The following is a 43,694-nucleotide window of genomic DNA, read 5'->3' on the forward strand; positions in this document are numbered from 1 at the left end:
TGATTTGGGGGCATATCGTGCAAGTTGGCTTATGGCTTTTCGTCGCCAATACCTGTCGATGTTCCACGACAGGCGGTGGTTTAGAGTGTCATAGGTAGAGGCGATGTTGTCAAACATCAACTCTACCTGTTCCCCTTTGTCGGCCGATTGTCCGTATGGTTTTATCTCTTCCTGCTTGTACATTTATCTGCCGGCAAGATATTCGTTTACGTTCTTTTCTATTCGTGCCGCAATGTCATCGCTGTCCGCAGCCTTTGCGAATTTCTCTCCAGTGATATGTTCAAACAGTTCGATATAGCGGTCGCTCACGCTTTCGGCGTACTCGTCCGTTATTTCCGGCATTGTCTGTCCCGGTTCGTTCATGAAGTTATGCTCTATGAGCCATTGGCGTACAAATTCCTTTGACAGTTGCTTCTGTGGCTCGCCTTTGTCAAATTTCTCCTCATATCCGTCTGCATAGAAATAGCGGCTCGAATCCGGAGTGTGTATTTCATCTATGAGATAGACTTTTCCGTCTCGTTTGCCAAACTCATACTTTGTGTCTACGAGTATAAGCCCTTGTTTGTCAGCTATATCTTGGCCTCTCTTAAAGAGTTTTCTTGTGTAGTCTTCCATTACGGCATAGTCTTCCGCGCTTACTATGCCTTGCTTTATTATCTCGTCTTTCGATATGTTCATGTCATGTCCTTCGTCGGCTTTTGTCGTCGGGGTGATGATCGGCTCTGGGAAGCGTTGGTTCTCTCTCATGCCATCAGGCAGTTTCACGCCGCAAATCTCTCTGCATCCCTTTTGATAGTCGCGCCATGCCGACCCGGTAAGGATAGAACGGATAATCATTTCAACTCTGAAACCTTCGCATTTCAGACCCACTGTTACCATTGGGTCGGGGGTGGCGAGTTTCCAGTTTGGACAAATGTCGCTGGTGGCATCGAGGAATTTTGCGGCAATCTGGTTCAGCACCTGACCTTTGAACGGAATGCCTTTGGGAAGAATGACGTCGAATGCTGAAATTCTGTCTGTGGCAACCATGACCATCAGGTCGTTGTTAATGTCATACACGTCGCGTACTTTTCCGTGATACACGCTTGTCTGTCCCTGAAAATTGAAATCAGTTCTTGTTAATGCTTTCATCGTTATTCTGTTGTTTTGATATTTTTGTTTTGTCGAATGCCTCGTATGCGTTTACAATCCGTGTCACGAGCTTGTGGCGCACTATATCTTTTTGATTGAGATTTATAATGCTTATTCCTTCAATGCCGTTCAGTATTCTCAAAGCTTCCACAAGTCCGCTCTTCTGTTCTCTCGGAAGGTCAACTTGGGTCATGTCTCCCGTGACGATCATTTTTGTGTTCCATCCCATTCGCGTGATAAACATTCTTATCTGTGCGGGAGTGGTGTTTTGAGCCTCGTCCAAAATCACCACTGCATCGCTCAGTGTGCGTCCGCGCATGAATGCCAGTGGAGCAATCTGTATGATGTGTTTTTCCATCATGTCTTGCAGTTTCGCTGCCGGTATCATATCTTCGAGAGCATCGTAGAGCGGTTGCAGGTACGGGTCTATTTTATCTTTCATGTCGCCTGGCAGGAAACCCAGTTTCTCGCCGGCTTCCACCGCAGGGCGACTCAAGATTATCTTTTTTATTGTTTTTTCTTTAAGTGCTTTTACCGCAAGTGCTATACTGAGGTAGGTTTTTCCTGTTCCTGCCGGGCCTACGGCGAATACCATATCATTGGCGTGGTATGCTTCTATTAGTTTTTGTTGGTTTTCGCCACGGGCCTTTATCGGTTTGCCGGATATGTTGTATACGATGACTCCTTCGGGAAACTCATCATTGGGGCGTTCACCGTTGACGATTTTTATAATGTCTTCTTCATTCAGAGTGTTGAATTTAAGCACGTGTCTGCGCATTTTCTCGGTGCTTTCCTCGAATGCGCACATTTGTTCCTCGTCTCCGAGCACGCGCATGACATTGTCGCGCGCCACTATTCTCAGTTTGGGATATAACGCTTTTATCATTTGCAGATGAGCGTTGTTGACTCCGTAGAACGTTACGGGGTCTATGTCTTCAAGTACGATATGCTTCTCTATCAATTTCTTATGATTTTGAATTTTGTTGCAAAATTAGCGAAAAACGTTGTAATATACGAATAAAATCTGCAAAAAACATTGTTTATACTACATGTCTTTTCTGTATTAAAATATTGTTTATATGTTCTTTCGGTTTTGTTGGGTTTCGCATGCCGGGGCGGCCATCGGTCAGTTAATCCGAACGGGATATATCCGTATAGTATTGCGGATGTCCGTAAGAAAAGCCTTGACATGGTAATTATCTTGAAAGGTAAGTGATATGCGGCATCATGAAAATGACTCTTTACGATGTTATTTTCATTTATGTTCATAAACTTAATGGTTGTCCGGTAAGGCATTATTGGGATAAAAAATGTATCTTTGCATTGAAATTTGTTTTTCGAACATGAGGAAAATATTCAATACGAAGATAACCAAACAGAGATATTTGCAAGGCTTTTTTGCCATCGTTATTCTTTTGGCTGTTATACGCTGTGTTTTTCCGGGAGTGGCGAAGCCGTTGGACGGTAACGGGACGGAAATAGTTTCCGGGGCGGTTTTGGACGAGGGAAAAGCCGGAATACAGGTGTCAGAAAGAGTCGGCGCTCGCTTTTTCAATGCCGACGGCACTCCGGTAAAGCATCGCATATACAGTGTAAGTTCATTTCAGAAGGCGTTTCCGGATAATAATGACGTACAGCTGGAAGCGGCAAACTCTCATGGTGTGTCGCCGGTGAAAGATCGTGACGAGGCTGAGCACAGGAAGAAAGATCTTGTATATGTGGGTAGTAATCCTTATTATCATGTGGACAGGCTCAACAGCAGTATTCCGTATCTTGTACCTCGTGCGGCCGTGCTGCTTCAGGATATAGGCCGTGCTTTTTTCGACAGTCTGCAAATAAAAGGCATACCGCTTCATAAAATTATTGTGACGAGTGTTCTCCGCACTCGTGACGATGTGCAAAGACTGCGCAACCGCAACGGAAACGCCACGGAAAACAGTTGTCATCTTTATGGTACAACATTCGATATATGTTATAACAGATATAAGACGGTGGAAGACCCTGACGGGCCGGAGCGTCGCCGTGTACGCAACGATACGTTAAAATGGGTATTGAGCGAGGTGCTGCGAGATTTCAGGGAACAAGACAGGTGTTATATAAAATATGAGGTGAAGCAAGGATGTTTTCACATGACTGTGAATTGATTTTTACTATTTTTCAATTCTGATAGTATTATGTCTATCTGTTTTGCGGTTGCATACAACTTTATGTTGTAATAATAAAGTCATGGAATTAACATTTCGTTTTTTCTCATTCCAGATTGATTAAGGCGATATTGATTTCGATATACAATACTATAAGTTATTCATCACGGAAAGGTGGTTTGGGCTTTGTCTTGCAACGGGACGCTCGTTAGAGTGCGTTTGGCAGGTAATTGCGATGCGTTTAGCGTCTCGTTGTAATGCAACGGATTGCTGAATGTAGGCCAACGGGATGCTAAACGCAATGCAATAAGGTCTTTATCATTAATAGTTGTGAAGTGGAATTTTGCTATTTAGTTGATAGCCAAGCGATTATGTAAATTGCTTAAAACTTGCGTATTTACGACTCCTGTTTTTTCTTATTAAAAATAAACGAGTTTTGAAAGTCTTTTTGTCTTATTATTTCATAACCGCAATTAATGAATGTATCGTATTAAAAAAAGATGTGATACGTTGAATAAAATTTATTATATACATAGAGACACGGAGATATGGAGAGTTACCGTATTAAACGATATTTTCTTCATAATCTCCGTGTCCCTGCAGTTGTTTTTTTAGGCCGGGCTTTCTGTATACATTGTTTTATGTGTAGTGTCCGGTCTTTATCTGTCAATTATAGGAACGCTACAGTGAGTCCGGCCATTACTATACTTACCATGGACATGAGTTTGATAAGAATATTGAGTGATGGGCCTGACGTGTCTTTAAACGGATCGCCCACGGTGTCGCCCACGATAGTTGCTTTATGGCATTCAGAGCCTTTGCCGCCGAAATGACCTTCCTCTACCATTTTCTTGGCATTATCCCATGCTCCGCCAGCGTTTGCCATGAACACGGCAAGGGTGAAACCGGCGGTAAGTCCGCCTACGAGCAGTCCCATCACACCAGCCACTCCGAGCAGGACACCCACAATGATAGGGATGATAATGGCTAAAAGGCTGGGGAAAATCATCTCGCGCTGTGCCGAACGTGTGCTGATTTCTACACAACGGCCGTAATCGGGAGTGGCTTTGCCGTCAAGTATTCCGGCTATTTCACGGAATTGACGGCGCACTTCTTCAACCATTGTCTGTGCGGCGCGACCTACAGCTCCCATGGTGAGGCCGCAGAACAGGAATGCTGCCATTCCGCCTATAAAAGCACCGACAAGAACTTTGGGGTTCATCAGGTTTACTTGGAAGAACTCCATGTAGTCTACCATGTTGGCAGTGGCGGGATCGAACACTTCGCCAACGCTGTTGAAAAATATCTGTCCGTTGTCTACTGCGCGTACCATGGCAATCTTTATCTCCTCAACGTAAGATGCAAGGAGTGCAAGGGCTGTTAGGGCAGCGCTGCCTATGGCAAATCCTTTGCCTGTGGCCGCAGTGGTATTGCCCAGTGCGTCAAGTGCGTCTGTACGGTGACGCACGTTCTCGCCCAGTTCGCTCATCTCGGCGTTTCCGCCGGCGTTGTCGGCGATAGGGCCGTAAGCGTCCGTGGCGAGAGTGATGCCGAGTGTTGACAACATGCCTACAGCGGCGATACCGATGCCGTAGAGCCCCCTTGAAATACTTTCTGCGCTCATGGACAGATCAAAATGGTTGGCGCAGAGATAACTCAGCATGATTGCGACAGATATTGTCACGACCGGAATCATGGTTGAGATCATTCCCGTTCCGATACCCTTTATGATAACGGTGGCTGGGCCGGTCTGTGATGATTCAGATATCTGTCGTGTAGGTTTGTAGCTCTGGCTCGTGTAATATTCCGTGCCTTGACCGATGATTACGCCGGCCATAAGACCCGTCACTACGGAGAATGACACTCCTATCCAGTTGTCAAGTTCCAAAAGATACAAGATGACGAAAGACGCGGCGGCAATAAGTATGGCCGAAACATTTGTTCCCAGTCCGAGAGATTTGAGCAGGTCTTTCATTGTTGCTCCTTCATTGGTTCGCACAAGGAATATTCCGATCAGCGAAAGGAATATTCCTACGGAAGCGATTATCATGGGGGCAATGACGGCTTTGAGTTGCATATCCATATTGAAAGCGAAGGCTGTTGCTCCGAGGGCCGCCGTGCTGAGGATGCTTCCGCAGTAGCTTTCGTACAGGTCGGCGCCCATGCCGGCTACATCGCCCACGTTATCTCCCACGTTGTCAGCGATGGTTGCCGGATTTCGAGGGTCGTCTTCGGGAATGTTGGCCTCAACTTTTCCAACCAAATCGGCACCAACGTCGGCCGCTTTGGTATATATTCCGCCTCCTACACGTGCGAACAGTGCTTGGGTAGATGCTCCCATGCCGAAAGTAAGCATGGTGGTGGTAATGGTTATGAGTGCCATGCTGTCTCCGTTATAGAAATAACTGAGCACGAGGAACCAGATTGCGATATCGAGCAGGCCGAGTCCCACTACTACAAGCCCCATGACAGCTCCGCTACGGAAAGCTATTCTAAGGCCGTTGTTAAGTCCTTTCCGTGCAGCGTTGGCCGTGCGTGCGGAAGCGTATGTGGCGGTTTTCATGCCGAAAAAACCTGCAAGTCCGGAGAAAAGACCGCCTGTGATGAATGCGAACGGAACCCAAGGATTCTGTACATTAAGCGCATAGGCCATGAAAGCGAATATAAGCGCAAGCACTACGAATACGATACCGACGACTTTGTACTGTTGTTTCAGATAGGCCATCGCACCTCGGCGCACATGTTCCGCTATTTCCCGCATGCGCGGTGTTCCCTCGTCTTCTTTCATCATCTGACGGAAGAAGAACCATGCCATTCCCAGCGCCGTTACAGATGCTGCCGGAATGAGCCAAAAAACTTCTGGAATGTTCATTGTTGTTTTAGGTTATGTTATTTGATTAAAATGAAAATGTGAGCAAAAGCTCTGGAGTTTTATTGTTAAAAAAAGAGGAGCGATCGCTCTGCTTTAACGCAGTGCACGATGGCTCCTTCAACTCTTTATACTATGTATATTGCATTAGTAGTTTTGTATATACTATTCGTCACCGAAATCTGACATGCTTTCCGCTTCCTCGTCGGGTTCACCTTCTATTTCAAATGTAGTGCGGTAGTTGTCTTCGGTAATATCATCGTCGCCCAATATGGTCGGTTCCTCATCGATGATATCATCTTCGTCTGGCTTGTTGTAGTCGTCTTCCGGAATTTCGTCTTCCTCGTTTTTCGACATTAGTTTCAGGCGTGGCTTCTCTGTCTCGGGTTTCAACTTTGCGAAAATGGCTTCCACCCATGTTCCTTTTACTACTTCAAGCACATCATATCCGTCGGCGACTTTCTTTTCGTACATACCGCCAGGTTTGTGAAGCCTGTCTTTGGGGAGTGTGGTTGTGGATATGTCGAAACCGCTTTCGATAATATCCTTGACACTTTGGGATAACGATTCCCAACCGCCTCCGAAATTTCTGTCGAGTACTTCTATTAGTTTTGCGGCAGTGATATGGTGTATATTCTCATACGTGAGATCGGTAACACGTGATATCGGGCGTTTTTTGAGAGCCAATGTCATTTTGGTATTGTCGTCAATCTGTATTTGTCCGATTTTATATCCGGTCTTCTCAAATTTACCTTTCATTGCAGATGATGGCTCTTGAAGTTCTTCAATCATAAATGCAACCCTGATAATGTCTGTGTATCGACGGATGTTATCCCTTATGTCTGCATCCTTCTCCACACTTTCCAACATTCGGAAAATGTCATTCTCTTGTACGTCCCAGACTGTGTTTTTGGTCAATGTCTTGAGCGTGAGCGCTTTTTGTGCCATTGGTTGTGTCATTATTCTGAATATTTTTAATTTGTGTGCAAATGTATATACTTTATTCATTATCCACAAGTTTTTGAAGATTGTTTTTTAGTTAATTTCTCAAAAAAGGATGACAAGGTAAATAAATCGTCTTTTTCATCATGTCGTGTTGGTGCTTTACGATGTTTTTTTGTTAATTTTGCGTACGTAAACAAATAATGATGAACGATGGATACATTTGAGAACATATCTACACCTATTTATATTATAGAGGAGAAACTGCTTCGGCGCAATCTTTCCGTGATTTCTGATGTGGCGTCAAGGGCTGGCGTGGAGATAATTCTTGCTTTTAAGGCATTTGCCTTATGGAAGACATTCCCCATCTTTCGCGAATATATTAATGCAACGACGGCAAGCTCTTCTTTTGAGGCAAAACTCGCGTTTGAAGAATTCGGAACTCCTGCACATACATATTCTCCCGCATATACCGATGATAATATAGATGATATCGTGCGTTGTTCAAGTCATGTCACGTTTAATTCGTTGTCACAGTTTGAGACATATTTTGAGAGGGTTAAGGCGTTGGATGCTTCTGTGTCGTGCGGCATACGTGTTAATCCGGAGTATTCGGAGGTCGGCACGATGATATACAACCCATGTGCTCCCGGTACGCGATTCGGTGTTTCGGCATGTAAACTTCCTGAGATATTGCCGGAAGGAATAGATGGTTTTCACTGTCATTGCCATTGTGAAAGCGGGGCTGATGTGTTCCGGAGAACCCTTGTGCATATAGAGGAGAAATTCTCACGTTGGTTTTCGCAGCTGAAATGGATAAATTTCGGTGGTGGTCACTTGATGACCCGTGATGACTATGATATCGATTTGATGGTGGAGATATTACGGAGTTTCCGTTGCCGTTATCCTAATCTTAGGGTTATACTTGAACCGGGAAGTGCGTTTGCGTGGCAGACCGGTGTATTGGTGTCGCAAGTAGTGGATATAGTCGAAGATAACGGGATAAAAACCGCAATATTGAATGTTAGTTTCACATGCCACATGCCGGATTGTCTTGAAATGCCTTATCAGCCTGTCGTCCGTGGAGCGAAATCTCTTCCAATGGAAAAGGCAGTGGAAGAAAACACATACAGGCTTGGGGGAAATAGTTGTTTGTCGGGAGATTTTCTTGGAGCATGGCGTTTTGAAAAGCCGTTGAAAGTTGGAGACAGGGTCATTTTTGAAGATATGATTCATTATACGACGGTAAAGACCACCATGTTTAATGGAGTAGAGCATCCGGCAATAGGAATGCTTAAAAATGACGGGGAACTGACTGTTTTGCGCCAATTTTGCTATGAAGATTATAAAAATCGTATGGATTAATGCCGTTTTTAGTAAAAAAAGCTCGAAAAAATTTGTCGGAACAAAAAAAAGTACTACCTTTGCAACCGCATTGAGAGCAATGCTCCTGACAAAAGGAAAAGTTGCGGAAATAGCTCAGTTGGTAGAGCACAACCTTGCCAAGGTTGGGGTCGCGGGTTCGAGTCCCGTTTTCCGCTCACATATTGAACAAAAAAGAGTGTTGAAAATTGGTTTCAACAGTTTTATGCCCAGGTGGCGGAATTGGTAGACGCGCACGTTTCAGGTGCGTGTGCCGTGAGGTGTGCAGGTTCGAGTCCTGTTCTGGGCACTCTTTTTTATTCAACATGGTTGATGTTGGAGAGGTGGCGGAATTGGTAGACGCGCTACTTTGAGGGGGTAGTGTCAATTGTGACGTGGGAGTTCGAGTCTCCTCCTCTTCACATTCTTTTTGTTGCGGAAATAGCTCAGTTGGTAGAGCACAACCTTGCCAAGGTTGGGGTCGCGGGTTCGAGTCCCGTTTTCCGCTCGTTTTTATTATTCTACAAGGAAAACAACAATTTTTAAATGAACTTATATCTAAGATATTTTGATAAAGAGACATTAGTCACTAATGTTAATGATGCCATTACTTTTTTGGGTAGTATAAGTGAAATCGGAATGAACCCCGTACTTGAAGCCGATGTCCGTGAATATGTTGAGAGTGATGTTTACTATCCGAAGCGTTATAAAATACGTCCCCGTGTATATTTTATTATTATAAAGACTGAAGCAGCTACAATGCTCGATTTTAAGGAAAAGCGTGCTGTGCATGGCGGTACTGCCGATAGCAGAGAAAAGGTTTTGCCCCCTGTCATGTCACGTCTTAATGATAATCTGTTCGGATGGTATGAGGGAGAGATTGATTTTAAGCGTGTGCTTCAAGTTCCGGGAACAGGAAAATTCCAATATCGTGATACTCGTTTTGTAGCCCGTTGCAAGGCAAATTCAGGGTTGGAGTGTTATAACCGTATTGTCGATTATCTGCGTCAGCGTGTGGATAGCCGCAGCCAGTTCCCATCGGTAAAGGGAAAGAACTTTAAGTTCCATTATCTTGGAATGTGCAAATAGTATCGAAACTTGATAGAATAATAAGTCATGAACAAGGTTATGCTTATCGGAAATGTGGGCAGGGAACCGGAGGTTCGCTATGTAGATCAAGGTGTTGCGGTGGCGCGGTTGTCGCTTGCGACAACCGAACGCGGTTATACATTGCCGAACGGTACCAAGGTGCCCGATCGTACTGATTGGCATAATGTCGTGCTGTGGCGGAGATTGGCTGAAATAGTGGAAAAGTATGTGCACAAAGGTGATAAGCTTTATATAGAAGGGCGACTCCGTTATTCGGTTTATGACGACAAACATGGGAAGAGGCATAGTATTACGGAAGTGTGGGCAGACAATATGGAGATGTTGACACCAAAGACTTTGCAGATGTCTCAGGATGTTGAAAGTTCCGAAAATACAGCCGTTCAGTCTGCGACAGGCAAGTCGATGGAGCCGGAAAATGACTTGCCATTCTAAATTTAAATTAAAGTGTTACTTTTAACAATAGAACAAATGTTTAGTGAGGTGCATTTTATGGCACCTGATGCCGGGGTTATCATATCTGGTGTATTGGCCTGTCTTTTGTTGGTAGCTTCCGGTTTCGCTTCCGGTTCGGAGATTGCTTTTTTTTCACTTACTCCGAACGATCTTAGCATAATAGCCGAAAAAAAATCTGTATCGGATAGTAATATAATGCAACTTCTTAATGATTCGGAACGTACATTGGCAACAATACTGATAACCAATAATTTGGTTAACGTAACGATAATCATGCTTTGCAACTATTTTTTCGGCCGTTTGATAGATTTTGGCAATGCCTATTGGCTGCAATTCGTATGTATCACTGTTATTCTTACGTTTATATTGCTCCTTTTCGGAGAGATTATGCCTAAAGTATATTGCAGCCAACAGCCTTTGCGGTTCTGCCGTTTCTCTGCACCCGGTATTCTTTTCTTACGTAAAATATTCTATCCTCTTGGCAGTGTATTGCTTCGTTCCGGTGTGTTGGCGGAAAAAGTGGTGCAGAAAGAGAACCATGTTTTGAGTATAAATGACTTGGAGCAAGCGCTTGAATTGACGGATACCGATGCTATAAAGGAAGAGAAAAAACTGCTTGAGGGAATCGTGAGATTTGGTGACGAGACGGCAAAGGAGATAATGACGAGCCGCCAGGATGTCGTGGATTTGGACTTTAAATCAACATTTCCGGAAGTACTTAGATGTATTGTGGAGAATAATTATTCGCGGATGCCTGTGTATCAGGACAATATAGATAATATACGTGGGGTACTTTATATTAAGGACTTATTGCCGCATTTAGGGAAATCAGCAAATTTTCGGTGGCAGACTTTGATACGTCCGCCGTATTTTGTTCCTGAAACCAAGAAGATAGATGATTTGCTTCGTGATTTTCAGGATAATAAAGTGCATATAGCCATTGTTGTGGATGAGTTTGGGGGAACGAGCGGAATAGTGACCCTTGAAGATGTATTGGAAGAAATTGTCGGTGAGATTAATGATGAATATGATGATGATGAAAAGAGTTATATACGTATAAATAGTAGCACTTTTATTTTTGAGGGCAAGACTTTGTTGAGCGATTTTACTAAAATAATGAAAGAGGATAGTAATATCTTTGCCGATGTGGAAGGAGAAGCTGATACTATTGCCGGGCTTTTACTTTACATAAAAGGTGAGTTTCCGCGGTTACATGAGAAAATACCGTTTGATAAATTCAAGTTTGAGGTATTGGAAATGGAACAGCATCGTATCTCGAAAGTGAAAGTGGTTGTCGGAGACAGAGCTTGATAATGTTATTGTTGGACGATATTTAAACTTAGCTTGCGGTTTGAGTTTGTCAGAGGGGCAACTACAAACGTATTGGTGGATTTATATATTTGTATATGTCAAATACACAAAGGGCATTGATTACATATATTTGAGTAATCAATGCCCTTTGTATGTTTTGCGAAAGTGGTATCAGTTGGCCGCTTCAAATTCTTTAAGGAAGCGCAAGTCGTTTTCAGAGAACATGCGCAGATCGCTTACTTGATATTTCAGATTAGTGATGCGTTCGACTCCCATACCGAAAGCATATCCTGTGTATATTTTGCTGTCGATGCCACATTGCTCCAAAACATTCGGGTCGACCATTCCGCATCCTAAAATCTCCACCCATCCGGTGTGTTTACAGAAGCCACATCCCTTGCCACCGCAAATGTGGCATGAGATATCCATTTCCGCACTTGGCTCGGTGAACGGGAAATAGCTTGGGCGCAGGCGTATCTTGGTGTCGTTGCCGAACATTTCGCGTGCAAATGACAACAGAACCTGTTTGAGATCTGTGAACGATACATTTTTATCGATATATAGTCCTTCTACTTGGTGGAAGAAGCAATGAGCGCGTGCAGTTATGGCCTCATTACGATATACTCGGCCGGGGCATATGACCCTTATCGGCGGTTGTGAATTTTCCATTACACGTGCTTGAACAGAACTTGTGTGGCTGCGAAGAACCATGTTTTTGGTTACATCATTCTTGTTTTGCTCCACAAAGAAAGTGTCTTGCATGTCGCGTGCAGGATGATCCGGGGCGAAATTCATTTTGGTGAATACGTGCATGTCGTTTTCAACCTCCGGGCCATCAGCCAGTACAAATCCCATCCGTGAGAAAATGTCGATTATTTCGTTTTTGACAATTGTCAGAGGGTGGCGAGTACCAAGTCTGATAGGGTATGGTGAACGTGTAAGGTCGAGCCCCTCTGTGTCGCTGTCTGTTGTATCCAAAATCTCTTTAAGAGCGTTTATGCGTTCTTGGGCTGTTTGTTTCAGTTCGTTTATTTTTATTCCGACGCTCTTTTTTTGATCAGCCGGAACATAGCGGAAATCAGCCATAAGTGCTGTTATCTCACCTTTTTTGCCGAGATATTTAAGTCTCAGGTTCTCAATCTCTTCCGCATTGTTTGCGCTCATATTGCCAACCTCTTCCAGAAGTTGCTTTATTTTGTCAAGTATCATTGTTGCTTTAATTTATCTAAATTTCTTGCAAAGGTAATATTTTTGTACTTAAATAGCGCAAAATATCAAAATAAAGTTGTACTTTTGCGCAAATTTGGGAGATGGATAGCATTTCGATTTGAAAGATGAAAAGGTTTTTAATCGCGATTTTCGCTTTTGCCATGCTTATGTTTTCCTGCAATGGGAGTAAGATGGCTGGTTCTCATGACGAGGCTCCGGCTGACTCGTCAGATTTTGTAGACTCGGTTGTTGCCGACACAATGGAACTGTTGATAACGGAAACTCCGATGCCAAAGGCGGCTGATGAGCTTTTTGATGATTTCTTCTTTAATTTCGCCGCCAACCGGAAGTTGCAAATGGAGCGTATTGTTTTCCCGCTTCCAGTTATCAATGCAGAACGGACAGACTCTATTGGGAAATCGGAGTGGAAGACAGAGCATTTCTTTATGCGACAAGGATATTACACATTGATATTCGATAATGCAAGACAGATGGAGGCTGGAAAAGACACTACAATCAATCATGTGGTAGTGGAGAAGATCTATCTGAACATAAAGACTGTCAAACAGTATCTTTTTGACAGGGTAAATGGGTTGTGGATGATGCGCGGTATAAATATAATACCTATGTATAAAGACAAGAATGCATCGTTTCTTAAATTTTACCAGTCATTTGTGTCAGATTCGTTGTTCCAAGTTTCAAGTTTGAGCGATCCCGTAACATTTGTCGGTCCTGACCCTGACGATGATTTTGCCCAAATGGAGGGAGTACTGACACCTGAGACATGGCCTGCTTTTGCTCCGGAATTGCCTTCCAAGATATTGTATAATATCAACTATGGCCAGGCCAACCGGAACAGCAATGACAAGATTTTTGTAATGCGGGGTATATCAAATGGCCTTGAAATAGAACTTACATTTACTCGTCGCAATGGTAAATGGTTGTTGACCAAACTGATAACTTGAACCATGAAAGATATTAATAACTACGATCTTACGTCATATAATACCTTTGGGATAAAAGCATTTTGCAGAAGATTTGTAGAGTTTGACTCGTTAGAGGAGTTGCGTCTGATACTTACGACTCTGACCGCTGGAGATGCTCCGCTACTGATATTGGGCGGAGGAAGTAATTTATTGCTGACAGATGACTATTCGGGAACGGTGCTTCATTCTGCCATAAAAGGAATATCGGTAGATAGCATGCAGAAAAGTGTTCTGCTTCGTGTCGGCAGTGGCGAGACTTGGGATGATGTTGTGAGGCTTTGTGTCGACAACGGATGGTACGGTGCGGAAAACCTTTCGTTTATTCCTGGTGAAGTGGGTGCGAGTGCGGTACAGAATATAGGTGCCTATGGTGTGGAAGCCAAAGATATTATATATAAGGTGGAAGCGGTGGAAATCGGTACAGGACAGGAGGTCTCTTTCACAAATGAAGACTGTGCATACTCATACAGGCAAAGCCGCTTCAAGGGTGAATGGCGCGACAAGTATGTTATAACATACGTTACGTATAGGCTTAAAAGAACATTTTGTCCACAAATAGATTACGGAAACATTCGTTTAGAGCTTGAAAAGAGGGGCTTTTATAAACCTACAGCTGCACAGTTGCGAGATGTTATAATTGGCATAAGGAAAGAGAAACTGCCAGATCCGGATGTAGAAGGTAATGCAGGGAGTTTCTTTATGAACCCTGTGGTGCCGCGAGCCAAATATGATGAACTTTCTAGTTTATATCCGGAGATGCCTCATTACAGAGTGGATGCCGAATATGAGAAAATTCCTGCCGGATGGCTTATAGAGAGTTGCGGGTGGAGAGGAAAATCACTCGGCAGGGCAGGAGTACATTCTCGTCAGGCTCTTGTGCTTGTAAACCGTGGCGGAGCCGATGGTAAAGAGATCATGAGGCTTTGTGATATGATACGTAATGATGTAAGAAACAAGTTCGGAATAGAAATATATCCAGAGGTTAACATCAAATGAAGATAACTTTTCTTGGCACAGGCACGAGTTGCGGCAGTCCGGTTCTCGGTTGCAGTTGCGATGTGTGTATGAGTGAGGATCCTCATGACAAGCGGCTTCGCAGTTCGGTGCTGATTGAGACAGAGAAGACAAGAATACTCATAGACTGCGGTCCGGATTTTCGCCAGCAAATGATGTTCCGTCCTTTTCGTCGCATTGATGGAGTGCTTATTACTCATACGCATTATGATCACGTTGGAGGAATGGACGATTTACGGCCTTATTGCGCTTTCGGAGAGATAGATGTCTATGCCGATTCTGGAGCGGCCGACAGCTTGAGGCAAACTATTCCTTACTGCTTCACTGAGAATAAATATCCCGGAGTGCCCGGCATAAGATTGAATGTCATAGAACCTGACATTCCTTTTGATATTGGTGATATTACAGTAAGACCGTTTCGGGTGATGCATGGCAAAATGCCAATATTAGGATTTCTTATCGGTGATTTTGCTTATATCACGGATATGAAAACCATAGGTAAAGAAGAGATAAATGTGCTTAGAGGAAGGATTGATACGCTTATTGTCAATGCTTTGCGATTTGATAAGCCACATCATTCACATCAACTTGTAGACGACGCAATAGAGTTCTCGAGAACTGTATCTGCCCGACGTACTTTTTTTATACATTCATGCCATCATTTGGGTAGGCATAAGGATGCAAACCGGTGTTTCCCAGAGGGATTTGAATTGGCTTATGACGGACAGGAAATCGTGGTATAATACAAACCGTTAATGTTTGTTAGTATGAATACGTTTTATTTATGTGAAATTTGCACAAATAAAACAAACTCACTATATTTGCATCGTGTTTTTCATAGTATTAGATTTAAGGTTAACAAAGATTGGAGTACAGCGGTACTCCTTTTTTATGTCTTGCCGTTAGTATCGTGGTAGGTTGTTTGAAGTTTCTTCAGGCTTGTTTTATAAACGCTTCCAGGCATTTTGTGAATGAAATACTGTCATTATAATAATATTTCTTGTTACTGCGTAATATAGTGTACAATACATATTCAGGGAACGGAGTGCATGCTTTTGATTAAGATAAATCAAATATTGAAGTTTTGCAGATATACAGAATTATTTGTTCTGGTAAGTTGCGATAAGACGATGATAAGTATGTTTTATAAATATTAATCATGATTTCAATGTCGGGTTATCCCTTTTTCTATAAATTTACAAATAAAAGGATTTCTAACCAAACATTCATCATGATGTACTTACTATATTTTACCTGCGTTTTCGCTTGAATATTCTCCCGTATTGGGTCACAAGTTTTCTTGCCAGCATAAATGCGTCGAAAGCCGTGATGCTCTTGCTTATTATGCTTGTCATCATTTCGCCTTTTGTCGATGGCTTGTTGTCGTTTGTTATTTCCATCCAGATGTTTCCTATAAGCTCGCTGCTGGCATGCAGTTCATCACGCAACTCTTCTTTTCGCAACTGTATTTCTTCTATTGTATTGAATGTCTTCATCATGCCTTTTTGTTTGTTCAGTTTAATAGCAGGTTAGCGAGAAATCTTACCAACGGACGTTCTATCAGTGATTTGCGGAATGCAAAAATGGCAATGAGCATAATCGTGAATGCTCCCGAAACTATAGCGAACGCACCCCCTAATCCTGTGGCGGGAGCCATCCAGTATACTATTGCGAACGACAGATAGAACATCATGGCTATCAGGAGCACAAAAAAGATAGTGAATAGCGTGAAAGCCGTGAGAAGACGGACGGTTTTGTCTATCACATCGAACTTCAAATATTCTTTTTGAAGTCCGATGTGTTTTTTCAATACTTCTATTAATTGTGCTATTGATTCAACGTTTTTATCGCTTGATAGCATATTTAGGATATGTTTTATAGAAGTGTAAATGTGTATTTATTCAGCAGGAGCAACATCTTTGATGTCGTCCACCAAATCGTTAATGTCTTTACGGCTCAACTTTATGTTGTGCTTTTTCATGAAGTCATCCACTGCGTCAGTGATTTTCTCACGGGTGTCACGACCTTTCTCGGGAGCCACCAAAAGACCTAAAACAGTGCCGGCAATAGCCCCTCCGAGGAATGCGCCGAGGTAACCTAAACTTTTCATAATGCTATAATTTTATTAGTTAAACAATCAATTCGTGAGGCAAATATATGAAAACTTTTCTGATTGTAAATTAAATGTGTGGCCATTTTTTGTTAAAATTATCCTATTTCCTTTATTTAACAAACTTTATGTGACTTGAATTGGGCTTTTCACTCAGTATTTAGTAACTTCGCAAACATATTTTTATATGAGAGAATGATTTTTAAGGTGTAATTAATAAAAAGATTTGAAATGAAGAAGTACATGGTTTTATGTGCCGGTTTGTGTGCGGCGATGGCTTTTACCGGATGTAAATCAAGTGAAAGTGCTTATAAGAAAGCGTATGAGAAAGCCAAGGCACAGGAGACGGCGCAAGTACAACCGGAAACAACGGAGACGAATACCAATGTTGTGGCTCCAGTGGTTGAGGCTCCGGTGACAGAAGTCAGAATCGTAGATAATTCCGATAATGTAGAGGTAAAGACTGAAAGCGTGTCTCTTGTCAATGGTTCCGGATTGAAGAATTACAGTGTCGTTGTTGGCTCTTTCTCTGTTATGGCAAATGCCGAGGGGCTTCAACAGCGTCTTAAAGGCGAGGGATATGATGCGCAGGTGGTTAAAAACACTGATCGTAATATGTATCGCGTGATTGCCACCACATTCGACAGCAAGGGTGATGCAGCTTCGAGCCGTAATGACCTTCGCGCCAAGTTCCCGGACGCTTGGTTGCTGTATAACGGCAGATAATAAATAACGTATCTAAAACGTGGCACGTATACTTTCTATTGATTACGGAAAGAAACGTACGGGATTGGCAGTTACCGACCCACTCCAAATAATTCCGGGTGGGTTGGCAACTGTTCTTACGTCAGACTTGTTTGATTATCTCAAGGCTTATGTGGCTCGTGAGAGTGTGGAGCGTATTATAATCGGTGAACCGAAACAACCTAATGGTCAACCGAGTGAGAATATGGCTCGTGTGCAGGAGTTTGTCAATAGGTGGCGTAGGGCGGTACCGAGTGTTCCGATTGAATTTTATGATGAGCGTTTCACTTCTGTACTTGCACACAAGGCAATTATCGACAGTGGATTACGAAAAAAAGCCAGACGTGACAAGGCGCTTGTGGACGAGATAAGCGCGACTATAATATTACAGGATTATATGTCGTCACGTTTCTGATCCAGTATCATGTTTATTTATAAATAAAATACAACAAATGATTTTACCTATATACATATACGGACAACCTGTGTTGAGAAAGGTTTCCGAAGATATACCGACAGACTATCCTGAACTTGAGACACTCATCAGTGATATGTTTGAGACATTGACGGAGTCTGAAGGTGTTGGACTGGCCGCTCCTCAGATTGGCAAGGCTATTCGTGTGGTTGTGATAGACCTTGATGTTTTGTCGGACGATTTGCCTGAATATAAGGGTTTTAAAAAAGCATATATCAATCCTCATATCATTGAATACGACGAAACTATTGTTGAGTCTATGGAGGAGGGGTGTCTCAGTTTGCCAGCTATTCATGAAAAAGTCACACGTCCCACTCGAATACATGTGCAGTATCTAGATGAAAAATTTGAACCACACGATGAATGGGTTGACGGATATTTGGCAAGGGTAATGCAGCATGAGTTTGATCATCTTGACGGCAAAGTTTTTGTAGATCGTATTTCTCCAATGCGTAAACAGCTTATAAAGAGCAAAATGCGTGCATTGTTGCAAGGCCGGTATCGTTGCGGTTATAAAACAAAAGCCGCACAGAGGAAGTAAAACTTGGAATGTATAGAAAGGTTGTATTCTTCATATTATTATTTATACCGTTTGCCGGTAAGGCACAGTTTAATACCGACAAGTTGGTGGCAGTAGGGCGGAGTGCGCTCTACTATGAAGATTATGTTCTTTCTATACAATATTTTAATCAGGCGATAAGTTCCAAACCTTATCTTTATGAACCTTGGTTTTATAGGGCGGTAGCAAAGTATTATTTAGGAGATTATATCGGTTCGGAGCGTGATTGTTCACAGGCCATAAATCTTAATCCTTTTGTAGTAAAAAACTATGAATTGCGCGGATTGGTGAGGATACAGCAGGAGAAATACGAAGAGGCAATTTCTGACTATGTGTTGGCATTGAAATATGACCCAGAGAATGACGGGCTTTGGAATAACAGGGTTTTGTGCCGAATACATGGGAAAGACTATGATGGTGCTCTTGCCGATGTGGACACTATGTTGACCAAATGGAGCAGAAATTCACGTGTATATTCTATGCAATCGGAAATCTATTTGTTACGTAAGGATACGGTAAAGGCCATGGAAGCATTGGAGAAAAGTATAGAGATAAATCCGTATGACGCAAGCACATGGGCTGTTCGTTCCGGTATCAGTTTAAAGAGAGAAGCGTGGGATAAGGCTGAGGAATATCTGAGTAGGGCTATACATTTGCAATCGGATAATGCCGGATATTATATAAACAGGGCCTTGGCCAGATTGAAAAGGAATAATCTCCGTGGAGCTATGGACGATTATGACACTGCTCTTGATTTAGAACCGGATAATTTTCTCGGGCATTATAATCGAGGATTGCTGAGGGCGCATGTGGGTGATGACAATATGGCAATACTTGATTTCGACTTTGTTCTAAAACTTGAACCAGATAATATCATGGCTTTATTTAACAGGGCTATCTTGCTTGACAAAACAGGTGATTTGCGCGGAGCGATCAGGGATTATTCGAAAGTGATAAAGAAATTCCCTAACTTTTGGACTGGGTTATTACATCGTGCCGAGTGTTATCGCCGTCTCGGTATGGTTAAACAAGCGGAAGCAGATGAGTTTAAGGTGTATAAGGCGCGGTTGTATAAGTCTCTTTATGGAGTGCAACCGAGAATGAGTAAAGACCAAATCCGTAGGCAAAGTGACGTGAATCCTGAAAAATACAACCAGATTGTGGTTGCTGATGATGCCGAGGTAGAGCAAAAGTATAAGAGCGAATATCGTGGTTTGGTTCAAAATCGTGCTTCCGACATGGATTATATGCCAATGTATGAATTGTCATACGAATATGTGGGAAGTGAAATAAGTCGTTATATACCCTTTGACCGTCAGGTTGATGCCTTCAATACCGTATCTGAAAAACTGATGGATGATGGATCGCTCACAAAAAAAATATATATAAGTAATGGTCTGCACAATCTTGATGAGAAACGTGTTTCAGAATATTTTAAGTATATAGATGGATTAACGGCAAAACTAACAAGTTCCAAAGATACGGATTCGCTTATGCCGCTTTTGCTCAGAAGAGCTTTGGCTTATTCTGAAATTCAAAATTTTGACAGTGCAATTGAAGATTTCAATACTTATATTGAGATAGACTCCATTTCTTCTTTGGCATATTGGCAGCGTGCCATTTGTCTGTTTAAGGCGAATGAAGTGAAAACTTCGCAGAGCAAGGGCATGGCAATGAAGACAACGAATGTATTGTCTGATATATCCAAGGCGTTGGAGAATAACCCTCAATGCGCTTATCTTTATTATAATCGTGGAAATGTATATGCCTTGCTTAAGGATTATGGCAATGCCATTGAAGATTATGGTAAGGCTATAGAGATAGATGAAAATATGGCTGAGGCTTATTACAACCGCGGGTTGTCTTATTTATTTGTTAATAATAAAGAAAGCAGTAATCGTGATTTGAGTAAAGCAGGGGAATTGGGACTTTATAAAGCATATAGTATAATGAAGAAAAACCGATAGAGTGGTAGTGAATATTTTGAAGTTAAAATTATTTTATTACGAATAAAATAATTAATTTTGCGCTCAATAAACTTAAAACATATATTGTAGATATGATTAACATTACTTTTCCTGACGGTTCTGTTCGCTCGTATGAGCAGGGTGTCACTGGATTGCAAATAGCGGAAAGCATCTCGCCTGCTTTGGCACGCGATGTATTAGCTTGCGGTGTGAATGGTGAGACGGTAGAACTTAACCGCCCGATAAATGAGGATGCGAAAGTTCAATTGTACAAGTGGGAAGATGAGGAAGGAAGGCATGCTTTTTGGCATACATCGGCTCACTTGTTGGCAGAAGCATTACAAGAACTTTATCCTGGGATACAGTTCGGTTTCGGACCGGCTGTCGAAAACGGATTTTTTTATGATGTATTATTAAAGGATGGCGAATCAATTAGAGAGGCTGATTTTGGTAAGATTGAGGCTAAGATGAAAGAATTGGCATCCAAGAAAGAGCCGGTTGTTCGCAAAGAGATTGCCAAAGCCGATGCACTCACTGAATTCGGAGCGGCAGGTCAGACTTATAAATGTGAACATATAGATCAGGATTTGGAAGACGGAACAATTACCACATATACACAAGGTACTTTTACTGATTTGTGTAAAGGACCTCACTTGTTGAATACAGGTTCCATAAAGGCCATTAAACTTACGAGTGTTGCGGGAGCATTTTGGCGTGGTGATGCTACGCGAGAGCAGATGCAGCGTCTTTACGGAGTGTCGTTCCCAAAGAAAAAGATGTTGGATGAGTATCTCGTTATGCTTGAAGAGGCCAAGAAACGAGATCACCGAAAGATTGGAAAAGAGATGGAACTCTTTATGTTCTCGGAGAAAGTGGGTAAAGGTTTACCGATATGGTTGCCTAAAGGAACGGAACTTCGTCTTCGTTTGCAGGATCATTTGCGTAAGGTTCAGACCCGTTTTGGCTATAAGGAAGTTATAACTCCGCATATAGGAAGCAAGAATTTGTATGTAACCAGCGGTCACTATGCCCATTATGGCAAGGATTCTTTTCAACCTATACATACACCGGAGGAGGGAGAAGAGTACATGTTAAAACCGATGAACTGTCCTCATCACTGTGAAGTGTTTGCATGGAAACCACGTTCATATAAGGATTTGCCTCTTCGTCTTGCAGAATTCGGTACAGTATATCGTTATGAGCAGAGCGGGGAGTTGCACGGGTTGACACGTGTTCGCTCGTTTACGCAAGATGACGCTCATATATTCTGTCGTCCTGATCAGGTTAAGCAGGAGTTTCTTAACGTCATGGATATAATAAATATTGTATTGACGGCATTCGGCTTTAACTTTGAGGCTCAAATTTCTCTTCGTGATCCTAATGATCATGAGAAGTATGTGGGTTCTGATGACGATTGGGCACGTTCGGAGGCTGCCATTGTTGAAGCTTGCAAAGAAAAAGGATTATCGGCCAAGGTTGAATATGGTGAGGCTGCATTCTATGGACCCAAACTCGATTTCATGATAAAAGACGCTATTGGTCGTCGTTGGCAGTTGGGTACCATTCAAGTCGATTACAACTTGCCGAAACGTTTTCAGCTTGAATATACGGATGAAGATAATACCAAGAAAACTCCGGTTATGATTCATCGGGCTCCGTTTGGATCGATGGAACGTTTCTGTGCAGTACTTATCGAGCATACAGCCGGACATTTTCCGTTGTGGCTTACTCCAGATCAGGTTGCTATACTGCCTATATCAGAGAAATATAATGATTATGCGGCAAAGGTTGCCAAATATTTTGATTCAGTCGGAGTTCGTGCTACCATTGATGCGCGTAATGAGAAAATAGGCCGTAAGGTTCGTGATAACGAGTTGAAACGTATTCCTTATATGCTTATTGTTGGCGAAAAAGAACAGACAGATGGAACAGTTGCCGTTCGTCCGCAAGGTGGTGGGGAGCAGTGCGTAATGTCAATGGAAGATTTTGCTAAGAAGATAAATGATGAAGTGGCAGAAATGACTAAGGACTTCTAATAATAAGTATGATTATTTTTAAAGTAATGCCATAAGACTGCGCTTAATGTTTTATGGCATTATTTTTATAATTAATTAGGTAGAAAAAGAATAAAATATTTTGATAATTCGCTGAATTATCGTATATTTGCAGCCGATTTTCATAAAATAGTTGAATGAAGAATGACAAAATAAAGAACCAGTACCGTGTCAACGAACAGATACGTGTACGTGAAGTCCGCATTGTAGGTGACGGCGGATCGACAGTAGTCCCTACACGTCAGGCACTTGACATGGCTCGTGAGCAAGGAGTAGATCTTGTTGAAATATCTCCTAATGCTAATCCTCCCGTATGTCGTCTCATCGACTATTCAAAGTTCCTTTATCAGCAGAAAAAACGTGCTAAGGAAATGAAAGCCAAACAGGTGAAAGTCGAAGTGAAGGAAATTAGGTTTGGTCCGCAGACAGATGAGCATGATTATCAGTTTAAGTTAAAGCATGCGAAAGAATTTCTTGAAGATGGAAATAAAGTGCGTGCATACGTGTTTTTCCGTGGTCGTTCGATACTATTTAAGGAACAAGGAGAAGTTTTACTTCTTCGTTTTGCCAATGACCTTGAAGAATGGGGTAAGGTTGAGTCTATGCCGTCACTTGAAGGAAAGAAGATGTTTATTTATTTGGCACCGAAGAAAGCTGGTGTGGTAAAGAAAAGTCAGCAGGCCATGGATCGTGAGAGAAAGGCTTCAGAGATTAAAGATACAACAACTTCGATGTCTGTATCTGAGGATGATGAGCCGACAAATGGCGGATTGCTTGCCAATGCAAAGATAAGTGAGGACGCACTTAAAAAGTTGACGGCTGACGAAAACTGATGTAATAGGTTTTACTATTGATAATGAGAGAAACAGAGTGCGTAACGCCCGGTATATGCGTTGCCACTGTATAATAAATAACCAAATAATTAAAACGTAAAAAAATGCCAAAAGTAAAGACAAATTCCGGCGCAAAGAAGAGATTTCGTTTCACCGGTACAGGTAAGATTAAGAGACATCACGCTTACCATCGTCATATCTTGACGAAGAAATCAACTAAGCAAAAACGTAATCTTGTACACCAGACATTGGTAGACAAGAGCGATTTGAAGCAAGTTCGTGATTTGTTATGTCTCCGTTAAACCTAATTGTCAAACATTTAAAGTAAAGAAATTATGCCAAGATCAGTAAATCATGTTGCTTCAAGAGCAAAGAGAAAAAGAATTTTAAAGCTGACACGTGGTTACTTCGGAGCCCGCAAGAATGTTTGGACGGTTGCGAAGAACACATGGGAAAAAGGTCTTACCTATGCTTATCGTGATCGTCGCAATAAGAAACGTAATTTCCGTTCTTTGTGGATTCAGCGTATCAATGCTGCCGCACGCCTTGAAGGTATGAGCTATTCAGTATTGATGGGTGCTTTGAATAAGGCCGGAATAGAGATTAACCGTAAGGTTCTTGCTGACCTTGCAGTAAACAATCCCGAGGCTTTCAAGGCTATTGTAGCCAAGGTTAAGTAAAAGTATTTATTTCATTCGTGATATTATAATCAATAAAATAAAAGGTGATGGAAACATATTTTCATCACCTTTTATTTTTCCTTTTGGCTAAGTATTATAATTCCTTTTTCATGCTTGCAAATCTTAAATCTTCAATTCCTTTCATGGAGAGAGAAATCCGTTTGCGTTTTCTGTCTATTTCAATAATCTTGACTTTAACATGCTGATGTAGTCTTACTATTTGTGTCGGGTCAGTAATAAACCTGTCTGCTATTTGAGATATATGCACAAGTCCGTCCTGATGAACGCCAATGTCAACGAATGCCCCGAAGTTTGTTATATTTGTAACTATACCGGGAAGAATCATACCCTCGACAAGATTATCGATAGAAGTGGCGTTAGGATCAAATTCAAATTCTTCTATTTGTTCTCTCGGATCTCGTCCAGGTTTATCTAATTCTTGCATAATGTCAGTAAGTGTTGGTAGTCCGGTCATAGATGTAATATAGCGTTTTATGTTTATTTGCCTACGTTTATTCTTATTTCTGATAAGTTCTTCAACAGTGCATCCACAATCATTTGCCATATGTTCCACTATACTGTAACTTTCAGGATGTACAGCACTATTGTCAAGAGGATTATGGCTGTCAGGTATTCTAAGAAACCCAGCGCATTGTTGATATGCTACAGGACCGAGTCGTGGAACTTTTTTTAGTTGTGTACGACTTGTGAATGCCCCGTGTTCACGTCGGTATTCCACGATGCTTTGAGCCAATGATAAACTGAGTCCACTCACATATGATAATAGATGCTTACTCGCTGTGTTCAGGTTGACACCTACTAAGTTGACGCAACTTTCAACTGTATGATCGAGGCTCTTTTTTAGTTTTATCTGATCCACATCATGTTGATATTGCCCAATGCCGATACTCTTCGGATCTATCTTGACCAGTTCTGCGAGCGGATCTATCAGTCGCCTTCCGATAGATACCGCTCCACGAACAGTTACATCCTCATTTGGAAATTCCTCACGTGCGGTTTTGGAGGCTGAATATACTGATGCGCCGGCTTCACTAACCATAAAGGCTTTTATCTGGGTGCCTTTTACTGCGTCGTCTACAAATATTTTTGTCTCTCTGCTCGCTGTCCCATTTCCGATGCCTATGGCTTCGATGGCATATTCTTTTATCATGGCCTGCATGCGGGTTGTGGCGATGGAAATTTTTGATACAGGCGGGTGGGGGAATATAGCCTCATGATGTAGCAGGTTACCTTGTGTATCAAGGCAAGCAATCTTGCATCCTGTTCTAAATCCTGGGTCGACCCCCATAACACGCTTTTGCCCGAGTGGTGCGCTGAGTAATAGTTGCCGTAAGTTTTCGGCAAATACATTGATGGCTTCTTTATCGGCTTTTTCTTTACTCAGAGCTGCAAATTCAGTCTCGATACTTGGTTTGAGTAAGCGTTTATATCCGTCTTTTATGGCATAGGCCACCAGATCGCAACACTTGCCATGTCCATGTATATATCTTTGATACAGTTTTTCAATGCAATTATCATCGTCTACCGATATATTTACGCGTAATATGCCTTCATTTTCCCCTCGGCGTATAGCAAGAAGTCTGTGAGAAGAACATTTTCGGAGAGGTTCGGAGAAATTGAAGTAATCACTGTATTTGGCGGCATTCTCATTTTCCCCTTTGGCTTTTATTAATTTTGACGTAATGAATGCATCTCTGCGGAAACTGCCGCGTACTTGTTGTCTTGTCCATTCATCTTCGCTTATATGCTCGGCTATTATGTCCTGTGCACCTTTTATGGCTGTTGTGATGTCTTTAACTTCATCTTTTACAAATCTTTTGGCTATTTGTTCAGGCTCTCTTTCACGTTGTGACATAATGATTTTTGCCAATGGTTCGAGCCCCATTTCAAGTGCGATCTGAGCTCTGGTGCGACGCTTCGGCTTGTATGGCATATATATATCTTCCAGTTCGGTGGCATTCCAGATATTGTTGATGCGTATTCTCAACTCATCAGTCATTTTATTCTGTTCCGTGATTGTATTGATTATTGTCTCTTTTCGTTTGGCGATTTCTTTTAACCGTCCGCTCATGTCGTGGATAGCGGTAATCTGCACCTCATCGAGTTCTCCGGTGCGTTCCTTGCGATATCTGCTTATAAAAGGTACAGTGAATCCTTCATCAAGCATAGAGAGTGTATTTGCTACTCCGTGTTCAGGCAGGTTAAGTTCAGTGGATATCAGCTTTACGAATACCGATCTTTGATTTTCCATATATGTATTTATATTGTATGGTTGCAAAATTACCTATAAAATTCGAAACACTCATGTATTGCAGGAGTATTTTTCATAATGTATATCGTGTATCATTATTTGGTTGTATGGCCATCTTGTGGGAATGGTAAAGATAAGCGATTGGTATATTGGGTATCCTTTTGCAACGGGCGGTCAATCGGATCGCATGACAGAACAATGCTAGTTGATAGTATAAGGCTGATGAGTCCGTAATTACACTGAAAACTTCATGCATTAACTTGCATAATTTGTCAAGTGACTTGTGAATATGTCACAAATTTAATTTTGTAAAGAAATAAAAATTGTTATGGATAGAATGATAAAGGAAGAAGAGCTCAGGATACGCTTAATTTATTTTCTCATCAGCCACTTTTTCTCTTCCTTTGAGAATTTTTCTATTGCATATCTCAGCATTGTGCGAGGCATCTCCGTTCTATAGGTATCAACAAATTCATATAGTCGTCTTGGATTCCGCTTACCTGCTTCCCGTAGCATCCATCCGATGGCTTTGTGGATTAAATCGTGCGGATGGTTCATCATTTTTAAGGCAAGGTTATATGTGTCGTCAAATTCATTTCGGCGTATGAATGAGATTGTGGATACAATGGCAATTCTATTGTTCCACAGCAGTTTACTCTCTGCCAAACGGTAAAGAATGTCGTGTGACTTGTCAACCAAATAGTTGCCTACAATCATTGGGGCAGATAGGTCGACGAGATCCCAATTGTTAATTCTATCAGTGTGTTTCAGATACATGTTAAACATTTCCCTCATGACATTATCGTTTCCTTTCTGGCATTTTCTCACCATTATCAGTAGGGCGCACAACCTCACTTCGTGATATTCGGAATTCAAAAGTTTTAAAATGTCTGATTTATCAATGTCAGCGTATTTTCGTGCTATTATTCTTGTGTGTGGTACGATAACTCCAAGAAATATGTCTCCTTCTCCATATTGTCCTTTGCCGGTTTTGAAAAAGCGTGGAAGAAAACGTTGTTTTTCTTCTGTTGCCAGAAGGCTTAATTCCTTGATAATATTATCAGCATTTGTCATACTTGTGGTTAGTATTATGTTTACTATGTGTAATATCTTTAATTTACTAACTAAATAACGGTGTGTTCCTTGTTTTAGTGCTGTATACTATTCAAAATTTGTTAAAAATAACTCTAGATTTATTTTGATGTTTGCATGATTTGCAGTAACTTTGCGTTTTAATAAACATGATAATAAATGAACCATATACGAAATTTCTGCATAATAGCACATATTGATCATGGAAAATCAACCCTTGCCGATCGTATGCTTGAATATACCAAAACAATACAAGTAACAGAGGGGCAGATGCTTGACAATATGGATTTGGAGCGTGAGCGTGGTATAACGATAAAAAGTCATGCTATCCAGATGGAGTATACTTATAAAAACGAGAAGTTCATACTCAATTTGATAGACACTCCGGGACATGTCGATTTTTCTTATGAGGTTTCGCGTAGTATAGCGGCATGTGAGGGTGCGCTTCTTGTTGTAGATGCCACACAGGGTGTGCAGGCTCAGACAATCTCCAATCTGTATATGGCGATAGACCATGATTTGGAAATAATACCGGTGATAAATAAGATAGATATGCCGAGTGCTATGCCTGATGAGGTAGAGGACGAAATTATAGACCTTATAGGGTGTGACCGCTCTGATATTATTAGAGCAAGCGGTAAGACAGGACATGGAGTGGAAGAGATATTGAATGCTGTTGTTGAGCGCGTCCCACATCCAGTCGGAGAAATAGAATCACCACTACAAGCTTTGATTTTCGACTCGGTATTCAATTCTTTTCGTGGAATAATCGCTTATTTCAAGATTGAAAATGGTACGATAAGACAAGGTGACAAGGTAAAGTTTTTCAATACCGGCATGGAATATACAGCCGATGAGATCGGAGTGTTGAAAATGGATATGCATCCTCGTAAACAGTTGAGTACGGGTGATGTGGGATATATAATAAGTGGAATAAAGGATAGTAAGGAGGTAAAGGTAGGTGATACGATAACTCACGTATCCTGTCCTTGCGATAAGGCAATAGAGGGGTTCCAGGAGGTAAAGCCCATGGTCTTTGCCGGTGTATATCCTATTGATCCGTCTGACTATGAGAACTTGCGTGCGTCTCTTGAAAAATTAAAGTTGAACGACGCTTCGTTGACTTTCTCACCGGAGTCTTCAATCGCTCTCGGATTTGGATTCAGATGCGGTTTTCTCGGCCTGTTGCATATGGAAATAATCCAGGAGCGTCTTGACCGCGAATTTAATATGGATGTAATAACAACAGTGCCGAACGTATCGTACATGTGTTATGACAAGCATGGCGAAGTGAAAGAGGTTCACAATCCGTCAGGACTTCCCGAGCAAACGTTGATAGATCATATAGAGGAGCCATATATCAGGGCTTCTATTATAACAGCGGCTGATTATATCGGTCCGATAATGACATTGTGTCTTGATAAACGAGGCGAGCTTATAGATCAGCAGTATGTGAGCGGCAATCGTGTGGAGTTGCATTTTATGTTACCTCTTGGTGAAATAGTCATTGATTTCTATGATAAATTAAAGAGTATATCTAAGGGGTATGCTTCATTTGATTATCATGTGGATTGTTTCAGGCCGTCGAAGTTGGCTAAGTTGGATATATTGTTGAATGGGGAACCAGTAGATGCTTTATCTACTTTGACACATCAGGATAATGCGGTGGCATTCGGTCGAAGGATGTGTGAGAAATTGAAAGAACTGATACCGAGACAGCAGTTTGACATAGCTATTCAGGCGGCAATTGGAGCAAAGATTGTTGCTCGCGAGACAATAAAGTGTGTCCGCAAAGATGTTACAGCCAAATGCTATGGTGGAGACGTGAGTCGAAAACGAAAATTGTTAGAGAAACAGAAAAAAGGCAAGAAGCGTATGAAGCAGATCGGCAATGTGGAAGTGCCGCAAAAGGCATTCCTTGCTGTATTGAAATTGGATTAATAAAATAATTAAGGAGGAGTTGTATGCCAAATATAGGACTGACAAAGCGCGATGTGGCAAGAGAATTAGCCAGACGTTACAGTACAATGTCTCATGACGAATTGGATGTATTGGAGAATGTTTTGGTTCCGATGAAATTTCAGAAAGGTGAGAAGATTCTTGTTAAGGGTGAGACGTGTACACATATATATTGGATAGTAAAAGGATTAGTCAGGCTGTTTTATCATAAAAATGGTAAAGAGGTGACTGAGCACATGGCGGTAGAAAACCACATTGTGATGAGTATAGAAAGTCTTTTCAAAGAAGAACCTACAGCTCTTGAAATAATAGCTCTTGAACCGACGGTTATATATGCGATGCCAAGGCCTATTTTGGAACAGGTAGCAATGAAAAGTGTGAACATACAAATATTGTATCGTAAGATATTAGAAGAATCGTTGATAGAAAGTCAAATCCATGCAGACTTGCTTCGTTTTGAGACAGCACAGGATAGATATTCAAAATTGGTTAAACGGCATCCTCAACTTGTTTTACGCGCTCCATTGGTTTATATTGCAAGCTATTTACAGATGACTCCAGAGACTTTAAGTCGTGTCAGAACATCATCTTTGCTAGAAGATAGAAAGTGAGAATTAAAGTTATATCTGCCATTATCTTGCGTCCATAGATAGATTGCGAATTTGAGTTTCAAGTATTGAAAGGAGGGTTTCTTAATTTGTTTAGTTTGTGGTAAAAGAAGGTAATGACTATTAATGAGCTGATCTGTTTTTCTTGAAATTGAAATTAATGATGATGTGGGTTTATTACATGAGAAATATTTTAATTGGAGCATTTGAACAGCTTAGACCTATTTAATGGAATAGTATACTTGTTCATCGTTGATGAGAATAATATGTACATGCAGGTAAGGCATTGTTATTAGAACGATGTATAAGTTAAAAGCATTCAGAGTACATTTTAGGGTAGATTCTAAATTACGTAGTTATATATAGTCATAACCAATGATAAAAAGGTAGAAAAGTGTCTACGTATAGTGTGAAGTACAATGGGCTTTTCACTTTCAAAGTTTTCAATGCTGCGGTGAAAAAATATACGAATTATCTTCCGACGCAGAAGTGGTTGATTTGTTGATATACAGATAAGTGTGACTCTAATCCGTACAAGTGACGTGAATTTTCTATGGTTGTAAGTTGCTAACCGTCTGCTACTTAAATCATTACAAGCCGCACTTGCCAAACCGACAACAGTGACTCAATGCAAAGAGAGCGATAATCTTCCGATTATCAAGGCAATATCCAAATTTTAACATTCACCTTCGCGTCCTGCGCCGTACAAAATCAGCAAAAATGCGCTTGTCTCAATTCTTTCCTAACAATCACTCCCAATCTCTGATGAAGCGTGTTATTCGCTCGTTGACGATACGGGTATAGTTACGTTTCGCTTTGTCTGGGAGGTAGCTTTGGGCAATGAGTTTTATTGCGCCATCTGGTAGGGAGGTGTACTTGTTGAGGATTTTATCCATACGTCTTTTTACCAAGCCGATTTTATGGCCGAATCTTTCAAAGTCAAGACGGCAGGGATGACCGGTTCTTTCAAATACATCACTTTTCTCAATGTCGGGTGATAGTCCTCCGTCAAGACCAAGATCATCTCCGTTGACATGGAGGCTGGTATTCAGAAGGTCGTATGCCGGAGCTAAGCGGTAATCCAGCCCATTAAGAATAAGGGAGAAATTTTTAAGGTGGGCATCTCCGTTTGCGTAGATATAGTTGAATACGACTAATTCAAAGAATCGTTCCATATCAACCATCCATGCAGCGACGTTTGCCCGAATTGCCTTGGCAATATCCTCGTAGCTACCATTATACTTGAAATGAAGGCCGGCGATCTGTTCGTTTTTGTCGACTAACGAAGCGAAATCTTCCATCGGCAGTTTTGAGCTGTCGGGCAGAATATCGAAACGGCGTGTGATATATACCGGCTGACCTTTGGATGTGAAACACAATCCATTAGCTGCGGTATGTATGCCATAGACCTGCGATGCTATCTGCATGGTAAGATGCTCATTGGCCGGAATCAGTTTACGTTCACGAAGCGTTTTATCCCAAGGTGCAGGTTTCAGTATATGAGTTGAGCGTTCATCGTCCCCCGCAATTCTGATTTCGCCCGATTTAATTATTGCAGGGAATTTTTCTTGCACACCAGAGACCGAAATACGGTGCATCGCCTCGGCAATCTCACCGGCATTTCTAAATTCATCAATATCAAAATTGAGAATAGGATTTACCTTTACTCCGTTAAAGAGCATTTTTGTCGCTTTGGGGCTATATGTATTAAAGCCATCTAAAAGTAGTGATGGACAGTTTTTTATTTCAGTCATTGTTAATCCTCCTTATATTTACCGCTCCGATGAAGTCTTTGTCTGCCATTGCTTCAAGCAGTCCGAAAAAATCATTCTCATCAATTTTTAGCGAACGGCATATAACCCGTCGATTGGCTCCTTCAGGAACCATATTAGAAAAAAATGGGAAAAGATGCTCGGAATTGAATGCGGTGCTTTGCTTGGGTAAAGTCGCTGAAATCGGAGGCAATGCGGAATTTATATAGTCTTCTTTGTACTGGAACGTATAGTCTGCACCGGGATATTTTTCAGTAAGTATTCCGGCTTCTGTATCATTGTAATATACAGCTAATTCTCTCATCTGTCAACGGGTAATTATATAGTCTGTCGTACCTTATAATCTATCTCGATACCAAGTACTTCAAGAATCTTCTTTACGGTGTTTAGTGCAGGATTTCCCTTGCCACGCTCAATATCCTTGATTGTGGCAACTCCGACCTGCGCCATTTCAGCGAGATCTTGTTGTGTGAGGGATAGGATTTCCCTACGTTGCTTCATTATATCTTTAAGCTCCATAGTATGACATAATAAACTTTTGTGCAAATATAGCACGAAATTCTGACGCAACCAAATAAAGGTATAATAAACCATACTTTTGAAATGAAAATTGTATAATGGAGTATTCGGAGCGCGTAAAGGTATCATATATTATACTTTTTATTGGTTGAATAAGCGTAAAATACTCGCCCCTCTTAAAAATAATTTGGTTGAATTGTGAAAAAGTATTAACTTTGCGCCCGCAAATTCTGAAACAGATGTTTAGACAGCACTATAATATACCAACTACAACAGCCATTCAGAGCTTAAAACGCTCCGAATGCATGACTTGTGTGCTGTCAGCAAATACAACATCATTACGCGGATATTCCCGACTGCGTTGTTTCAGTGGCTCTACCGAGATAAATTAATCGTCAAAACAGACGAACTGAAATACACCAACTGTCGGAAAGTCTTTACCAACTTCCCGATAGTTGTTTTTTGTGTCCATACTGGTATAACCTTCTCCACCACGATTAACTGCGGACATAGTAAGTACTAACGATTCAACAACTAAACAAAAAATGTATGAAAATCCAATACGCATCTGATTTACATCTGGAGTTTCATGAAAACAGCAGATGGCTCAAAGATAATCCCTTACTGCCCGTCGGCGACATACTCGTTCTTGCCGGTGACATCGGTTATCTCGGAGATGAAAACTACGACCGGCATCCGTTCTGGAATTGGTGTGCCGAGAACTTCCGGCAGACAATAGTCATTCCGGGTAATCATGAACTCTACAAAAGTTTCGACATCAACGAGCTTCATGAAGGGTGGCAACTCAACATTCGCCCAAATGTAAAGGCGGTCTATAATTGTGTTATTCCCATATCTCAGGATATAGAGCTTATAGTATCTACTCTTTGGGCAAAAATTCCTCCCCACGAGGAATTCCAGACCGAGCGAGGTGTAACCGATTTCCATAGAATACGCAACGGACAGTTCCGACTTTCTGCTCAGCGTTTCAATCAGGAACATGAAATGTGCCGCGAATTCATTGAGCGGAGTATGGCTGAAAGTAAGGCTCGGCACGTTATTGTCGCCACACACCATGTACCGTCTTTTGCGTTGATGGCTGATGAGTTCAAAAGAAGTCCAATCAACGGCGCATTCACCGTGGAATTGGGCAACTATATAGCCGACAGTCGTATAGACTATTGGATATACGGTCATTCACATCGAAACATAAACAAAATAATAGGCAATACCCGGTGTATCTGCAATCAGCTTGGCTACACATTCCACGGAGAGCAGACCAGCTTCCGCCGGGATGCCATTATAGAAATTGAAGACAATGAACTACAAATTTGACGGGGATAAGGTGTTTTTTACATCGGATACCCATTTCAATCATACCAATATCATCCAATATTGTCAGCGTCCTTTCAAAAGCACTGATGAGATGAACGAGGCGATGATAGACAACTGGAATAGTGTTGTCGGTGAAGACGATACTGTGTTCCACCTTGGAGACTTTTGCCTTGGAGGCGCAGAAGAGTGGAATAAGATTCTTAATCAACTCAACGGCCGGATTTATCTGATTCTCGGTAATCACGATCTCAAAAACATCAGGCAGGGCTTTATCGAACGCTTTGAACACGTTGCAATGGCAATGCGTATAGAGATTGGGAAAAAGAAAATCTACCTCAGTCACTATCCCTACCTGTGTTTTGAGGGAGGGTACAAGGATGATGTCTGGCAGTTGTTCGGACACGTTCACACTCGTTCCTCTAACACCGGAATAGATGCCGGTCGTCTCCAGTATCTTTATCCAACGCAACTTGATGTCGGAGTTGACAACAACAACTTCACCCCACTGTCATTCGAGCAAGTAAGGGCAAAAATCCTGAAACAAATCGAAACTACGAGGAAATAAAACTATAAAACGCTCCAGGTGGCTATGCTTGGAGCGTTTTAGTTTGATGATTGTCTGTTATTTATCAGATATTCCAATACTTTACGCGGAAATTGGCTAAAGTGTCAAATATCTCATGTAAATCCATTCCCATATATGGAGACTCTTGTTGTTCAATTCCTTCAAATACCTTTCTTCCGGCATACTCTCCAGAAGGCTCGGTATAGCGATTGTTGATGTATATTACCTCAATGACTTTCCCCTTATAGCACCCAAGTATATGAGTCGCAACATCAAAATTTCCCTCCTTAATCGGCCAATACTTTCTTGTGCAATCATAAAGACTACTGCGGTATAACGGATGCTTTCTATCATTTCGTTGCATAGCCTCGTATGAGTTCTTTATGTTGACAAAAATCAGTTTTTCAGAGGATTTTCCCGACAAAAGTTCCTCTCTCTTTATCTTCTTATCAAGTTCTGCGTATAGAACTGGGCGCAGTTTTCGGTTGTATTCTTCGATTTCCTTTATTCTTGGAGAATTGGGAGGGATGATTTCATATCCTCCATCAAGTTCAGATTTAGGCTCTACATATTCCGTATTTCCATAGTGCTCCTTTAACCGTTGGCTTACTTCGTCACGAGTTATTTCGCCCTTTACGTTTCTGATTGCCAAATCAAGCAGAAACGCCGAGACCCTCTGTTCGGCTGCACCTTGAAGACCGATACTGATAAGCCACGCATCTGCCTTCTCGTTTATTTCAGAGTTATCGCTATGCGACAATTCCACAAGCTCGTTATATTTTTCTTCGTATGTCATGGCTATTGATTATTCGGTGTCCGATGAAAGAATGTTGTCATTGAAACGGTCGAAGTCCGATTGGAAAAGGCGGTCTTGGACAATGCGGTATTTCTCAAACTCCGATTCAGCAAAGCTCTTGGCAAATTCAGCAGCTACCTTTCCGGCATCAGTTAGAACTGCATCGCCAGTTGCTTCAAGTATAATGTCAATACGTTTCGCCCAATCCTCCATTGTCATAGGGATATGCCGCTTTGCCATTCGCTCAGCCATATCAAGGACGGCATTTACAAGACGCCCCATGCCTTCAAGCTCGTTCTCCTTGAGATAATTCTTGGCGATACTGACATCGGGCTTTACGATTTTCCCGTGAGGAGCATTTTCCCATGTGGTCAGTCCCATGTGTTCCTTCTCCGCATCGGCTCTTTCAACAATCAATTCAGCTGCGGTGTGTCCATGCACTGCATAGTGCATCTTATTTTGTACCTTCTTGAAGAAAAGCCGTGTGGTCGGAGCATCTCGGTTATAGTCAATCGCGGTTGAGTATATATCCGTCAATTTTTGATAAAAACGGCGCTCGCTCAGACGTATCTCCCGAATCTCAGCCAACAGATGCTCAAAATAATCCTCTCCGATAAACGAACCGTTCTCCATCCGCTTCTTATCAATCACATATCCACGAATGGCAAACTGACGCAAAATATACGTACACCACTGTCTGAACTGTGTGGCTCGGGTGCTGTTCACACGATAACCAACTGATATGATGGCATCAAGATTGTAGAATGCAGTGTTATATGTCTTACCATCTGAGGCAGTTGTTTCCATTTTGGAAATAACTGATCGCTCTGAAAGTTCACCACTCTCAAAGATGTTTTTAAGATGCTTGCTTATAGCCGGAACTCCAACATCAAAAAGTTCCGCCATAGCCTTCTGCGTACACCACACAGATTCGTTATGGTACACAACCTGCACACCATCTTCCTTCCCCTCAATCTGAAAAATCAGGAACTCCGCCGTGCTATTTCGTATCTCAAATCGCTCAATCATAATGTTATCACATTTAATAATAGCTTTCTATCGGATACTTTACTTTAAATAAAGGTGTCATATCAAAGCTTATTAAATACATCATTCAAGCTACTGTTTTCGTAGTGTCCAAATATGCTTATTGCTGTCGGTGTATCCGCTGTATGTATCTAAGCCATCTAAGTACATAAACATTAGAATATATGATGAAGGCCGCTATTTACAAAACCTCCATGTCTCTTATAGTACTCAGTAAATGCCGCAACATAGTGAGACATTATCAGAACGGTGTCACTGTTACTGGGTAGGATTTCATTGTCCAACAAGTCTAAGAAGTCAGCGGATGGCTCTCCTTCAAAGAAGTCTTTAGATTTTTGAAGGATGCGATTTAGTGAAGTTACCTTTATTGGTTTCAAAGTATCATTTGGAGCTTTTTTAGACATATCCTTCATTTCAAGATATGTAGCCTTTAGCATTTCTGCTAAGAGATTGTATTCATCCGAACTTTTGTTGTTTCTCATATCATTTCGTTTTTTTCCATTCATAGTGGGGTAAGGTTTCGTTCCAGTCCTCACCGACATACTCTGAGTTAGAGATTTTGAATTTATCCATACTTGCTATGTATAATTCAAGCATAACCACGACATCACTATTTTGAGGCATTGTGTCATTATCAAATCCATCGAAGTCTGTATCGGGACGTTTATCTCTTAATAAGGTATTACATTGTTTCAGAATTTTATTGATTTGATCAAGTTTAAATTCCGAAATAATATCACTCGGCTTCTTCGTTGATAGAGTAGTCATACTTTTAGTAATGGATACTAAAAGAGGATAAACAGCTTCAAACTTATCAATATCACGAGAGGTAATCATAATCACTTGAATTTAGTTCAGCTTCATATAAAGAGAGCACAAGTAGTACATCACTATTTGTTGGCAAAACGGCTTCATCAAATAGTTCAAATCCAGCAATAGGAAGTTCGCCTTGTAAGATATTGTTAATTTCTTCGATAGCAGAATTGACGAGTTCAAGTTTGAACGTGTTGAGCTGGTCATTTGGCTTTTTATCTGACAGGCGTCTGAAATCAGCTGCCAATTGTCTAATTTGTCGCTTTGCTTTCTTCATTTTCATTTTACATTGGGCATTTTCGTATAAATTCTACATAAAGCTTTTTGAGCACCTCATAAGGTGCCCTTTGCTTATTTTCATATATAGAAACCATCTGTTTAAGGTCTTCATCGGTTAGAACCAGTATGCACTTTCTCTGACCTGACCATAAATCAATAAGGTATTGTCTTATGTTTTTGGGAGGTCGATTTCGAGTAACAATCACACCGAATTTTCCAAAATTATCACATAGGTATCTATTTACCTGAGAAATATGGTCACGAGTAAGGGTAGCAACATTCTTCAATTCAAACACAATTTGACGAGAATTGTAAGTCTCGAATATTTCTCGGAGGAATTGATGGGAAACGTTATTATAAAAAACGAGGTCTCTTATCTGCGTACCTGATTCAATCCTTGATTGAGCATCAGCAAAATCAAGATGTGGATAAAGCATTGAAGATAATAGTTTACAAATTAGTGTTTCGTATTTTTTATCTGCATTGTCTTCTTTTCCGGTAGGTAGTTTAATAATATCTGCAAGAGTTCTTTTAGCAGAAGATATAGGTATCTGCTTAAAAAGAGGATCACTCTTTAGCGCAGAGATAGAAGCCTCTTTTGAGGTGGTGTAGCCTTGGACAATAGCATAATTGACGCGGTTATAGTCTATCACGTCATAGCGGGTCTTATTTCTTAATTGTTCTTCGACGTGCTCGGGATAATAAGCAGAAAAGTACTCGTCAGGATTAAGCCAAGGCGAATATCTAAGCCAATGTTTGGGAACGAAAAGTATTGGTTTCTTTGTAGAAGGATTTATAGGAAGAATAGTCGCGGTTTCCTCAAACCGTCTATTACGGAAATTATAACATGTAATTTTAGCCTTTGAGGTTGGTATACCGTGCCTTTCGCATTGGTCTATTGTATAATCTTTCAGATGATTAGAAAGAATATTTGAAGCAAAGTCACATATCCTATCTTTTGAAATATTCCTTACCAAAAGTTGAACTTCCTCAATATGACTAAACCCTTTACACTTTATTTGGGGGACTTGTTGAAAAAGGGTAAGAATTTGAGAGGCCAACTCAACCCCGATTCTCTTTCCATCCTTAGTCTTTGCAGTGCCTAAACCAACAGCGGGACATTCAGAGGCGTACCTAATAGTCTCAATAGCCTCTGTCATCTTACCATTGGAATAAAGCCAACCCCAATAGTTGAAAGTTTCAACTATTGAATTATGTAAAGAATTGTCGGTAATGGAGTTAGATTTCCAGAGTAGAAATGGATCTATGTAAAGAGGTATATCCTCATCAATGAAAGGTATACAGAAATCGGCATCCGCTTGGCTGAGTAATATCTTATGATAGTCAATCAGTCTCGGACGAACAAGTAAATCAATATTTGGATCTTTTACCGTTTCCATTGTTGGGATTATTAGTAAAGATTAAACTCTAACAAAATATCACTGTATTTGGCTTTAAGTCCCTCAGAATCCTCGTGTCCCTTTTCAAGTGCCAAGAGAAGTGTACTGTCAAAATGGTAGATTTTACCAGTTAACTCGCGGAAGTTGCGAGTTACGAAATCTTCCATTTCCTCACGCGCAATATTGAATTTGAAAAATTCATATTTGCCATTAAGTAAGCCGATGATTTGATTGCGGAAGCGGAGGCGAGTATGTTCCTTGAACTCGTCTCTGACGCTTTGATGTGGCGACACGAAAAGCGCGAGGACGTAGAGGAAGTTAATGTCGTAATGCGATAGCCAAAGGGTATCGCGGTCAAACAAGCGGTTAACGAAGTGTCTGCTTACGGCATAATTCTTTCCGTCATGTGCCTTATGCAGATGTAGTCCTGGTTCGTTGTAGTTGAAATCCTTATCAATCTCCGCGCTGATGAAGAAGTTAGGCGTAACGTTGTAGCCGTCGGTCAATGGGTCAAGGTACGGTAACGCTCCCTTGCTGACCGCATCTTCTCCATAACGGAGCCAAAGGTCAAGATTGAAATGGATTACGTTGCGAGCGTAGGTATATTGCTTGTATTCGGAATTGCCGTGTACGGAAGCCCCAATTTTATAATATTTGCTGTCTCCGATGTGGTAGATGTCGGTGGAAGTAACAAGAGATTGGAATGGATAGATGTGGTCTACAATCTTTCCGTCGCGTTGGTCGCGGAGTGCGGCTGGGATGTTTTTGTCAGAAATAAGTTCATCAATCATCGTTTCAAAAACGATGTCGAAGTCAGAGACAAAAAGATATTCCGACGCATCAGGTTTCGCGGCCATTTGCTCCACCATTGCGAAGAAGCAATAACATAAGTTCCAAAGTTGGAGAGCCTTATCAGAAAAATACTTGTATTTAATCTGAAGGAGTCGGGCTTTGCCAAGTCCGGCAAGATAGCTGTCAAACTTTGGGCCTTTAATCAACTCGTAATTGAACGTGATATTTATAGGAAATCCATACTTTTCACGGACATAGTAAAGAATTGAGTAAAAGATAATGAGCAATTCTTCATCGAAGTTGATTTGCTTCTTCTTGTTTACTATTTCGACAAAATGCGGAACGTTGTCTTTGACAAAAGCGGTCTTAGTCGCTATGGTCTTCTGCCAGTTGATTTTATTATAACCGCTGTGAATGTTCTTGATAATGAACATGAACCAATCGCGGTTTTCATTAGCGAATTTAATGAGCGAGAGGATAATGTCAATCAACGTACCGTCGGTGTTCTGACCGTTAAGGCTCACGTTGGAGAATTGCTTACGATAGACAATGCGCGAGCGTTGGTCTTTGGGCAATTCATCATTTATCCTCACGAACTCCGCAATTGCACGGTAAATCCATGTGGAGAGGTTATAAATAAAATCGCGCTGCTCGGAGTTGAGCATTTCATCGCGGAAGGCTTTATCAACGTCGATGATGTCGAATGGATGAAACTTGCCGAAGACGGTTTCGGCATGGGCGTTTTCGTTATAGTCAAGGATAACCTTAGGAAGAATGAAAACGCAGTCGCGGATTGAAGGATTATAGTAGTACCCGACATTAGGGATGCGGCAAAAGCCATCGGACTCGTATGGCTGATCGCCACCGAGTAGACCTCTGACTTTGTCGGCGGGATATGGGAAATCCTCAATCAGTAGTTTCATCAGTCAGATATATTTTGCGTAAGGCCACCAGGGAAGATTGATGGATAATAATCAACAAATCTTTTAATGGCGAGATAATAAGAATCGGGCCAAAGAGAAATAACACTGAATACTTTTCCATCACTAGAAGTAAATGGGTCCTTGTACCAGCGCATCCGGCCATTTTCATCTCGTCCAAGTTCTTCAGCGGTGCCGAGCCTCAAACAAGAACCATTCTCATAAGTTTTCTTAACAATGTTATCAAAGTCTTGTCTCAAGGAGTCAAAAGTCATTGTTTGGCAAAGCGTATCAATCACTTTACGAACTACTTTCCCTATTCCGGAATAATACTCTCCGTCAAGAATATAAGAATACTTTGAGCCTTTAGAGCGGTGGTTATCTTCTATGTGATTGTCATCGCCATAGCCAATTGCTGGTTCATTTGCTGTTGTATCGTCATCGTTACGAATTGCGTATTCAACAGGCGTATGTCGTTTTACCCCGAGAGTTTCGAGGAAATCTATGACATGGTTTGACTGTGGCTCTCCACTTGCATTGAAAAAAGAGGTAAAAGCGAATTTCTTACCAAACGCAGAATCAGACTTTTCAAGTTGAGCATGGTCCTTAATAACATCGTTCCAAATATAGAAAAGAGCTTTGCTAACAAACAATGTCCAATCAATATGTCCATTTTCATCAGGTTTAATGAACCAATAGCCAAGTTGCTTATCTTCATTTTTAGTAAGATCGTAAATTTTAGCATTTACGAGTTCGATAAACGAAGTCCACTTATATAAAGCTCCGTTGACATTAAGAATATGTTCTTTATCTCCCGGTTTTATTGCCGTATATCTCCAATCCCAACGACGTTTGAAAGCTGAGTCAATAGGGAAAAGCGATTGATCCGAAGTATTCATTGTCGCGTAAATGAACATATTTGCGGGCAACCGCATTTCTTGCCCCAACGCAATTTCAAGGGGGATGTTGGGAATCTCACCTAACTGGGAGGCAAGATAGTTCTGTAAATCGGTATCAGGCTGAATTGTATAGCTTGATTCTCCATCAGAGCTGCGATCAAGGAGCTGGAATATATCGCCGAAAATCTGAGCGCAATTTCCTCGGTTAATCTCTTCAATAACGAGAAAGAATGGTTTTGATAGGTCAGTCCACGCTTTTACATATGCATTTACAAAAGCTTGTGGAGTAAAACGGTATTCAATATTACCATTTTTCATAGTTGGCTTAAAACAACCAACGAAAGAAGAGTAATCGGTGTCGGGGTGGAATGTGGTTCTTATATTACGTTTCTTAGCTCGTTCGTTAATTATTCGTTGTACCTCAAATGATTTACCAGTTCCAGGTGCGCCGAAATAAATTACTTGGCGAGGTTCTCTACTTGCAAATGGTTTCGGCGCACAATAGAGGAAGAATTGAGTCCCTCGCTTTTCAGCATAATATTCAGGATAATATTTATTGACGAAAGATGCAAAAACGCTAAAACCCTCTGCCTTAGGGTTGTTTTTAAGATACCATGAAGTTCCATCAACAACAAACTCGTCCTCCCAATAAGAGTCGTCGTTGTGGTCATCAGCACGGAAGTAAAGATTGAAACCTTCTGCAATGGAACGGAATGTGCCATCAGCATAATTGGTTACAATCAGACGGTTGAAGAAGCCCTCAAACTTATCATTGGCATACAAATGCAAAAGAACAGAACGGACAAATTGCCTGAAAGAATTTGCCGTTAAAATTTCTTCTGCAATAATGGTTTCTTGCTCTCCGTATTTTTCAAGAAGCTCACGATATTCGCGTTCTTTGGATTGAAAAAAGAATTCAATAGGAACATTTTCATTAAGAAGTTTTCCAGACCAATCATAAAGATTCCATGTATTAGGCTCAATTTCAAGAAAAAGGAATTGGTCGCGGAAATTTTTAGACAGAGCGTGCCACCCATCAAGATAGGCTTGGATAGGTTTGTCGGAGTCTTCATATGTCGCGACAATATATTCAGCCATTTTCCAAATGGAATTAGCCCTTGTGCCAAGTCCATCTTTTAGGAGGGGGGGTCTGCCAGTCGTTCTATAAGTACCTTTATTGGTTTGCGAACTATAGAATGTTGCAAATCGTTCAAGATTCGACTGAAGTTCTTGTTGGGTTAGTATTGCTTTTTCCATAATTCAAAGGCTTTATGAGATTGTGGATAAGGAGAAGAGGCTCCAATAGGAAATCCCATCAGGTATTCGGCGTGCAGAGCCGTTGGTTTTCCAAATACTCTGACGTATTTAGCGCAAGAGGGGTGTTTCATCATTGACTTGTAATGATAGTTGCCCATCGTAGTTGGAGTATGTATATAAATAGGATCATTAGGGTTCTGCTTTTGAATCCATGTTTCAGTTGTTTCAAAAACAGCGTCTATCTCGTCTTGGTGTGGAACGACATCATCAAACAAATGCGTTAGATGACGATTAACAAGGATTCGGAACGCAGTTGCAGCAGCGATTGGAGCCTGAGCATTTCCAACGCCTCTTTTTTGAGGTGCTAATACAGGAACTGGAGATGGGTATTCTATTTCATGTGGATTTGTGTGCCAAAATTTGGCAGAAAATCTCGGCAAAGTAGTAATATGGTCTGCTACTTTTTTGAATACCTCATCATCTTTGACTGCAAGAAGCCAAAAGCGAGGACGTTTGTGGTCAGCATGAATATCTTGACAAGCAAGTCTGCAACGCTCTACGCGATAGCCTAACATTTCCAAATCTTTAGCGGCTTGATCTATAGCTATTATAGTAACATTTTCGCCAAAGACAATAGGTGCATTTGATTTGATGATAAAGTCAAGCATATAAGGCCACAATTTTTTTTTCTTCGATATTGTTACCATGAGCTGCGTAACTAAATGCCTGACAAGGAAATCCCCCGCACAATATGTCAAATTGTCCAACGAAGTCTTCTCCGTTTAGGACAGTAATATCATCATAAATGGGAAACTTGTCCATCCATCCGTCTTTTTGGCGTTGGATAAGAACATCTTGGCAGAACTTGTTAATTTCAACACCAGCACAACAGTGGTGACCTAACATTTCACCACCATAGATGCCGCCGCCAATTCCAGCAAACAAGTGAAACTCATTTATTTTATTACCATTGGGCATATTGAAATATTGCGATATAAAGTAAGAACTTCCGAGTAGGCAGACAGGCGACCAAACCTTTTTGCGACTACAAGGAAGTTCATTAAATATGTTGAATATAAGTTATTACTTACATTGGGTGGTCTATTCGTCTGCGCAAGCGCGTTTTAGATTGCAAAGTTACGAAAAATCTCTGGAAAAGACGAATAAAAAGAGACAAATGTCTTCGTAACGCCTGTCAATAAGGCGTTTGCGGAGCCAAATGAGGACAGGCGAGAAACCGGGGTAATGCAAAGGAAAGAGGATTTATGAAGCAGAACGGTCTCCAAATCGTTACCCGCCGGATGGTGATTTTTAACACACCGTGTTGTATCTGGCAGCTTGTGGCATAGGTTGGCATATCAAGGTCTAACTCGTTGAGTAATAACTTTGCAAACAAAAAACGAGTATGGCAAGAAG

The 43,694-nt window shown here is 41.3% G+C and carries 45 protein-coding genes and 4 tRNA genes (1 of these 49 cut by a window edge); 24 read left to right on the forward strand and 25 right to left on the reverse strand.

Annotated features, from left to right (window positions below; all coding sequences use genetic code 11):
* The 3 genes in view from ubiE to HPS53_RS06215 are tightly spaced (each overlapping or abutting the next) and all read right to left on the reverse strand, a layout consistent with a single transcriptional unit that may run on beyond the window.
* Positions 1-183, reverse strand: partial view of a bifunctional demethylmenaquinone methyltransferase/2-methoxy-6-polyprenyl-1,4-benzoquinol methylase UbiE gene (ubiE, locus tag HPS53_RS06205; protein ID WP_104369998.1) — the 5' portion only. 552 nt of this gene lie to the left of the window's left edge; only the first 183 of its 735 coding nucleotides appear in the window; the start codon lies at positions 181-183; the stop codon falls past the left edge of the window.
* Positions 184-1,131: a phosphoribosylaminoimidazolesuccinocarboxamide synthase gene (locus tag HPS53_RS06210; protein WP_104369997.1), complete on the reverse strand. Its 948-nt coding sequence runs from the start codon at positions 1,129-1,131 to the stop codon at positions 184-186. It abuts the gene before it with no gap.
* Positions 1,109-2,092 carry a PhoH family protein gene (locus HPS53_RS06215; protein WP_104369996.1) on the reverse strand — a complete coding sequence of 328 codons (984 nt, stop codon included), beginning with the start codon at positions 2,090-2,092 and terminating at the stop codon, positions 1,109-1,111. Before HPS53_RS06215 ends, HPS53_RS06210 begins: the two co-directional genes overlap by 23 nt.
* A 382-nt stretch (positions 2,093-2,474) precedes the next feature.
* On the opposite strand from HPS53_RS06215, the gene HPS53_RS06220 reads away from it, so the two are divergent.
* Positions 2,475-3,275 carry a DUF5715 family protein gene (locus tag HPS53_RS06220; RefSeq protein ID WP_172205129.1) on the forward strand — a complete coding sequence of 267 codons (801 nt, stop codon included), beginning with the start codon at positions 2,475-2,477 and terminating at the stop codon, positions 3,273-3,275.
* Between the two features lie 670 nt (positions 3,276-3,945).
* Here the strand turns inward: HPS53_RS06220 and HPS53_RS06225 are convergent.
* Entirely contained in the window at positions 3,946-6,147 is a 2,202-nt protein-coding gene (locus tag HPS53_RS06225; protein ID WP_172205131.1) for a sodium-translocating pyrophosphatase, read from the reverse strand.
* Between the two features lie 162 nt (positions 6,148-6,309).
* Positions 6,310-7,092: a hypothetical protein gene (locus HPS53_RS06230; RefSeq protein ID WP_253942835.1), complete on the reverse strand. Its 783-nt coding sequence runs from the start codon at positions 7,090-7,092 to the stop codon at positions 6,310-6,312.
* A gap of 207 nt (positions 7,093-7,299) precedes the next feature.
* On the opposite strand from HPS53_RS06230, the gene nspC reads away from it, so the two are divergent.
* The 8 genes from nspC (at position 7,300) to gldE (ending at position 11,322) form a co-directional block, all read left to right on the forward strand.
* Positions 7,300-8,451: a carboxynorspermidine decarboxylase gene (gene nspC, locus HPS53_RS06235; RefSeq protein WP_172205135.1), complete on the forward strand. Its 1,152-nt coding sequence runs from the start codon at positions 7,300-7,302 to the stop codon at positions 8,449-8,451.
* 103 nt (positions 8,452-8,554) lie between these two features.
* A tRNA-Gly gene (locus HPS53_RS06240) sits at positions 8,555-8,627 on the forward strand.
* A gap of 49 nt (positions 8,628-8,676) precedes the next feature.
* A tRNA-Leu gene (locus HPS53_RS06245) sits at positions 8,677-8,758 on the forward strand.
* A gap of 28 nt (positions 8,759-8,786) precedes the next feature.
* Positions 8,787-8,870: transfer RNA gene (locus tag HPS53_RS06250), tRNA-Leu, on the forward strand.
* Positions 8,871-8,883: 13 nt separating this feature from the next.
* Positions 8,884-8,956 (forward strand) — tRNA-Gly (locus tag HPS53_RS06255).
* Between the two features lie 38 nt (positions 8,957-8,994).
* Positions 8,995-9,537, forward strand: coding sequence for a hypothetical protein (locus HPS53_RS06260; protein WP_104369992.1), 543 nt, complete (start codon positions 8,995-8,997; stop codon positions 9,535-9,537).
* A gap of 27 nt (positions 9,538-9,564) precedes the next feature.
* On the forward strand, positions 9,565-9,990 hold the full coding sequence (locus tag HPS53_RS06265) for a single-stranded DNA-binding protein (protein ID WP_104369991.1): 426 nt from the start codon (positions 9,565-9,567) through the stop codon (positions 9,988-9,990).
* 36 nt (positions 9,991-10,026) lie between these two features.
* Positions 10,027-11,322, forward strand: a complete 1,296-nt coding sequence (gldE, locus tag HPS53_RS06270) for a gliding motility-associated protein GldE (RefSeq protein WP_104369990.1) — start codon at positions 10,027-10,029, stop codon at positions 11,320-11,322.
* 171 nt (positions 11,323-11,493) lie between these two features.
* Here the strand turns inward: gldE and pheS are convergent, their stop codons facing one another.
* Positions 11,494-12,531, reverse strand: a complete 1,038-nt coding sequence (gene pheS, locus HPS53_RS06275) for a phenylalanine--tRNA ligase subunit alpha (RefSeq protein WP_172205137.1) — start codon at positions 12,529-12,531, stop codon at positions 11,494-11,496.
* Positions 12,532-12,656: 125 nt separating this feature from the next.
* On the opposite strand from pheS, the gene HPS53_RS06280 reads away from it, so the two are divergent.
* From HPS53_RS06280 to HPS53_RS06290, 3 genes are read left to right on the forward strand one after another with little or no spacing between them, the layout of a single operon-like run.
* The gene (locus HPS53_RS06280; protein ID WP_172205139.1) at positions 12,657-13,496 is read left to right on the forward strand and encodes a DUF4348 domain-containing protein; all 840 of its coding nucleotides are present in this window, start codon (positions 12,657-12,659) and stop codon (positions 13,494-13,496) included.
* A 3-nt stretch (positions 13,497-13,499) separates the two neighbouring features.
* On the forward strand, positions 13,500-14,513 hold the full coding sequence (gene murB / locus HPS53_RS06285; protein WP_172205141.1) for a UDP-N-acetylmuramate dehydrogenase: 1,014 nt from the start codon (positions 13,500-13,502) through the stop codon (positions 14,511-14,513).
* On the forward strand, positions 14,510-15,274 hold the full coding sequence (locus HPS53_RS06290) for an MBL fold metallo-hydrolase (protein WP_104369986.1): 765 nt from the start codon (positions 14,510-14,512) through the stop codon (positions 15,272-15,274). The genes murB and HPS53_RS06290 overlap by 4 nt, the downstream gene beginning before the upstream one ends.
* Positions 15,275-15,781: 507 nt before the next feature.
* On the opposite strand, the gene HPS53_RS06295 is transcribed toward HPS53_RS06290, so the two are convergent.
* Genes HPS53_RS06295 through HPS53_RS06305 form a run of 3 tightly spaced genes read right to left on the reverse strand, consistent with a single transcriptional unit; the run spans position 15,782 to position 16,641 of the window.
* Positions 15,782-16,030 carry a hypothetical protein gene (locus tag HPS53_RS06295; protein WP_104369985.1) on the reverse strand — a complete coding sequence of 83 codons (249 nt, stop codon included), beginning with the start codon at positions 16,028-16,030 and terminating at the stop codon, positions 15,782-15,784.
* Positions 16,031-16,044: 14 nt separating this feature from the next.
* Positions 16,045-16,392, reverse strand: coding sequence for a hypothetical protein (locus HPS53_RS06300; RefSeq protein WP_104369984.1), 348 nt, complete (start codon positions 16,390-16,392; stop codon positions 16,045-16,047).
* 36 nt (positions 16,393-16,428) lie between these two features.
* Positions 16,429-16,641 (reverse strand): YtxH domain-containing protein, encoded by a 213-nt coding sequence (locus tag HPS53_RS06305; RefSeq protein ID WP_104369983.1) that lies wholly within the window; start codon positions 16,639-16,641, stop codon positions 16,429-16,431.
* Between the two features lie 231 nt (positions 16,642-16,872).
* Between HPS53_RS06305 and HPS53_RS06310 the strand changes: the two genes are divergently transcribed.
* The 8 genes from HPS53_RS06310 to rplT all read left to right on the forward strand — a co-directional run bounded on the left by HPS53_RS06310 (position 16,873) and on the right by rplT (position 23,953).
* Positions 16,873-17,367: an SPOR domain-containing protein gene (locus HPS53_RS06310; RefSeq protein ID WP_104369982.1), complete on the forward strand. Its 495-nt coding sequence runs from the start codon at positions 16,873-16,875 to the stop codon at positions 17,365-17,367.
* Between the two features lie 19 nt (positions 17,368-17,386).
* Entirely contained in the window at positions 17,387-17,800 is a 414-nt protein-coding gene (ruvX, locus tag HPS53_RS06315) for a Holliday junction resolvase RuvX (RefSeq protein ID WP_172205143.1), read from the forward strand.
* Between the two features lie 37 nt (positions 17,801-17,837).
* A complete protein-coding gene (gene def / locus HPS53_RS06320; RefSeq protein WP_104369980.1) occupies positions 17,838-18,401 on the forward strand; it encodes a peptide deformylase in 564 nt (187 codons plus the stop codon).
* Between the two features lie 86 nt (positions 18,402-18,487).
* On the forward strand, positions 18,488-20,386 hold the full coding sequence (locus HPS53_RS06325) for a tetratricopeptide repeat protein (RefSeq protein WP_371741792.1): 1,899 nt from the start codon (positions 18,488-18,490) through the stop codon (positions 20,384-20,386).
* Positions 20,387-20,478: 92 nt separating this feature from the next.
* A complete protein-coding gene (thrS, locus tag HPS53_RS06330) occupies positions 20,479-22,422 on the forward strand; it encodes a threonine--tRNA ligase (RefSeq protein ID WP_104369978.1) in 1,944 nt (647 codons plus the stop codon).
* 155 nt (positions 22,423-22,577) lie between these two features.
* A complete protein-coding gene (gene infC, locus HPS53_RS06335) occupies positions 22,578-23,273 on the forward strand; it encodes a translation initiation factor IF-3 (protein WP_104369977.1) in 696 nt (231 codons plus the stop codon).
* Positions 23,274-23,377: 104 nt separating this feature from the next.
* The gene (gene rpmI, locus HPS53_RS06340; RefSeq protein ID WP_104369976.1) at positions 23,378-23,575 is read left to right on the forward strand and encodes a 50S ribosomal protein L35; all 198 of its coding nucleotides are present in this window, start codon (positions 23,378-23,380) and stop codon (positions 23,573-23,575) included.
* 33 nt (positions 23,576-23,608) lie between these two features.
* On the forward strand, positions 23,609-23,953 hold the full coding sequence (gene rplT / locus HPS53_RS06345) for a 50S ribosomal protein L20 (protein ID WP_104369975.1): 345 nt from the start codon (positions 23,609-23,611) through the stop codon (positions 23,951-23,953).
* 94 nt (positions 23,954-24,047) lie between these two features.
* Here rplT and HPS53_RS06350 read toward each other — a convergent pair whose 3' ends face one another.
* Together HPS53_RS06350 and HPS53_RS06355 are read right to left on the reverse strand one after the other, a co-directional pair.
* Positions 24,048-26,225, reverse strand: a complete 2,178-nt coding sequence (locus tag HPS53_RS06350; RefSeq protein ID WP_172205147.1) for a Tex family protein — start codon at positions 26,223-26,225, stop codon at positions 24,048-24,050.
* Between the two features lie 372 nt (positions 26,226-26,597).
* Positions 26,598-27,299 carry a DNA alkylation repair protein gene (locus HPS53_RS06355; RefSeq protein ID WP_172205150.1) on the reverse strand — a complete coding sequence of 234 codons (702 nt, stop codon included), beginning with the start codon at positions 27,297-27,299 and terminating at the stop codon, positions 26,598-26,600.
* Between the two features lie 177 nt (positions 27,300-27,476).
* On the opposite strand from HPS53_RS06355, the gene lepA reads away from it, so the two are divergent.
* Together lepA and HPS53_RS06365 are read left to right on the forward strand one after the other, a co-directional pair.
* The gene (gene lepA / locus HPS53_RS06360) at positions 27,477-29,258 is read left to right on the forward strand and encodes a translation elongation factor 4 (RefSeq protein ID WP_104369972.1); all 1,782 of its coding nucleotides are present in this window, start codon (positions 27,477-27,479) and stop codon (positions 29,256-29,258) included.
* 23 nt (positions 29,259-29,281) lie between these two features.
* The gene (locus HPS53_RS06365; protein WP_104369971.1) at positions 29,282-29,887 is read left to right on the forward strand and encodes a Crp/Fnr family transcriptional regulator; all 606 of its coding nucleotides are present in this window, start codon (positions 29,282-29,284) and stop codon (positions 29,885-29,887) included.
* 746 nt (positions 29,888-30,633) lie between these two features.
* Here the strand turns inward: HPS53_RS06365 and HPS53_RS06370 are convergent.
* The 3 genes from HPS53_RS06370 to HPS53_RS06380 are packed head-to-tail and all read right to left on the reverse strand — an operon-like array spanning position 30,634 to position 32,157.
* Entirely contained in the window at positions 30,634-31,638 is a 1,005-nt protein-coding gene (locus tag HPS53_RS06370) for a HipA domain-containing protein (RefSeq protein ID WP_172205153.1), read from the reverse strand.
* Positions 31,631-31,960 (reverse strand): HipA N-terminal domain-containing protein, encoded by a 330-nt coding sequence (locus tag HPS53_RS06375; protein WP_172205156.1) that lies wholly within the window; start codon positions 31,958-31,960, stop codon positions 31,631-31,633. Before HPS53_RS06375 ends, HPS53_RS06370 begins: the two co-directional genes overlap by 8 nt.
* Positions 31,961-31,974: 14 nt before the next feature.
* Positions 31,975-32,157 (reverse strand): helix-turn-helix domain-containing protein, encoded by a 183-nt coding sequence (locus HPS53_RS06380; RefSeq protein ID WP_253942836.1) that lies wholly within the window; start codon positions 32,155-32,157, stop codon positions 31,975-31,977.
* 567 nt (positions 32,158-32,724) lie between these two features.
* Here HPS53_RS06380 and HPS53_RS06385 point away from each other — a divergent pair.
* Both HPS53_RS06385 and HPS53_RS06390 read left to right on the forward strand, forming a co-directional pair.
* Complete coding sequence (locus tag HPS53_RS06385; RefSeq protein ID WP_172205159.1) at positions 32,725-33,510, forward strand: metallophosphoesterase; 786 nt, start codon at positions 32,725-32,727, stop codon at positions 33,508-33,510.
* A complete protein-coding gene (locus HPS53_RS06390) occupies positions 33,494-34,075 on the forward strand; it encodes a metallophosphoesterase (protein ID WP_172205162.1) in 582 nt (193 codons plus the stop codon). The genes HPS53_RS06385 and HPS53_RS06390 overlap by 17 nt, the downstream gene beginning before the upstream one ends.
* A 64-nt stretch (positions 34,076-34,139) precedes the next feature.
* Here HPS53_RS06390 and HPS53_RS06395 read toward each other — a convergent pair whose 3' ends face one another.
* The 11 genes from HPS53_RS06395 to HPS53_RS12490 form a co-directional block, all read right to left on the reverse strand.
* Entirely contained in the window at positions 34,140-34,871 is a 732-nt protein-coding gene (locus HPS53_RS06395) for an antitoxin VbhA family protein (RefSeq protein ID WP_172205165.1), read from the reverse strand.
* Between the two features lie 9 nt (positions 34,872-34,880).
* Positions 34,881-35,900, reverse strand: coding sequence for a virulence RhuM family protein (locus tag HPS53_RS06400; protein WP_172205168.1), 1,020 nt, complete (start codon positions 35,898-35,900; stop codon positions 34,881-34,883).
* A gap of 173 nt (positions 35,901-36,073) precedes the next feature.
* Positions 36,074-36,400: a hypothetical protein gene (locus HPS53_RS06405; protein ID WP_172205171.1), complete on the reverse strand. Its 327-nt coding sequence runs from the start codon at positions 36,398-36,400 to the stop codon at positions 36,074-36,076.
* A 1-nt stretch (position 36,401) separates the two neighbouring features.
* Positions 36,402-36,761, reverse strand: coding sequence for a hypothetical protein (locus tag HPS53_RS06410; protein ID WP_216651892.1), 360 nt, complete (start codon positions 36,759-36,761; stop codon positions 36,402-36,404).
* The gene (locus HPS53_RS06415; protein ID WP_216651893.1) at positions 36,739-37,014 is read right to left on the reverse strand and encodes a hypothetical protein; all 276 of its coding nucleotides are present in this window, start codon (positions 37,012-37,014) and stop codon (positions 36,739-36,741) included. Before HPS53_RS06415 ends, HPS53_RS06410 begins: the two co-directional genes overlap by 23 nt.
* Before the next feature lies 1 nt (position 37,015).
* Entirely contained in the window at positions 37,016-38,410 is a 1,395-nt protein-coding gene (locus HPS53_RS06420) for a hypothetical protein (RefSeq protein WP_172205180.1), read from the reverse strand.
* Positions 38,411-38,421: 11 nt separating this feature from the next.
* The gene (locus HPS53_RS06425) at positions 38,422-40,125 is read right to left on the reverse strand and encodes an LlaJI family restriction endonuclease (protein WP_172205183.1); all 1,704 of its coding nucleotides are present in this window, start codon (positions 40,123-40,125) and stop codon (positions 38,422-38,424) included.
* Complete coding sequence (locus HPS53_RS06430) at positions 40,125-42,278, reverse strand: McrB family protein (protein ID WP_172205186.1); 2,154 nt, start codon at positions 42,276-42,278, stop codon at positions 40,125-40,127. The genes HPS53_RS06425 and HPS53_RS06430 overlap by 1 nt, the downstream gene beginning before the upstream one ends.
* Entirely contained in the window at positions 42,260-42,946 is a 687-nt protein-coding gene (locus HPS53_RS06435; RefSeq protein WP_172205189.1) for a hypothetical protein, read from the reverse strand. The genes HPS53_RS06430 and HPS53_RS06435 overlap by 19 nt, the downstream gene beginning before the upstream one ends.
* Positions 42,939-43,256: a DNA cytosine methyltransferase gene (locus HPS53_RS06440; RefSeq protein WP_172205192.1), complete on the reverse strand. Its 318-nt coding sequence runs from the start codon at positions 43,254-43,256 to the stop codon at positions 42,939-42,941. The genes HPS53_RS06435 and HPS53_RS06440 overlap by 8 nt, the downstream gene beginning before the upstream one ends.
* A 217-nt stretch (positions 43,257-43,473) precedes the next feature.
* Positions 43,474-43,694 (reverse strand): hypothetical protein (locus HPS53_RS12490; protein ID WP_216651894.1); only part of this gene is annotated, 221 nt, incomplete at its 5' end.

The sequence above is a fragment of the Prevotella sp. PTAC genome (assembly GCF_013166535.1).
GTDB lineage: Bacteria > Bacteroidota > Bacteroidia > Bacteroidales > Bacteroidaceae > Prevotella.

Bases quoted from the DNA above. Each gene is read 5' to 3' on its own strand.
- murB (WP_172205141.1), top strand. From the start codon at position 13,500: ATGAAAGATATTAATAACTACGATCTTACGTCATATAATACCTTTGGG.
- HPS53_RS06310 (WP_104369982.1), top strand. From the start codon at position 16,873: ATGAAGAAGTACATGGTTTTATGTGCCGGTTTGTGTGCGGCGATGGCT.
- HPS53_RS06210 (WP_104369997.1), bottom strand. From the start codon at position 1,131: ATGAAAGCATTAACAAGAACTGATTTCAATTTTCAGGGACAGACAAGC.
- HPS53_RS06385 (WP_172205159.1), top strand. From the start codon at position 32,725: ATGAAAATCCAATACGCATCTGATTTACATCTGGAGTTTCATGAAAAC.
- HPS53_RS06280 (WP_172205139.1), top strand. From the start codon at position 12,657: ATGAAAAGGTTTTTAATCGCGATTTTCGCTTTTGCCATGCTTATGTTT.
- gldE (WP_104369990.1), top strand. From the start codon at position 10,027: ATGTTTAGTGAGGTGCATTTTATGGCACCTGATGCCGGGGTTATCATA.
- HPS53_RS06400 (WP_172205168.1), bottom strand. From the start codon at position 35,900: ATGATTGAGCGATTTGAGATACGAAATAGCACGGCGGAGTTCCTGATT.
- rplT (WP_104369975.1), top strand. From the start codon at position 23,609: ATGCCAAGATCAGTAAATCATGTTGCTTCAAGAGCAAAGAGAAAAAGA.
- HPS53_RS06390 (WP_172205162.1), top strand. From the start codon at position 33,494: ATGAACTACAAATTTGACGGGGATAAGGTGTTTTTTACATCGGATACC.
- HPS53_RS06355 (WP_172205150.1), bottom strand. From the start codon at position 27,299: ATGACAAATGCTGATAATATTATCAAGGAATTAAGCCTTCTGGCAACA.
- HPS53_RS06260 (WP_104369992.1), top strand. From the start codon at position 8,995: ATGAACTTATATCTAAGATATTTTGATAAAGAGACATTAGTCACTAAT.
- HPS53_RS06365 (WP_104369971.1), top strand. From the start codon at position 29,282: ATGCCAAATATAGGACTGACAAAGCGCGATGTGGCAAGAGAATTAGCC.
- def (WP_104369980.1), top strand. From the start codon at position 17,838: ATGATTTTACCTATATACATATACGGACAACCTGTGTTGAGAAAGGTT.
- HPS53_RS06350 (WP_172205147.1), bottom strand. From the start codon at position 26,225: ATGGAAAATCAAAGATCGGTATTCGTAAAGCTGATATCCACTGAACTT.
- pheS (WP_172205137.1), bottom strand. From the start codon at position 12,531: ATGATACTTGACAAAATAAAGCAACTTCTGGAAGAGGTTGGCAATATG.
- HPS53_RS06435 (WP_172205189.1), bottom strand. From the start codon at position 42,946: ATGCTTGACTTTATCATCAAATCAAATGCACCTATTGTCTTTGGCGAA.
- HPS53_RS06430 (WP_172205186.1), bottom strand. From the start codon at position 42,278: ATGGAAAAAGCAATACTAACCCAACAAGAACTTCAGTCGAATCTTGAA.
- HPS53_RS06380 (WP_253942836.1), bottom strand. From the start codon at position 32,157: ATGAAGCAACGTAGGGAAATCCTATCCCTCACACAACAAGATCTCGCT.
- HPS53_RS06440 (WP_172205192.1), bottom strand. From the start codon at position 43,256: ATGCCCAATGGTAATAAAATAAATGAGTTTCACTTGTTTGCTGGAATT.
- infC (WP_104369977.1), top strand. From the start codon at position 22,578: ATGAAGAATGACAAAATAAAGAACCAGTACCGTGTCAACGAACAGATA.
- HPS53_RS06305 (WP_104369983.1), bottom strand. From the start codon at position 16,641: ATGAAAAGTTTAGGTTACCTCGGCGCATTCCTCGGAGGGGCTATTGCC.
- HPS53_RS06425 (WP_172205183.1), bottom strand. From the start codon at position 40,125: ATGAAACTACTGATTGAGGATTTCCCATATCCCGCCGACAAAGTCAGA.
- HPS53_RS06290 (WP_104369986.1), top strand. From the start codon at position 14,510: ATGAAGATAACTTTTCTTGGCACAGGCACGAGTTGCGGCAGTCCGGTT.
- HPS53_RS06375 (WP_172205156.1), bottom strand. From the start codon at position 31,960: ATGAGAGAATTAGCTGTATATTACAATGATACAGAAGCCGGAATACTT.
- rpmI (WP_104369976.1), top strand. From the start codon at position 23,378: ATGCCAAAAGTAAAGACAAATTCCGGCGCAAAGAAGAGATTTCGTTTC.
- HPS53_RS06230 (WP_253942835.1), bottom strand. From the start codon at position 7,092: ATGGCACAAAAAGCGCTCACGCTCAAGACATTGACCAAAAACACAGTC.
- HPS53_RS06225 (WP_172205131.1), bottom strand. From the start codon at position 6,147: ATGAACATTCCAGAAGTTTTTTGGCTCATTCCGGCAGCATCTGTAACG.
- HPS53_RS06395 (WP_172205165.1), bottom strand. From the start codon at position 34,871: ATGACATACGAAGAAAAATATAACGAGCTTGTGGAATTGTCGCATAGC.
- thrS (WP_104369978.1), top strand. From the start codon at position 20,479: ATGATTAACATTACTTTTCCTGACGGTTCTGTTCGCTCGTATGAGCAG.
- lepA (WP_104369972.1), top strand. From the start codon at position 27,477: ATGAACCATATACGAAATTTCTGCATAATAGCACATATTGATCATGGA.
- HPS53_RS06295 (WP_104369985.1), bottom strand. From the start codon at position 16,030: ATGATGAAGACATTCAATACAATAGAAGAAATACAGTTGCGAAAAGAA.
- HPS53_RS06415 (WP_216651893.1), bottom strand. From the start codon at position 37,014: ATGAAAATGAAGAAAGCAAAGCGACAAATTAGACAATTGGCAGCTGAT.
- HPS53_RS06265 (WP_104369991.1), top strand. From the start codon at position 9,565: ATGAACAAGGTTATGCTTATCGGAAATGTGGGCAGGGAACCGGAGGTT.
- HPS53_RS06220 (WP_172205129.1), top strand. From the start codon at position 2,475: ATGAGGAAAATATTCAATACGAAGATAACCAAACAGAGATATTTGCAA.
- HPS53_RS06405 (WP_172205171.1), bottom strand. From the start codon at position 36,400: ATGAGAAACAACAAAAGTTCGGATGAATACAATCTCTTAGCAGAAATG.
- HPS53_RS06370 (WP_172205153.1), bottom strand. From the start codon at position 31,638: ATGACTGAAATAAAAAACTGTCCATCACTACTTTTAGATGGCTTTAAT.
- HPS53_RS06300 (WP_104369984.1), bottom strand. From the start codon at position 16,392: ATGCTATCAAGCGATAAAAACGTTGAATCAATAGCACAATTAATAGAA.
- nspC (WP_172205135.1), top strand. From the start codon at position 7,300: ATGGATACATTTGAGAACATATCTACACCTATTTATATTATAGAGGAG.
- HPS53_RS06420 (WP_172205180.1), bottom strand. From the start codon at position 38,410: ATGGAAACGGTAAAAGATCCAAATATTGATTTACTTGTTCGTCCGAGA.